Below are 41,865 nucleotides of genomic sequence, written 5' to 3'. Positions count from 1 at the left end.
TAACGTGAGTTCGATATAACTACAATGGTAAATACAGTTGTTTTGTGTCAACGAAGTTCATCTTTAGGGAAGGTTTTTTGTCGTTGAAATTATAGGCAATCAATGCAGCGAATAAGTTGTTGAAAAAGTTTTTAGGACTTCTATGGCGTGAGTGTTCTATTTGACAAATATTCTTGAGTTGGTCGATAATAGTTTCTGCGATTGCTCTCTTTCGAAGCATGATTGCATCCATTATTGGAGTTAGCGAGGTGGACTTCATATTACGTTTGAGTTTTGTAATCAAGTGTATTCCTTTGCCAAATAAATCGCTAAAAAGTGCTCTTGAAATATAGCCTTTATCTCCGAAGAGTTTGCCCCATAGTTTTGAAATAAACGAGCTGCTTTTTAGTGGAGTTCTATCGTCAACATTTGCCGGAGTAAACTGTACATCAATTAGTTGTCCTATATCATTACAAACCATATGAAGTTTAAAGCCATAGAACCAGCCCAGTGAACATTGTCCTCTTTGTGCAATTCCTTTAAAGGTTTTATGCTGATGAATTCGTCGATTATCACAAACTCTCAAAGGTGTAGAATCCACGAAACTTATTCCAGTACAATCCCCCAGTCCAAAGCTTTTTAAATACGCAAAAAGATGAAGCATACTAGCCGAACAAAGCTCAGTCATCCTGTTATAACTCACCGTTTTTGGAAACATGTCATTAAGATGTTTACACACATAACCTAGGTAGAAATCTTTAAAAGTTCTAAAGCCTGAATGATGAAAAGCCACCTGAATTGTCATTACTTCTGACATAGAAAGCGCACTAGGTTTATTCCTAATTTTTGCCTTGCCAATAAGCTTTTCGTTTAAAGCTGGTTCAAATTCTTTACAGAAATCATCAATTGAAACAAAAATTTCGATAATTTTAGACCTTGAAAACATAGCGGATTGTTTAGTTAACTATTTGTAAATAAGCACTATAAATATACTAAATAGTTCGCTATTTCAATCAAAAAAGCTGTCTTTTTTATATCGAACTCACGTTAAATAGTCTTTGCGCTCAGCCTCCGACACGCTCAGGCTCCGACGATACGCGGATAATGTTGGGAAGATGATACGTAAATTGGTGAACGTCGCAATCCCGATAGCTATCGGGACTATTTTCTATCTTCTAAAAATCAGCCTTCGACAAGCTCAGGCACCAACGACACGTGGGTTAGGCGGGAAAACACGGTACGTTAAGTGGTGAACGTCGTAAAGTCTAGCCTCTATCCCGATGGCTATCGGGACTAACTTCTAGTTTCCCCTAAAACGATACGTTAAGTGGTGAATTCATCGAAGTCTTAATACTTAATACCTTAATCTTAATACCTACTCCAAAAAATATGCGGAAAACCCGTAGCGATATGTCGATTTTTTTTCAAAACTTCGCCTCGATGGGGGCGGGTGGGATGGGGAGCGATTCCCACGTACGAAATTCCCAGAGATAAATTTTACGGAAAAACCGTAAATTGAAAAGAACTTCGACCGGCTCTAGCAGCAACGATTCGCATCACTAAAACAATTTGATGACTAGCTTAAAATATCTTGCAATTGATTTTACGTCTTCGGCATCATATTTGTTTTAATAAGTTTTACATAATCAACAACATCATGAAAAACAAATTAATGATTGCCGTTTTGGCTCTGGGATTGAGCTTCACGGCTTGTAAGAAAGAAGTTACCACTGAAACTACTGTAACCAGCGAAGGTACAGACACAACGGCAGTAACAAAAACAACGGTTGTAGAAACACCTGCGGTCGACACCAAAGCGGCTGAAGATGCCGTAGCAAAAGCAAAAGCCGAACTTGAAGCTGCCATCGCTAAAGGCGACAAAAAAGCGGAAGAAGCTGCAAAGAAAACTCTTGCTGAAGCCGAAGAAGCTTGGGCAAAACTTAAAGAAGGTGCCGCTGAAGGTGCTGCAAAAGCGGGCGAAGCCGTAGATGAAGCAAAAGCGAAAGCGAAAGAAGGCTACAACGAAGCTTTAGAAAAAGCTAAAATCAAATAATTGCATTTGACTTGTAAACAACAAAACCCCGGAAATCCGGGGTTTTTTGGGGATAAAATGGCCGTTTTCACGGCCATTAAAACAAAATAACAACTAGAAATTAGCGTTTAACCAACTTTCTAGTTACCACTTCTGAACCGTTATCTGTCGCAAATTTAACGACATAGATACCGCTTGGTAAGTTAGACACATCCGTTCTGATAGCGTTTTCGCCCTCAGAAAGTACAAATGTATTACGTTGCGAAAGTGTACCTGTATAGTTGTAAATAGCAACCTCAACTTTTCCTGCTTTCAATGCTGTTGCGGTGAAATCAACATGTGATGTTGCAGGATTTGGGTACATTTCTGAAAAAGATACTACAACTTCCTGAGCAGCTGGCCTGAATTCACATGTTGGTTTAGTAATCGTGAAACGACGAGCGCTACTTACAATATTCAATCCACAAGAGTTTCCTGATTTGCTAACCGATAACGTTGAAGTAACTGCCATATCGTTTGTAAAAACAATCTGAATTGTGTTAGTTCCTTGACCTGACACGATTGAACTTCCTGCTGGTGCGATCCAATTAAAAGAAGTAGCTAACGGATCTGGTAAAACCGAATAGGTAACCGGCTGACCAAGTGTTTCACAATCTACAACAGCAGGACCAACTGGAACAGATGGAGTTGCTAAAGATCTAGTAATTCTAACATTTCTTGGATTAGAAGTTGCGCAACCATTCGTAGAAACAAATGAAATTGATCCTAATCCGTCATAATTTACTGGATAAAGAATGGTGAACGTTGTATCTGTTGTACTTGCAATTAAATTACTTGTATTGCTTGGGTTTGATGGCGTTGTTAAAACAGATCCAACAGGAGCAGTAATCGACCATGAATTAGCGAAACTTGGAACGGTTGTGGTGTAAGTATATGCTCCACTTGTTGGGCAAATAGCAGCTATTTGTCCTGATGTTATAGTAGGCGTAGATGGAAGTCTGCGTGTAACGGCTAATACACGAGGTGTTAGCGATGTTCCTACTCCATTTGTTGTAGTAAGTGTTACCGAACCAGTAGCAACAAATTCGTTCGTGTAAAGTACGGAAATCGAATTTGTTCCCTGACCTGAAACTATGGTTGCGCCAACTGGAACTGTCCAATTATAGGTTAAACCCAAAACTAATGCTGTAGTGTATGTTACTGGAGTTGAAGTACCAACCACCGAACATGGATTTGCCGTAGAAGCAGTTACCGTACCTGGAGTACCTGGAATTGCAGCAGTTGCTGTATAGGTTCGTGCGCCCGACTCGCAACCTGCACTAGATACTGCTTTCACGGTAAACACAACAGGACCAGCAACTACTTGAGCAGCTGATAAATTAACAACTATACTATTTGTTCCAGCTCCAGAAGTAATTGTTGCTCCGGTTGGTATTGTCCAATTGTATGAAGCTGCATTTGCAACAGGAGCTACAGTAAGCGTTAAAGGAATGTTAGTTCCAATAAGATTTCCGATTGTTGAAGAACTAAATGTATTTCCGTTTACTGTACCAGATACTGTACCTGGAGTAGAAGGTGCCCCAACAATATTAACCACAATTTGTACGCGGCTTCCTTCTTGACCTGAAGGGGTAACTTCAGAAACCCAGTAGTTTCTTACACCTAGAGAGCTTGTTGGAACTGCAGGTGGTGTAGTAGTGAAAGTACCTCCGGTTGCAACAGTATACCAACGTAAAGTATTCGCACCATTAGGAGTAGCGGTAAGTGGAGCAGCTGTTGAATATCTGCAAAGGAAAATTGGAGTCGTAACAGTTGGTAATCCAGGACCAGTAACGGCAGCGATAGCCGTATCTGTAAAACTTGCTCCCGACAATAGTGGAGAACCCGTTGCTGGACGATAATCTAAACCTGTATAGATAGTCGCATCTGATGCATTATAAGGAGCTGCTAAAAGACCTGCACTAGACGTTTGACTTGAATTGTTGTTAGCCGCAAACCAAGCAGTGATATTAAATGAAGGGTTCAAACCTGCCGTTAAAGTACCCGGAGAGTTTACTTGAAGAACTCTGTTTGGTGTAGTGATACCTGCGATAAGATTATTTTTAAAAATCAAGGTGTTGTTTAACGCATTTGTTTCAGTAGTTAAACCATCAATGTGTAACCCTTCTGGGTAATCCATAAACACGGAGTTGTATATTTTAATCTGGCAATTTCTTCTCAAACGAGCAGCTCTTTTGTAACCATTTGCAATAGTTCCACCGTTCGGCAAAGTCAATCGGAAAGAAGGTCCGATTAAAGTCATGTTAGAGAAAATTGCACTGGTAAAAGGAGATGCCGCGGCGCCGGTAGCATTGTTATCTACTTCAAAACCTTCAGAAGTTGAAACCGCTGGAGCATCAGAAATTTGTGGGTCACGAACAGATAATCCAAATTGTACAACACCGTTATAACCATTGTCTGCATCCCAATCGTCGTCTAGATTTCTATACGCAACCAAATACTTACAATTTACAGAACCTCCGAACCATTCAAACGCATCGTCGTTTGTATACGAAACTTGCACGTGCTCTATAGTAGTAGCACGACCTACAGCACCCATTGTTAAACCATTGATTTCAGCATTAGTTGCATATACGTATCCACCAAATTCAATTCGAACGTACTTAAGAGTTCCCGAATTATCATTGTCGTTTGGCGTAGTTCCGCCACCGAATGTGGTATTTGGAGTTGGTGCAATTCCTTCTATATTACCTAAACCTCCATTTACGTTATACGAGCCGTTACCTAATAAAACTACTCCACCCCAGTCGCCACGCGCTCTTTGTCCTGGCGACTTGTCTGAGGTAAAAACAATAGGCTGTGTTGCGGTGCCGATAGCGTTTAGCTTTGCTCCTCTTGTTACGATAAGAGCCGCCCCGTTAGCAATTTGATCTCCTAATACAACTACTCCGGGCTGTATAGTTAGAGTGGCGTTGTTAGTTACATATACCTGCGTTTTTAAAACGTAAGTGTTTCCTGTTGTCCAAGTTGTATTCGTTGTAACATTACTGGTAACGTTTACCAAATTGGTGGTTGGATAAACCGTATTCTGCGGATCGAAATTTGTCCATCCGTCTGTCCACATTGCTGTGGGTGCAGGTGCAAATGCGCCTCGGTATGAGGTTGGCATAATCTGTGACCAAGCTAGATTACCTAAGAAAATCAGGCAGGCTAGAACATAGATTTTTTTCATTTTGTGTTTATTTTAATTGTTAAAAGTTTAATCAAAACTACAGCGGCAATGTTAGGTTAAGATTAGGTGATTTTTGTTAAAACGTCATTAAATAGTTAAGTATATTAAATTGATTGTCAATAATTTGACCTAAAAACTGTAGGTAACCGCCAACGAGAAAGTTCTACCAAAACGAGTGAGCCAAATTTGGTCGTCGGCGTTCTTATCGTAACCATTTAAATTCTGATCATCGCCGGTAAAAAACTGATTTATGCTGCGCGATACTCCCGTTACTTCTTTCTGATTTAAATTTCTGTTGTGGTAAAAAATTAAATCTTGTGCAAGCAAATTCTGTCCGTTAAATCGAACCTCAACTTTGTTTTTCAGAAAAGATTTTGTGAGTTGCAAATCGATAAATGTTCTGGCTTTTTCCCACAAAGTAGGCTCGGCTTCCACATTTCCAACTATGGCAATTCTGTTTCCAACTCTATTAGCATTTAACGAAGCCGACCAGCCGTAATCTTTGTCTACGTAAAGTAAACCACCATTAAATACGTATGGAGATTGCCCTTGCATAGGTCTCGACTTTTCAAAATCTGTACTTGCGGCTATGTTTGATACATCAACTTCCGAGCGAATTATTGCCAGATTGCTAAAAAGGGTTAGGTTATTCAAAAACTTGGATCCGGGCTGGTTGAAAACGGAGCCCAGCAAAGCACGAAACTCAATCTCCCCTCCATAATTGTAGGCCGCTTTAGCATTTTGATATGAAATTTCTTTGTTGTTAACTCCTGCTTTAATTTCTATCGGACTTTTGAAGTCTTTGTAGAATAAGGAAAAGGAAAGTAACTGACCTCGTCCTGGGTAAAACTCGTATCGGAAATCAGTATTTTCTATTAAAGATCTCGATAATGTTGGATTCCCAGAAGTGATAAATTGTGTTGTGAAATCGTAAAATGCAAATGGAGCAAGCTCTCTGAACTCGGGTCTATTAACTGTTTTGGAATAAGAGAATCGCAAATTCTGCTTCTTGTTAAGCGCTATGATAAGATTAACACTTGGTAAAAAGTCAAACTTAGTTTCGTTGATTTTTAAAACTTCCGTTTCGGTTAATTGAGTGTCCAACTGCTGATTAAAGTTCTCAACTCGTGCTCCATATATGATATGCAAAAATTTATACGAATTATCCATCATCATGTAAGCCGCATACAATTTGGAATTTGCGTCGTACGCATCGAAGTATTTGGTTCCATCGTATAAAGTAAATCCTCCTACTCCTGGAGCTATAATTCCCATATTTGCTTGATTGAATATCTCCTCGTCTGGCAAATACAATAAGTTTTGGTCGAAAACTAAATCTCCAACACCTCCCAATTGATTGTAACTAAGTTGTCTAGCATAAAAATCTTTACTTCTATACAGTCCAGAGAGACCAAATTTTAGTTCTTGATCGCCGGTTTCTGAAGTCGAAAACTTTTGCGAAATGTCAAATCTCCCGCTGTAAATACGCTCGTTGTTTTCAGAAAAGAAAAGTCCGCCACCATAATCGGGTCCTGCATTTCCGTTAGCTATATTAGCGGTAGGTGTTATGTCGAGTTCATTCGGATTTTCAGGATCAATATAATCCCGGAAACGGGTGTAGATATTTCGTCTCAAGTTTGGAATATCTCTTTGCACCGAACTGTACGACGTATTCCAGCCAATTTTAATTTTGTCTTTCGGAAAAAAATGCTCGCCGTAAATCTGAGAGGTGAAAATTTTATTGCTGGTGAACCAACGAACCGTAGATGAAAGTAAAAGTGGATTTGTTGAAGCCGAGGCTTCAAAAGGGATTCCGTTTCGAGAAACAACACGGTCGTCGGAATTAATACTCAGCAAATTCTTGAAACTAATCGTATTATTTGAATTAAATTTCAAGGATGCATTTAATAAAGCTCCGCCTAAAACTTGCTCAACATAGTTTTCATCAAAGTAATCGCTGTACAGTGCCGTCGGCTCGCCAACGGCCTGCTCTTCAAAATTTCTACGAACTGTCTCATTAAAGTTATTACTTCTATTGTAGGTCACCGCTCCTATCAAACCTAAAGTCTTTTCACCTATTTCAAAAGTGCGCCCAATGGAATACTGAAAACTAAAATTTGGGGCAAAGTTCTTTTCCTTCAATCGCCAATCGGATCTAAAATTCTTTGCCAATTCAGCTCTTTGTAAGTAATCTAAATTTAAAAACGTGCGGTAATCCGGGAAATTACTTGGTAACGCTCGGGTACCATCGTCTATTCCTAGCCAATCGGTTTTACCGCCTTCGTAGTACAACTGCTTGTTTCCTGTGGTAACAGTATTGTATCCGCCACCTAAACTTAATGAAGAAAAATTCTTATCCGGAATACTTTTCGTGTTTACTTGGATAATTCCTCCGGCGAACTCTCCTGGCATGTCTGGAGTTGCAGTCTTAGTAATAATCAAGTTATCCAACATATTTGAAGGAAATATATCGAAGGAAAACGCTTTTCGGTCTGGTTCAGATGATGGTAGCGGCGAGCCATTCAAGTAGGCAGCATTATACCTGTCGTTCAATCCACGAACAATTACAAAGCGATTATCTTGAACTGATGCTCCGCTAATTCGTCTTAATACATCCGATGTATTCTTATCCGGAGTCCTACGTATCGTCTCTGCTGAAATTCCGTCGGAAACGCTAATACTGTTTTTTTGTAAGGTTAGGAGCGACTTTACTGATTCTGTGGCTGCTCGCGTTCTTGTGATGACAACCTCTTCTAATTTCGTTTCGTTTTTTAATAGAGAAACAACCAATTCAGAAATTTCATTGGAGATAATTTGCTGATCTGTAATTTGCTTAGTCGCATAACCATCTGCAGAAAATTCAATCTCATATATTCCAGCTGGTATATCACGAAAAATAAAATCTCCATTTTGATCTGAAAATTCTACTTTCCCAAGCTGTGAAATCATGATAGAGGCGCCAGAAATCGAAGCTCCATTGCTATCGGAGAGGACCTTCCCTTTAAGAACACCATTTTGAGAAAATGACTTTAGCGCACAAAAAGTCAGTGCAACTAGAAATACGATACGCATGTTGGTTTTTGGGTTTTGTTTTGTTGTGTGCGAAGCTAGGAAGGCTAGGTAGTTTACTAGTTAACAGCATTTTACTAATCTATTAACAAATACCAAGCTTTTTATTAAGTTTAGGTAAATTTTGTTAAGCTATTGTATCTAAGACCTTTATGCTTTAACACCTAACTTTCTCTTTGGAAAAAAGCTGTTCGATAGGGAATAAAAGCGAAAAGCTACTCAACAATTTAACTAAAAAACATATTTTCCAGAACGATACACGACTATTACAATTTCTTAACAAAAGCTGTTCTTGATTTACAGAATAATAACTTTGGGTTAAAATATTTGAGCAGAACGCCTCGTTACTTTTGCGCAAACAAAACGACGCAAAACCATGAAACAACTAGTTCTGAGCATCCTTGCTTTTCCCGTATTTGCGTTTTCGCAGAGCGACTGTAATACGGCGGTTACCATTCAAGGCAACAACACTTATAATATTACCGCTTTTTCAGGAACTTCAACAACGCCCTGTTTCGGTCTTCTTACAGAAAGTGGCGAAGCACTTCAAACGCACTGGTACAAATATACTGCTACTCAAAGTGGCTTGGTATCAATAAGTTCGAACTTACCAGCTAATGAATCCCCGAACAGTGAAAATACGCGATTAAGTATCTTGACGGGAAATTGTGATGCCTTAACATGCTACGACTCGGCAGATGATGTTGACGCCGCAGCGCAAAATTTCTTAACCAATCTCACTTTTCCTGTACAAGCTGGAAATACCTATTTCATTGTATGGGATTCGTTTTATGAAAACAACCCTTTCGAATTCGAATTTACTTTTACACCGCAATCTTGTACACGTGTATATTATATCGATGAGACGAGTAACAACTCAAACACTGAAATAACACTTAATTGGGAGCCGTCTGTAAATCAGCCACCTTCTTATACTGTTCAATATGGCTTGCAAGGATTTACACTAGGAACAGGCACCTCTATTTCCACAAACGAAGCTCAAATAACTCTTGCTTCATTACAAGCGGGAGCCACTTTCGACTATTACATCCGCGCAAATTGTAGTGGAAATCAAGACAGCGAATGGTCTGGGCCGCACCGTTTCACGCTTACCAAAACAGTGCCTTATAATTCAGGCTTCGACTCAACCCAAGAACTAGGAGGCTGGACTCGAGTAAACGGTTCTCCTAACTTTAATTTGGTAACAAATGCCGCGAATGCGCTTTCAGCACCGAGCTACTTTTTAATGAATGCATTGGTTGGCCAAACTAACAACTATTGGCTAATAAGCCCAGAAATATCTCTCGAAAACAGTGCTGACTATATCATCACCTTCAATTTTAGAACGAGTAGTGCAAGTGCTAATCGAACACTTACGTTAACACTTGGAACTTCTGAAGATCCTTCGACACATACACAGATAATCGCCGCCGAACCAGCATTAAACAGCAACCCAGGCTACAGTGCATTTACCTACAGCTTTACTGTTCCGACCACTGGTCAATATTACATTGGCCTACACGACACATCGTTTGGTGTTATTAACAGCTCATTGCGAATAGATAATTTCCTAATTAGTTCAAATCTAAACATTGACTCACTAAAGTCCGACGACATTTCAATATATCCAAATCCAGCAAACGAAACACTTTACATAAAAAATGCAGGACGTTCTAAAATCGACCAATTAGAACTGTTAGACTTTGAAGGCCGATTGATCCGCAGCCTTTCGGGAGATTTTGACAACCAACGCGGACATTCGATTTCCGACCTTTCTACAGGCGTTTATCTTGTAAAAATTAGTTCCGGTAACATGAAGTTAATCAAGAAGTTGATTAAAAGGTAATCGTTTTGATGCAAATAAAAAGCTGTTCGAATAGTAAGCACGAACAGCTTTTTTTGCAAAAAGTGATTCTGTCTCTCCCTACATTGTTGTGATTCAGCAGCTTAAAAATCGATGTGCAAAGTTCAACCTGAATTGAAGTGAATACCAAAGTGTGAAAACACAACGGCAACTAAAAACGAAACATATTTCTTTTAGAAACTATTTGTTTCGAGAAAGAAATAAACTAAAAGTCTACTGTTACTCTACGGTCGGAACTCTAAGCAAAGAACGTGAAACAACGAAGTCTCGAGAGTATTTAAAAAAGAGCTAACAAATATTCTATCTCGCAATCAGCGAATCAAAATTGAGCAAAAAATAAGTCTGTCTGAGATTTTCTAAAACCGATATCCAAGCTGTAAATCGCCCCGGAAAAGAAAATCGGGAGCATTTTCTGGCTGACCTAAAGTTCGACCACCACCGAGCAAAATTTGAAACACGAAGCCCGTCCGGTTAATCCACTTGTAACCTACGCCCATTCCTAAGGAGGCGGCACTGTACTTTTGCTCGTTTTCGCGCGTGTAATCATTGTTTCGACCACTGCTGTACTTCGCAAAACCTTCTACAAACAATCCTTTGGCAGCAAACGCTTTTTGTTCTTGGAAATAAAAACGCGCAAAAGGTGTAACCGAAAAATCTTCCTCCCAATCGTTGTCATTCCGTCCGTTCACTAAAATCGAAGTTCCAAATGTGAAATCCTCACTTTGAATATGCTCATAATTTAGCTCTACTATAGGTCCGGCTAATAGTTTAACCATCCCAAATGTAAACTCGTGCTTCCGCTCAAATATACTGCTTGAACTCGGCTGGGCAAATGCCAAAAAAGAGAAGAAAAAGAAAAAAATTGTCGTTTTCATATTGCTTGCTTTAGCTCATATAAACGCGAAACGTATTTTCCAATAACATCGAACTCGAGGTTAACGGAATCGCCTACTTTCAAATACTGAAAATTCGTATGCTCATAGGTAAACGGAATAATCGCTACAGAAAAGGCACTCAAGGTGGAATCGACCACCGTTAAGCTTACGCCATTCACCGTGATCGAACCTTTCGGAATGGTTACATTTCCTAGATTTGTGTTGTATTGGAAGTGATATTTCCAGCTTCCGTTTTCATTTTCCACAGCAGTGCAAACCGCGGTCTGATCTACGTGTCCTTGTACGATATGTCCGTCTAAACGATCGCCTAAACGCATGCCGCGCTCTAGATTCACGCGGTCGCCCACACTCCACGAACCCAAAGTTGTTTTAAGAATCGTTTCCTGAATTGCCGTTACTTTATACGATGCACCTTCAATAGCAACAACGGTTAAGCAAACACCGTTGTGTGCGACACTTTGGTCGATTTTTAATTGATGGGTAAATTCAGATTCGACCCAAAGATGTACGTTGGCGTCGGTGTGTTCAATAGATTTTATTTCTCCGAGAGTCTCAATGATACCTGTAAACATAAATAGTTGAAATGTCTTAGCTTTGCGCTATCAAAAATAGTCGATAAACGCCGAGATCTATGAAAAGAACTGAAAATATTATTATTGGAATTTCCATTGGCGATTTAAACGGCATAGGTCCTGAAGTTGTGCTCAAAACCTTCGAAGATTCGCGCATGCTCGAATTGTGCACTCCGGTGATTTTCGCTAATGTTAAAAGCTTGTCTTTCTTGCGTAAGAGCTTTGAAAGTACGGTAAATATTCACGGAATCGACAATCTAGAACAACTCGTTCCTGGCAAGTTAAACGTGCTTAATGTTTGGCGCGAAGGTTTCGATTTGGCCCCTGGAAAACTCGACGAAACGGTTGGCAAGTATGCTGTAAAGTCGTTCAAAGCAGCCGTGGCAGCAGCGCAAGAGGGAAAAATTCACGCTTTAGTGACGGCCCCGATCAATAAAATTAACATCCAAGACGAAGATTTTAAATTTCCCGGACACACCGATTATTTAAATGAGCAATTTGAGGGAAATGCACTCATGTTAATGGTTTCCGACACGTTACGCGTTGGTTTGTTAACCGATCACGTTCCGCTGGCAGAAGTAGCAAGTAAACTCAACGAGGGACTGATTCGCAAAAAAGTCGAAACTTTACAAAAGTCGCTTATTCAAGATTTTTCAATTCGCAGACCACGTATCGCAGTTCTTGGTTTGAATCCTCATGCAGGGGATGGTGGCGTTATTGGTGTGGAAGATAAAGACATAATAGCTCCGGCCATTAAAAAGCTATTTGATGCCGGAACTTTGGTTTTTGGGCCGTATCCTGCCGACGGATTTTTCGGTAGCGGGCAATACAAGCAATTCGATGCGGTTTTAGCTACGTATCACGATCAAGGATTGGCGCCGTTTAAAACCTTATCGTTTGGCGGGGGCGTAAATTTCACTGCTGGACTAAATGTGGTTCGAACCTCGCCGGATCACGGAACAGCTTACGACATCGCTGGTAAAGGAAAAGCCGATGAAACTTCATTCAAAGAAGCTGTTTATTTGGCAATTGATGTATTTCACTCGCGCGAACACTACCAAGAAATGACCGAAAATCCGCTGAAAACAAAAGAAAAGCAGTTGTAAACAATTTTTTGTTTATAACCTTTTGCCAAACAAGTATTTTATCTATCTTTGCACTCCAATTCCCAATACGGGTTTTGGTATTGGTTTTAAGTATGTAATCGTATTTAAAGTCAATCAATTACAACTCAGATGAAAAAGTTAAGCGAATTTTTAATTCCTTTTGCGGGATTAAAGCTGGGGAAGCATCCGTTTGAGTTTCAGATTGATAAAACGTTCTTTGAATCATTTAGTTTTGATGAGTTTGAATCGGCTTCAATACATGTAAAGTTAGTTTTAGAAAAGAAAAGTAACTTTTTGGAATTGAGCTTCAAACATCAAGGTACGGTTTATGTTCCGTGCGACTTAACTGCCGAGTATTTTGATTTGCCGATAAAAGGTAAGATGAAAATGGTGGTTCAATTCGGCGAAACTTATAACGACGACAACGAAGAGTTGCTTATTTTGCCGCACGGCGAACACCAACTCGACGTTTCGCAACTGATTTATGAAATGATTGTTCTTTCAGTCCCTGCGCGAAAAGAACATCCCGGCATCAAAGACGGAAGTTTAAAATCGGCTGCTTTAGATAAACTCAACGAGCTAAAAGTTAAAGAAATAAAGCCACCTAGTGGTGAAAATGAAACGGAAACAGACCCTAGATGGGACAAATTAAAACAACTATTAAAAGATAAATAAAATCAGGTAATGGCACATCCTAAGAGAAAAGTCAGTAAGACAAGAAGAGATAAGAGAAGAACGCACTACAAAGCAGTAGCCGCGCAAATTGCAACATGTCCAGTTACTGGAGAAGCACACTTGTATCACAGAGCCTACTGGCACGAAGGTAAAATGTATTACCGTGGTCAAGTTGTAATCGATAAATCTGTTGCAACTGTTTAAGCAGCTGTAAAATCATATTCCTAAACTCTCACCCGTACGTGAGGGTTTTTTTTGTTTATAGCTGTTTATTCATATCTAAAGCCTCTATCGAAAAGCGCATGGAAAATTTTTGTAATTTCAACCACTTTTCTGAGGCGATTGCAAAATCAGAAGTTATTACCGTATGAGCTCAATTACTGCCGCAATTACTGCCGTTGGCGGATATGTCCCCGACTTTATCCTAACCAACCAATTGCTTGAAACAATGGTCGATACCAACGATGAATGGATCACCACACGAACCGGAATCAAGGAACGCCGCATTTTAAAAGGCGAAGGTTTAGGAACTTCCTTCATGGCGATTAAAGCCGCCGAAAACCTGATCGAAAAATCAGGACTCAATCCCGAAGACATAGATTGTGTTCTAGTAGCTACTACTACTCCCGACTTACCTGTGGCAGCAACGGCTGTTTACGTGGCGAGCCAAATCGGAGCAGTAAATGCTTTCGCATACGACATACAAGCTGCCTGCTCCGGCTTTTTGTACGGCATGTCAACCGCCTCGTCATATGTTCAGTCCGGACGTTACAAAAAGGTTTTACTTATCGGCGCAGATAAAATGTCGTCGATAATCGATTATACAGACCGTGCTACCTGCATCATTTTTGGCGATGGAGCTGGAGCGGTTTTGTTTGAACCCAACCACGAAGGTCTAGGCTTTCAAGACGAATTTTTACGAAGCGACGGAATTGGCCGCGAATTCTTAAAAATTGATGCCGGAGGTTCGATTCTTCCCGCTTCCGCAGAAACGGTTGCCAACAAACAACATTTTGTTTTTCAAGACGGTAAAACCGTATACAAATACGCGGTTTCAGGAATGGCCGATGTGAGTGAAAAAATTATGCAACGCAACAATCTTACTAAAGATGATGTTGCGTTTTTAGTTGCTCATCAAGCAAACCGACGTATCATCGATGCAACAGCTTCTCGAATGGGTATTGAGGAAGAAAAAGTACTGGTAAACATTCACCGATACGGAAACACGACCTCTGGAACTCTTCCACTTTTGTTAAGCGACTTCGAATCGAAATTTAAAAAAGGAGATAATCTTATCTTTGCTGCTTTCGGCGGCGGATTTACATGGGGTTCTATTTACCTCAAATGGGCATATTAACGAACAACGAAAACTAAACATTCAGTCTTATGGATTTAAAAGAAATTCAAAACCTCATCAAATTTGTATCCAACTCAGGTGTTGCCGAGGTAAAACTTGAAATGGATAATGTAAAAATTACAATCCGCACTACCGTCGAAGGAAGCACTCCTGAAATTACCTACGTGCAAACTCCGGCTGTGGCTCCAGCATTACCTCAACCTGCGGCGCAAATTCCGGTTTCAACACCAGCAGCCCCTGCGGCAACAGCAGCTCCTGCCGCCGATGACTCATCGAAATACATCACTGTAAAATCGCCAATTATTGGAACTTTCTACCGCAAACCCGCTCCAGATAAGCCTATGTTTGTTGAAGTAGGTTCTACTATTGCAAAAGGCGATGTGCTTTGCGTAATCGAAGCCATGAAATTGTTCAACGAAATCGAATCTGAAGTAGCTGGAAAAATCGTTAAAATTCTAGTTGACGATTCGTCTCCTGTTGAATTTGACCAACCTTTATTCTTAGTTGATCCATCATAAGCGTTCTAGTTCGGAAAAACCGTTCTCGTTAACATTAACTTCAAACTACACGATTATGTTTAAAAAAATATTAATTGCCAATCGAGGCGAAATCGCACTACGTGTTATTCGTACTTGTCGCGAAATGGGCATCAAAACGGTGGCTGTATACTCGACCGCCGATGCGGAAAGTTTGCACGTAAAATTCGCCGATGAAGCCGTTTGTATCGGGCCTCCTCCGAGCAACCTCTCTTACCTAAAAATGTCGAATATCATCGCTGCCGCGGAAATAACTAACGCCGATGCTATTCACCCAGGATACGGTTTCTTGTCTGAAAATGCTAAATTCTCGAAAATCTGTGCGGAACACGGTATCAAATTTATCGGAGCTTCGCCAGAAATGATTGAAAAGATGGGCGACAAAGCTACGGCTAAAGCAACCATGAAAGCCGCTGGTGTACCTTGCGTTCCTGGATCTGATGGTATTTTGGAAAGCTTTGAACAAGCAGCAAAAATCGCCGAAGAAATGGGCTATCCTGTAATGTTGAAAGCAACAGCGGGCGGGGGTGGAAAAGGTATGCGTGCCGTGTGGAAAGCAGAAGACCTTCTCAAAGCTTGGGAAAGCGCAAAAATGGAAGCCGGTGCAGCCTTCGGAAACGACGGCATGTACATGGAAAAGTTAATCGAAGAGCCGCGACACATTGAAATTCAAGTGGTAGGAGATTCTTATGGAAAAGCTTGTCACCTTTCAGAACGCGACTGCTCGGTACAAAGACGCCACCAAAAACTTACGGAAGAAACGCCTTCGCCATTTATGACCGACGATCTTCGTGAACGTATGGGCTTAGCAGCTGTTAAAGCAGCTGAATACATTAAGTACGAAGGTGCTGGAACAGTCGAGTTCCTTGTGGATAAGCACCGCAATTTCTATTTTATGGAAATGAACACGCGTATCCAAGTTGAACACCCGATTACAGAACAAGTAATCGATTACGATTTGATTCGCGAACAAATTCTTGTTGCCGCTGGTGTTCCAATCTCAGGTAAAAACTACTTGCCTCAGTTGCATTCTATTGAATGTCGCATCAACGCAGAAGATCCGTATAACGATTTCCGACCTTCGCCAGGAAAAATTACAAACTTGCATACTCCTGGAGGTCACGGAGTGCGTTTAGATACACACGTTTACTCAGGTTATACAATTCCGCCGAATTACGATTCAATGATCGCTAAGCTCATTACAACGGCACAAACCCGTCAGGAAGCAATCAACAAAATGAAACGAGCACTCGATGAGTTTGTGATTGAAGGAATTAAAACCACCATTCCTTTTCACCGACAATTAATGGATGATCCGAGATATGTGGAAGGAAACTACACCACAAAATTTATGGAAGATTTCCACATGAAGTAAAAAAAACAGCGCCTTGAGCGCTGTTTTTTATTGAGCTGTATAAAACTCCTCAATCAACTCAGCTTGACCATCGCCGTTGTAATCGCCGATTGTTCGTAAAACCAAGCGCGAGGCACTTAAACTAGCAATATCTGCACTGCCCTGTAAATTACCTAGGTAACGAATGGAAATCGTTTTATTAGACAGGGTATACGTATAGTTATCAGTTACCGGTTCGCAATTTAAAACATCAACATCTAACATCGACCCATCTGCGCGAAATTCGATGTAGTCTTTTCCGCAAGTTTCGTGTCCATCGTAGGGATATACGAAACTTAAGGTCTTTGTTTTATCGTGGTACCACTTTCGATTCAACAAACTTGGATCGAAGCTCTCTTCATCATTACTACAACTAAGCATTACCGAACCTAAAGCCAGTACGCCAAAAATAAGAGTCTTTTTCATAAAATAATTTTTTGTAAAGATACACCGGCAAGATTTATGCCAGCTGAAGTTGAATTTGATTTGCTAAATCTTGGAACTCTTCTGCTGAAAGTTTAACCTTATTCTGAAACCGCATCTCGTCCATTTCGTTTAAAGGGATTAGGTGGACGTGTGCATGCGGAACCTCAAGCCCAATAACCGCCATTCCAACACGTTTACAAGGAACAGCTTTTTTTAAACCTGTAGCTACCCGATGTGCAAATTGCAACAGGGCTGTGTATGCTTCATTGTCCATGTCGAAAAGCTGATCGATTTCTTGTTTGGGAATACACAAAGTGTGGCCTTTGGCATTCGGATTTATATCCAAGAAAGCCAAGTGCTTTTCGTCTTCTGCAATCTTATAACACGGAATTTCACCCGCAATTATCTTTGTAAATAAACTAGCCATTAGTCGCGTGTTACATCTAAAATTTCAAACTTAAGCACGCCATTAGGAACGGTAATCTCAGCAATATCGCCTTTTGACTTCCCTAACAGGCCTTTTCCTATTGGCGATGTAACCGAAATCTTACCCGACTTTAAATCGGCCTCACTCTCAGCAACTAAGGTGTAGTTCAACTCCATCCCGTTTGCTTGATTTTTGATTCTCACTTTTGAAAGCACGAGCACTTTCGATGTGTCGAGCTGACTTTCATCTATCAAGCGGGCATTAGCATAAATGTCCTCTAATTTTGAAATGCGCATTTCCAGTAAACCTTGCGCCTCTTTCGCGGCGTCGTATTCTGCGTTTTCACTCAAATCGCCTTTGTCTCTGGCATCCGCAATATCTTGCGATGCTTTTGGACGCATGACGTTTTTAAGATAATCTAGTTCTTCTTTAAGTTTTTTTAATCCTTCTGCGGTATAATATGATACGTTACTCATGTATGTTTTTGTGTTTTTGAATCAACAAATCTGAAACTTGTTATTGGTTTTGTAAGTTTTTGCCTGCGGCTATAAAAACAGAAAAAATCCCGCAGGGCGGGATTTCTCTTCACAAATATAGCAAATTTTCAAGTGCTACTAAAAAATTTTGCAGAACTAAAGGCTAGGCGTACGTATAAAGATGTCAAAAAATAAATTTTTAATTCTTGCGTTTTTACATCACGTATCTTTGCGGACGTATGAAAACTATGAAAAAATTTGTCCTTGGCATTTGTGCCTTAATGCTTTTAGGTTGCGAATCCGACAACGTGCGATTTCGCAATCCATACCTACCCGAATACAATTTTTCTATTGAATTAAATCTAAACTTGCCTTCATTTAGTGGTTTAACTTCAAACATTAATCCGCAGCTCATTCCCGACAACGGATCGGGTGTAACATTAATCGTGATGAAAGTTTCTGATACCGATTACCGTGCTTGGGATGCCTTGTGCCCAAACCAGTTTCCCACAACCTGCTCGCAATTAACCATCAACGGTATTAATGCGGTATGTCCGTGCGACGATTTCGAATACAGCCTTTTCACAGGCGTTGGTACCGAGGGCGAATACACGTTAAAACCGTATCGTGTGCAAGTTATCAATCCGCGATTGATTCGGGTTTACAATTAATTTCTTTTGAAGCTAATCGCGCTATCCGTTGCAAGTGTGCTTGCGGCGCCCGTTTCGCTGAAGGCGCAAAAGTAGCTTCCGTTGGTCGCTCTTTTACACCGCAGCTCAAACGGCCTCCGCTGCGCACGCTTTCCACTGCTATCGCGGCTAGGGCAATCGTTGCCAAAAAAACAAAACTAGACCTCATGCGCATAAAAAACTTTTCATCTTCTTGATTTAAAAGCTAATACTAACAATTTATAGCGCAATTTATTTGCAAAACGAAGAATTCATCTCGTGACTTGCAAAATCTAATTCTTTAATACAATTTTAAACAGGCATCTTTTACAGTAACATTAAATGCGTACTGTCCCATTTCTTCCAAAGTTCGTTTTGGCTGGCTTAAGAAATACTCAATGTCGTAATAATGGTTTACTTTAATTTTACATCTGTACAGATACGTGGGAAGATTCTTTTCAATTCGTTCTTTGTCTGCCTTGAAAACAGCTGCGTACAGTACTTCTCCTTCAGAAATATGAGAATCTGCAAGCTGTTCGTAGTTTAAATGTATAATCCAAGCACCTGAATAATCACTGTGTTGTAATTTTTGGCACGCAGCTATTTTATCGGCTACTTGGGGCGCAATTTCAGCATTCGCTGTAAAAAACTTTTCCCCAACTAGACTCCTTTCCTTTGAAAAAATTATTCGTGTATAATGGAAAGTGTATGTTTTTACAACGATTGTATCATGCTGGAATTCATATTTTTGCGCACTAACTAGACTTGCTAAAGTCAGCATTATTAGTAAAGTAAACTGTTTCATAAGTCCTAATTTAAAATCCAGATGTCGATTCGTGATAAAGGAATATCCAAACGGCAACCTGTTATACAATATCCCGGGACGATAGTTCCATTTGAAATTAATAAATCAGCATGCTCTGAGGCGTTGTAAAGATCGCGCTCTGGGGTTGATACGGAGGAAAAAATACCCCGTTTGTTCGTTATAAAATCAAGTCGTAAGCTATTGTCATTTGCGGCATTTGTGGGAAAATAGCTTGAATGATTTCCGTTTATCGGCGTGCCGTTAGCCCCATCATCTGTGCCAAATACTTTTTTCATTCATTCAAAGCTTTAGCATTTAAACAGAAGTACTTGTCGCATAACTCTGTACCGTCACCTCTAACTGTTTGTCCCGCAATATAAGGAATCTCAATACCACTTCTTATTAAAGCTGAAACCTGCGTCCTTTCGTTTGTATTTTGAGAGATGAAATTTAGAGTTTTTAATCTATGATTCGATCTCTCGAATATTTTCAATCGCCGGCGTGAACGTTTGAGATTTCGAACCGAAGTATGATTTTGTAAAGATTACAACATCAACGTCATTCTCTTTAGATGTTATTAGGTGTTGCGCAAGTACGTTGTTGCTGTTAATAACGACGAATAGTAACAGAAGTACTTTTCTCAGGCTTTTCATGTACTTGCAATGAGCGTTTGTTAATTGAATGCCGCTTGTAGTACGGTAGAACGTTTTTGTTGCCTTAACTGAAAATTCCCTACAGCTTTGGCTTTACTTTATTCAGCATTTCCAAATGTAAGAATTTCATTTACAATAAATTGATCGTATTTGTTTCTTTTCTTTACGAGAATCACTATTCTTTTCGTGGAGATTGTACAAAAAAGTGCTCCAAAATCTGTTAGCAGCTTTGTAGAAAGAAAGTCGGTATTTTTTGGCTTAACTTTCTTAGTGCCGCGCTGCTTTTCTTTGGCAACAAAAACGATACTGTCGATGATGGTGTTGCTTTTTATCGTAAATCGATTTTCACTGCCTTTTTTCGAGTGAATTACACTTCGAGTCAATTCTTCGGCAGCGTTGTATTCAAAATAAATGGTGTCGGTTGAATGCTGTGCTTTTGCTATGTTACAGCTAAACAAGAGAAGCATTAAAAATGTCTTCATGTAAATTTATGTTTTTATTAGTTGGGCGCCACAAGTCATTCTGATAAACCAAAGTACTCCATAGTATCTACAATAGTGTACTTAAACTTCTCGTGGTATGGGCTTACAAGTACCATGGGTTTTGTGGAAAGAAAACAGAAAAGAAAACTGAGATTATAGCTAAAATTACTGCGTATGGGTATCCAAAATCGAGGTTTATTCGACTTAACAAAAACTGCTTTGTTCTTTTTGATAAGAAGGTCTAGACTATCACCTCTCGTACCATAGATACGTAGCTTGTTGTAGTTTTTTTCAGCGTGAAACACTTTTGAAGAATCAAGCTGAACTTTAGGATTGTAATAAAAGTAGGCAGTATCTCTGCTAACTTGGGCAATAGTGAGCTGGCATATCCCTAGAATTATTAAAAAATATCGATTCATTAGTTACAAGTTTTAGAGCACATTAATGCACGGCTCGAATAAAAAGTATATTTATTGTACTCAATCGGATTACCAACAATATTAAACTGAAAAGTGTCGGTTTGTGTAAGACCTGGCATACTAGCATATTTAAAAATATCATTCCAAACAAAAAGCTTAATGGTGTTGGTTTCTAGATCGAAATAAGTTTCATTTAAAAGTAAAAGTTCATCTGATTGACTTAAGACTGAAGAGCTAATTTCGCTCAAAATTGACGAGAACGTAAGAATCAAATAATCAAACATAAATGCGTGCTGACTTTGCTCAGTACCATTTACTGTAATGTGACAATTGAAGTCACTATAGAACAAAGTTATCAATTCTTCCAGTGTTTTATTGTTTAAATTCTCGATAGTTGCACCGTTCCCACAATTAATTTTTTTACTGTTCAAAAATGCATGTATGCATTCGTGCAGAATTGTTTTGGTAACATTTATATTGGAAGTGATATTTTCTCCTAAAAACGATTTGCTGATTTTGATTTCGTTAATAAATGTTTGTTCGTTATTAATGAGCGGACCATTGCCTAATTTACATTGTCCATTACCAAATAAGTTATCTTCTACTTTAAAAACTGCGTTACGTCTATTCTGAAAAGATCCGAACGTATTTACAAATAGGTTTTTAAATGCGGGACTTTCAAGTAGTTTGTTGTAAATACAAACAAATCGCGCCCCTTCAAGAGTATCAAGGCTGATGTTTGAAAGATCTACATTCATTGGTGATTTTGCTGATATTTCAGCGTTTATGTATAATCCAGTTTCTAAACTCGATTTAATTATATTATTAGCAAACTCAGTTGCTTCTTCACAATCTGTAGCTCGGAACAACATGCCGTCCAGAGCAACTTCCATCTCGGGATGATGGTTTAAAAAGTCGCGTTCGGGTGTGCCTTGTGGATACGTTGCAGCAAAGTTTGTCTGGCAATCGTTTACAGGAGTTACAACACCTGTAGGTGGCTCTTCTTCATCACAGGGGGCCACAATTTCGGGCTTGGCAATGCTGTCGTTTACCGCCATTCGATAAACTTAAACTGCATGATGGAATCTCTTGTTTCGGCGTAAAAACCGCTTAGACAATAAATAATAGAACGGTTCGTGCCCAAGCATGACGTGGCGCAAGGTTGAATTCAGCTTGGTTATGTATGGAACTTTTGGGAATAGGAGAATCTCAGGCTGCAATAAATTTATCTAAGGAAACCCGCCAGATTGTCTAAACAACTGCATTTCTTTAGTAGTCAAATAGTAACGAACTGTATAAATTCGATTATCATCTTGCGTTAAAACATAGTTTAACCGCCAATCTTTATGGTGTTTTATAACTTCATTTGGCAATAGTGTTACTTCGACATATTTTTGATTATTGAATGTAAATCCAGCATATTGCCGTTTATACTTTGAAAAGTCAATTTTCGAATTTCTTAAAAAAAGTTCTATTTTCTGAATTGTCGTTTTTGTCGGAGTAAATGCTTTGGACTTTGCGCCAAAATATGATTGCGTAAAAATAACGCCGTCAACTGGCGGCTCATTAAACATGATGCGGCGCTGAGCGGTCAAGTGATTAATGATAAATAAAAACAAAATCAAATAGGCTTTAATCTTCATGGTTTCGGCATTAATTACAGTTGCTATTTGTTAGTTGACTGGCAATTAAACTTCTATAATGAACTTTTGTAGCCTCTGGTAATTCATTCCAGACTGTAGTGTTGTGTAATCCTGCCCAACAAACTGCTGTGATGAGTTCGTTTGAAGCAACTATATTAGCATTATTGCAATATTGCGTAAGCGCGCCGGTCATCTTGGTAACATAGAATTGAGCCATATATTCGTGTTCTCCATTCCTTTGATTGTCAACAAAAGCATTCTACCAAGACGGAAAATTACTTTCACCGTCTGGAATAAAATTATCGTCTCCTTCACTTACTAATAAACGGATAACTTCAGCATGAATTAGCTCGTGTAACATTGTATTCGCAATAAAAAGTTTTGACGCACTTGAAATCATTTGTGAGTTAATTTGTATATTAACAAAGCTATCGTAAATAGTGTAAGTTGTTTTGCCGCCCAAACAACTGTTGGCACTACAAGCGACCAAATCATCTATATCCCAGTCCAAATTCAGAATAGGTTTTAAGCCAGAGAATCTGCGCACAAACGCATTATCATAATCGTGATTATTCGTTAAACATTTCCATCCATTCGACCTGATAAACTATATATCGTTTGTTTTCTACCAATGTAAGGATATAAATGCCGTCAAAAATAAGATTTGGATTTGTTAGATAGTTTCTGTTTCCAGGTGCTGCTCTAAATTCTTGCCAAAATTCGTCAATTGTAGCTATCTGCATTTTTTCAACTTCCTGTTTTGATTTATACTGTAAAATCGAGCCACTTTTGATTTTAAAATATGTATTAGCATAAACAAAAAATGATTCGGTTACTCTTTGTTGGTATAGAACTTTCTTCGAATTACGACCATCTCTAAAGGGTGAAATATGACAAACATCATGTTTTCCATTCTCAAATAGAAGATAAATAGCCCTTTTAGATTGTCCATAATGCGTCGAGCTAAATAAGATAAGCATAATTATATGTAGTGCTCTCATTTTTATTCAGAATAAATTTTCAAGTTTAGCTGATAGTCTACTTTAATTTTCAAATAGTAACCTGAAATTTCAGATCCTAGTAGTAAATATAAACAATCTCGTTCGTTGGATAATTTCCCATCCGAAATCAATTTTTGGAGCTTGGAAAATTCATCTGAAGAAAAATGGAGTTTTACGATCAATCCGCGATTGACTTGGGTTTACAACTAAAAAAAACGTCCGATTAGTTAATCGGACGTTCTATTTATAACTGAATGTTTAATCCGGCCAGAACATTAATTCCGGCCTGCGGATAATACACGACATAACCACCGCCAAAATCGGCACCGTTTGAAACAATTTTACGGTCGAGAATATTGTTTACCAAAAGCGAAAAACGCAACTGTTTGGCATAGGCTTTCGGAATCAGCGTATAACTTAAGTTTAAGTCGTGCTGGTGATAGGCATTTAATCGGGCATTGGCGTCGTTGAGGTTTGATAAATTCTGGCGTCCGACGTACTTAGACAACAGCGCAGCCGAGAAATTCTTAAATGCATTCCAAGTAATTACATTTCCTGCAATCCACTCCGGAGAGAATGCAATTTCGGTTTCGCCTAGTGCCGTTGGAACGCCGTTAACATCGGTAACAAAATCTTGATTGCGGTTTCGGCTAAACGTGGCATTGGGTGCCCAACTGAGTTTTTTAGTCAGCTGTACGTTAGCATCAAGCTCGATTCCCAGACGGTGACTTTTTCCAACGTTGGTTCGAATGGCATTGCCCACATCGTCGAGAGCGCCGGTAAGCACCAACTGATCGCGGTATAGCATGGCGTAACCGTTTACTTGAAACGACACTTTCGAACCTTGAAAACGATACCCAAATTCAAAGTCGTTTAGCTTCTCTGGTCGTACGCTTCCCGTTTCGTAGTCGGTACGGTTGGGTTCGCGTTGTGCCTTTGCATACGATGCGTACAACGAATGGTTAGGTTTTAAAAAGTACGTAACACCCATTTTTGGATTAAAAAACGAAAAACTGTCGTTTACGTCGGCTGGTGTGAGTGCTTCGGCGAAATAATTGATGTAGCGCCATTGCATATCGGCATAGAAAAGCCATTTATCGCTGGCGCGGAAATTGAGTTTGGCAAACTGATTTACTTCGTCTTTTCGTGCGTCTTGTTGGTAATAGCGACTATCCGGCTCTAAACTAGTGGCCTCACGTGTGTACAACACTTCGCCAAAATGAAGTCCGTTATAGCGATTTACCGCACCGCCGTACACAAAATCTATTTTATCTTTCAGATATTTCAAGCTGTACGTGGCACCGAAAAAATCGTTGTCGAGCCATTTCTGACGAATTAAATCGGTGGTTTCGGCTGCCGAAGTAAGACCGTAATCTGCAGGCGTAGCTCCTGAAATATAGTTTTCAAAATAGCCTTTTCCTTGCGTTAGGTGTAAAGCAGCAGTAGCACTCCAATGCGCTATAAAGCGGTGCGTAAGATGCAACTGATAGTGATCTTGTCCGTAATTATCGGTTTCGTTGCTGTAAAATTGCGGATTTCCGTTTGCATCGGTGTAAAGTCCGGCGAAATTGAACGTTCGGTTGGTACGCAAGGTTTCGGCATCGATACCGTACCACGCTTGGTAGGTTTGCTCGCGACCCCCGAAAACGAGTGCTTTTACCGTTGTTTTCTCAGAGCGATACGCCGCCTGAAAGAAATACGATCGCAGGTCGGAAAACGCCCGATCGATGTAGCCGTCGGAACTCAAATCGGAAATACGACCCGAGATTTCGAATTTGTTATTGAGTAATCCGGAACCGAATTTTAGTGTGTGCTTTCGCGAATTGAAGCTTCCTACTGCATTATCGATTTCGGCAAAAGCGGTTTCGCGAATTTTATCGGTTTGCAGGTTTAGGCTTGCGCCGAAGGCACCGGCACCGTTGGTAGAGCTTCCGACACCGCGTTGCAGCTGCAAACTTTCGGTAGAGGAAACGAAATCGGGTAAGTTTACCCAAAACGTACCGTGGCTTTCGGAATCGTTGTACGGAATACCGTTAATGGTAACGTTAACGCGTGTTGCATCGGAGCCCCGAACGCGAATTCCGGTGTATCCGAAACCGTTTCCGGCGTCGGAAGTAGTAACAACCGAAGGCAAGAAATTGAGCAAGATCGGAATGTCTTGTCCGAGATTTCGAGTTGCTAATTCGGTTGTTTTGAGGTTGGAGAACGCCAGCGGAGCATCTTTTCCGGCACGTACGCCCGAGACGAGAACTTCGCTGAGTGTTTCGACCTTCGTGCTGTCTTGTTGCGTTTGCGCGAAAGCGCTTGGCAGACATAAAACGGTAACGATTGCTGCGCGAGGGATTGCAGCGGAAATCTTATTTGGCGACGTCAGTAAGCCAAATAAATTGGAGCGTAAAGCCCGACCCTTGTGGGCGCGCCCAAAAAAAGAAAATGATGATTTTTTCATCCGTAAAAAAAATTACGAATAAAAAGGGGTAATTATTCTGATTAATAATTACTTGTTGGTTTTTGCGACCGAGCGGCACGAGGCCGGTTATCGCTCATTCCCTTAGCAGCATTACCTGCTCAGGTTCATTGGGTATGATCTCAGCTCGTTTGTACAGTGAGTTCGACAAAAAATTGTTGTTAGACCGCTCTTTTTTGCAAGAGCTAAGTTGCTCAAATTTTGGTAGCTAAACATTTAAACAGCCGCTTGCTTCGTTGTGTTTTTTTGCGATACAACAGTATCCCAAAGAAAACACGCCTCGCAATCAACTATTTAAATGTTTTCTAACTTTAATTTTTTGTCGAACTCACTTATTTAGAGCACCCCTTTTGAGACGGCGCAAATGTATTAAAAATCGGGGCGTTTGCGCAAGAATTTTCGTTCCGACAGCATTTTTTTGGCTTGAATGCGTGCTCGAATGGCCTTGTTGGGCACCTTAGTAGCTTTGCGCTCTTTGGGCACATGCAGGGCTTTTTGAATTAGTTTAAAGAGCTTAGCTACAGCGAGTTTTTTGTTGGCGGGTTGCGTCCGTGCCGAAGATTCGGTAACGAGTAAATCGCCGGTTTGCGTTAAGCTTGTCTGAAGATTTTTTAGGAGTAATTCTTTTTCGAAGGGTTCAAATGCTTGGGTGTTAACTACCGACCAACGGATCAAAATTTTGGTTTCGACTTTATTGACGTTTTGCCCACCAGCGCCGGAACTGCGGGCGGTTTGCATTTGTATTTCGGTAAGAATTTGCTCGGTGTTCATGGCTGATGTGCCGGTTTTAGCAAATCGTTTACCGTTTTTACCGGATTAAACGTTTGAAGCGGTACTTCTACGAAAACCGTAATCCAATCGGCCATGGAACCGTTCCATAATCCTGGAAGTTCATAGGCTTTAAACGATTGTCCGTCCTTCGATTTTTCGACGATAAAACCGCTATCTGGATCGACAAATTTGTGTAAATCGAACGCGTTGCCTTTAAAGTCTTTCACGGCACAAACTAAATCGACCGGATTGAAATGTGTACTTCCGTCGAATATGGCTTTTTGTTGTGGATCGTTCAGATTAATTTGTGCCGATTCGACAATTTGCAAGCTCTTTTGCTGATGTTTGTCGAGCACCCAAAACGGACCGCCGCCGGGTTCGCCTTCGTTTTTAACCATGCCACACACCCGAATGGGGCGGTTTAATTTTTCGAAGAGCCAGGCTTTTTTGAAATTGGCATCGGCCGAAAGAACGGTTGCGGATGCCGAAATATTTAGGTCGTTTTGAGCGAATTCTATCCAATTGCTGAGTTGTAAATCGACACCTGCTTCCAACTGTTGGAGAATTTCGAATACACGTTTTTGAATTTGAATGAGTTTTCCGGCGAGCATCTTCTTGTAGAAGCTTATCGATGTTAAGGTTCTATCGGAAACATTGTCGATATTCTTTATAAAAATGATATCGGCTTTTATGCGATTAAGGTTTTGCAACAAAGCTCCGTGTCCGCATGGGCGGCAAACCAGATGATTTTTCTTATCGTAATAGGGCAATCCTGTGTTGGCCACTGCAATGGTGTCGGTTGCCGATTCTTGCACGGAGTAACTCACCTCGATTTTTGACGCAGTTGTGTTGGGAAAAGCTTCGACTATGCTTTGGAAGTCGGCTTGAAATTCGGGGCTTATCGTAAAATGTACGTGCGCATTGTGCTTGGTTTCGATATAAGCTAAGGCTTCCTCTAAGTGAGCGTCGATAGGAGTTTTAACGCCAGCTTCTGTTCGATGAAACGGCAGTACGGCTTTTGGTTTGGAAGCGTAGTTGAAATGTCGGGATGAAAGCAAGAATTTGATAAAATAATAATCTTTCAAATCTTTGTTCCAACGGTCGTAATTGGAATAATTTCTTTTCAGCTCGGCAATTACTTCCTGATAAAACGGGAACTTTTCGATGCCTACTAAAAAAACCGCTAGATCTTTTGCTTGGTGTTTGTTGATGTATGCATTTATTGTGTCTTGGTCGGGCGCATAATTTTCGAGGAAATCGAGCAAGAATTTAAACATTCGACTAGCGGCTCCGGAGGCGGGAACAAATTTAGCGAGCGTATAATTTTCCTTTTCTTCATCAAAAATCTGCACCAGTTCGTCGTGTTGTTCTTGTTCCAAAACCAGAATTCCGTTTGTTGGTGTGGCTGTAGCGGCTAATTGAAGTGGCGCGATTCCGTTGTTTACAATGCTGATGTGTTTAAGGAGGTTGGGAATGGATAGTTGATGCTTGAGTACCCACAAATAGTCGGTGGCTTTAAACTGTTGCTGCAGAAGCGTAAGCAGATTATCTACGTGCGTACACGCGGCATCAAATCGTTCTTTCGCAGAACCTTTAATTCGCGCGTAAGGTAAATTTCGTTTTTTGAGAAACTTTTTGAATACTCGAAACTCGTCTTGGCGTTGGTTTTGGTGTTGCCGAATTGAGTCGGCCTCCCAAGGAATATCAGGCTCAGTGAGCAAATACAAATCGTACGAAAGCGCTGGTATTTCGTTTTCTAATTCTTCAGGGATTTTATTGTAATGACATTCGGAATAGGCAGCAGTTAACAGCGGATTTGTATCGTAAAAAATGATGTTGGCAGCCGATTGTTCGGCTTCGTTCTCGCTTTGCATCTGCCCTTTTGCGATGGGCAAGATGTCGTCGAAAGTACAATTTTGCTGGGTGGATTTTAATTTGTTGGTAAGATACTCTCGGGCGAATTCAGGAACAACCGCAGCATTGTATCTGGCTGCAAGTTGTTGTGCCAAAGTTGTTTTACCGGAAGATTCTGGTCCGAAAACGACAATTTTCAGACCGGTGAATCGGTTGTTTTTGTTAGTTTTTGCTTCCATTCATAAAATGCGCGAACGGCAAGGTAATTAAAGATTACATATTGTACGCCTAAAAAATAAAGCTCTCTGTAAAAATACAGCGGAATTACGATGAAATTGCCGACAATCCAAAGTTGCCAGTTTTCAATTTTTTTGTGCGCCATGAAGTACATCGCCGAAAAAAAGATGGCTGATGCCAAAATATCAAAATAATTTTCAGTGGCCAGCGCGGTGTTAAACAAATAGTACGCTAATCGCACAAAAAATAGGGTTAAAACAAACAAAACTATAGCAATGATTTTATCTCGCAAGTTTGCTTTTCCTATGATGTTAACGAGCTGCTGTTGCTTTCTGTTCCAAACCAACCAACCATAAATACTCATAATGGTAAAATAGGCATTTACAAGCATATCTCCGTAGTAGGCTGCTTTATAGAGCAGATATGTAGTTATAGCAGTAGCTATGATTCCGGTTGGATATACCTTTATGTCTTCTTTTCGCGCGTACCAGACACTTAAAATTCCGAAAATAAAAGCCAGCGCTTCAAGCGTTAAATCAAAAATGGGCTTGGTCATAAAATTTAACATAATTGGCTCTGCAACATGCTTCTGTTTTCTGCGTTAGTATTCCTAAACTTTTTATTTTCGTCCCAAATTTAAAACTCGCTATGAAAAATCTTCTTTACGTTATTTTTTTATTCGTGTGTACTATGATTCACGCGCAACAAAAAATAGAAATAAAAGGTAAAGTTATCGATAAAAAAACAAAATTGCCTGTTTCATCGGCAACCATCTTCGTGAGCGTCGTAAAAGATTCGACGATGCTCGATTACACGATTACCAATAATTCAGGCGGATTTTTGATGAACATAAAGAAGCCAAACAGCGCTTTCTCTGTGAACGCTTCATTTGTGGGTTATGAAACGCAAAGCAAGCTTTTTGAAGGAACGGAAACCGATTACGACTTAGGTGTAGTGGAATTGGAAGAAGCTGCAAACGAACTACAAGAAGTGGTTTTAAAGGGTTCGGCACCGCCAATTTTAATCAAAAAAGACACTTTGGAATTTAACGCCGCATCGTTTAAAACCGGTCCGGATGCCAATGTTGCAGCGCTTTTAAAGCAATTGCCGGGAGTTGAAATTGATGAAGAAGGAAAAATTACAGTAAACGGAAAAGAAGTAAACAACATTTTAGTAAATGGGAAGCCGTTTTTTGGGAAAGACGGTACTATTGCCACACAGAATTTACCGGCCGAAATCATAGAAAAAGTTCAGGTTACGGATACTAAAACGAAATCCGAAGAACTTTCGGGCGAAGCAGCGAGTAGCGAAAACAAAACCATTAATTTAACCATAGCTGAAGAAAATAATAAAGGACAATTTGGCAAAGTAACCGCAGGCTACGGCAGCAGCGAACGCTACGAGTCGAGCTTGTTGTACAACCGATTTAAAGGCGATAGGAAGGTGAGCGTTTTAGCCTCGTCGAATAATATTAATTCGATCGGGTTTTCGATGAACGAGATTTTCGACAACATGGGTGGCGGCCGCAGCAGATCTGTGTATTACAACGATAACGGAAGTTTTGGAATCAACAACTTGCGCTTTGGTGGTGCCGACACAGGTATTACGCAGTCGAGTATGGTTGGAGTGAACTACCAAGATAAGTGGTTGGGTAAAATTGATAATCAAGCTTCTTATTTCTTGTCGAATACTGAAACGAGAAACGATAATCGAAATAGTACGATAAACTTTTTACCTACAGGAACCACTCTGACCGAATCGATAGGAAAGACACGTGCATTCTCAAACGGCCATAATTTTAATTCAGAATTCGAGTATAAAATTGATAGCACCGCTACTATTTTCTTTTCACCTTCGTTAACAAAGTCGCTAGCAAAAAACTACAGTAATCGAAATCAAACTACGAGAAACGAAGCAGGCGATGTCTTAAACAGCAGCGAATTTGATAACGATTCGCGAACGGAAAACGACCAATTTACTGGAAATTTCACGTATTACAAAAGTTTCAAACGCAAACAAGGACTTACCGTTGACGCAAGTTTAAACAACTCGCGCAACAACAATCTTACGCAAACTGCTTCGGCAACTACTTTCGTGGACCGTCCGGATGACGTCCGAAATCAGCGGCAATTCGATAATTCGAAAAACAACAATTTTAATATTCAATCGGAGTTCAACGCGAAACTGACCGATTCGACCCGATATGTCTTAGGTGTACGTTATGAACATTTGAATTCGAAATCTGTTTTAGAAACCTTCGATTTTGATGCCGGTTCGGGCAATTTCGATAATTTAAATGCAGCCCAATCCAACGATATTCGCAGCAATACGCAGAAAATTCGGCCAACAACAGGCATTCAATGGAACAGCAAAAAAGTCAATTTTGCTGCAAACGTTGGTGCCGAATTTGTAAACTTCAATAACGAATCAGATTACTTAGGTATCAATACCGAATTGGACAAAAATTACGTATTCCCAGATGCTAATGCGTATTTAAGTTATCAATTTTCGGAAAAGAAGAGCTTGTATGTAAATTACGATTACGACGTACAATTACCACAGGCACAACAAATTCTGCCCGTCGAAAACTTGTCGGATCCGTTAAATACGTTCATCGGAAACAGCGCCCTCGACCCAACGTACCAGCACTCGTTGTACCTCTCTTTTAACAACTACGACTGGGCACAACGAGCAGGTTTATTCACGTACAGCGGATTTACGTACTCTACCAACTCCATTGTTTCGAGTACGGTTTTCGACGACAGTTTTAAAGCCGTAACAACCTATGAGAATGTCGGAGATACGTACAATTTTTACTTCGGCGGAAATTACAGCAAGAGCTACAAAAAAGGAACAAGAACCTTTAAATGGACAACGGCTCTAAGTATGAGCGGTAATTTCTCGCGCGGACTCACCAATGCGGTGGATTTTACCAATGAAAGTTACCGGATTTCACCGCGTGTAAATCTTTCGTATACGATAGATAAAGTAATCGACATCATGCCTTCGTACAACTACACGATGTTCTTAAACAATTACACCAACTATATTATCGACGAAGCAAATAATTTCACACACCGTGCACAGCTGCAATTTACCAGCTACGTGCCCAAAAATGTCATTGGTGGAATCGATTTATCGTACAATTACAATTCGAATATTGCCGATGGTTTCCGAAAAGACTTTTATTTGATGAATGTAAGTTTAGGTTACGAATTTTGGAAGAAACAGCTTATCGCGAAGGTAAAAGTGTACGACTTACTCGACCAAAACTTAAATGCTCGACGCACGATTACGCCAACGGCAATTATCGACTCGGAAAACACCGTACTTCGGCGTTATGTGATGTTTTCGCTCACGTATAACCTAAAATCGTTTGGCGATAAAAAAGACGACGGCGGTATGATTTTTATTCATTAATCGGCAAACGCTTTAGTTTTTGCGTTTGATGTTGCGAAAATAACGTAATCGTCGTTTTTGAAATGCGCTGATTTTTTTGGGCAGCATTTCCCGCTTTTCGTTACAAGTCCGCAGTACAAATGCCGTTTTGGCAATGCCCTATTTGTGGCTTCTTTTAGTCGCCAACATAGCGCAGCCAAAACAGGCATCTGTTCTTTACGGGCTTTCCACTGCTATCGGGGCTGCGGGGGGTCGTTTTCAAAAAATCGCTACTGTAGTTTTTAACACAGATTTTACCTCTGCACGATAGGTGAGAGGATTCGTGGATTCATTTAAAGTAAAAAGTTCTTCCTACTTGTAAAAGGTCGACATTTTATTTGTGCGTTTTGTAAGAGTCTCGACAGTACAATCTGGCAATTTGTTAGTTATCCACGAATAATTAATTATTTTCATCTGCCTTTCCATATCTATTTCAATGAAAAATCCAGATTCAACAAAGCGCCCCTCTTTTATAGTAAATAACCTTAGTTTATTGGAATCAAAAAACACAAAATCGAGCAGGTTGTTGTTGTCGAAATCGCCGAAATAAGTAGAAGAAAATGCAAAGACGGTAGAGCCCGTGGGTGGATTTTTAATTAATCGCGGTTCCCTTCTGTTGGAAATATCAAAAACCAAAACCCATCTCTTACTAAAGTTTAGTTTTTTTTCTCGGTCGTACGAACCTTCTAAAATTAAAAAAGTTGATTTTGAGAATTTCACTTTTACCGCTTTTTTGATCTCGGTATCTGTCAAAAGAGAATCTGAAACAATACTTTGAAGGCAGAACTTATGCTGTAATACCTCGATAGAATCGCACCAAATATCATCAGTAATCAGTTTTGCCGTCAATGAAGGATATTTGTGCTTGATTTTGTATTTCCGGTTTAAATGCACTACGTTCGAATCTGAGTATATATCCGTCGAATCGTACTCGTTAGTAATCTTTTTATTCAGTTTGATGTTTGAAAAGCCGACATGGGTTTTCGAGGAATGTAATTGATCGTATCCACAAAAAATATCCTGTGCTAAAACACGCTGCGAATACATTACGATCAAAAAGATAATTAATTTCATGCCGATACCTGCTTTAAGTAGCTTATTCTTACCCAAAAATATTGTTTAACTGGCGGCAACCCGTATCGAATTTATAGCAACTTGGGCCTTAAACTTGTCCGTAAATTTACTACGTGTCATACGCATAATTTAGATGTTTAAAGTTAAAAAATCTAACTTAGCTACTAGGTGGATTTTTGGGGAATAGGACAGTTTGCTATAAAGTTTATCGGATGAGCCTCTACAATCTCTGAAATTAACTCTTCAATACCATCTTCTATTCATTTAACCCAGTAGGTTTGTAACATTAAAATTGCGACGACACAACCGTAAATATATTTTGACATACAATTTTCCTTTTTTAGCGCATACTATCGTTCATCGAGCCGACGAATAAATTTAAAGAACGCAATTCATATCTTTTCTTTATCTACAATGGGCTTCTTTAAACCTAATTCTTAAAATTCTGTTCTGTTGCTTCCTTGAAGATTAGGAAAGATTTTAATTTACAGTTTTCTAGTTCCTTGGGAAAGATGCTCCTATTTTGAGTCTCTTTTACTGCTATTAGCTTTTCAAACAGCTCATCACTAACTGCTTCCTCACAATCAAATTTTAAAGTTAAATTACTAACTTCAAGAACAAAAACTCCATAATCATCGAAGTTCAATGCTACATTTTTGTTCAATATGATATCCATAAGACGATCGCCTAATGTGAAACCAAAATTATCTAGTAATGATTGACAATTACTTTCTAACTAATTTATGTTCTTTCCTTCGGAATCACCAAAGCTAATTTTGACCCATTCCTGTTTTGAATAGAAAAATGTTGATTCTAACCACTCTGAGTATTCGTCGTTAATAATCGAATTTTCAACTTTAATCCAATTTTTACTTTCTAACTTAACTTTTGAGCTATTTAAAAGAGAATCAATATTGTGTATGCCAATAGACTCCACATTTTTTACTGTTTCTACTTTATTTTCGTTCTTATCGCGAGCATTTGAATTCAACTCATTTTTGCAGGAACTATTTAAAAAGGAAAACAAAATCAAGGCAGCTATTGAAAAAGTCTTTTGCTTCATCTAATTGTTGTTGTTTTGATACTGGTATTCTTGTCTTGTTTATCTGTTGCACTAAGTTAACTACCTTTTTTCAACTGGCTTTTTTTTGAAGTTAAAACATCTACGAAAGGAGACTCATTTATTTTCTTAGTTGAATGAAATACGGATCTTGATAGAGAATTAGGTCGTTTTTTGAAAGCAGGATCAAGTATAAAGGTCTTTTTGGATCTGCATCCAAGACCGCAGAGTAGATTTTCATCTTTTTAGCAAGCTTATTCTTTTGTAACGACTTTACACAACCATCAAAACGCTCGCTGTTGTTAATCGCAATCTGCTCAATAAAATTCTTGTCCGTTTCAACAAAATTGAATGATGTAGTATCTAAGCAGCTTGCGTCTTCAAACGATCCTTTTCCATCAGTTATTGTTAAGATTTTTCCTGAACAACTTTGGTAAAAACTCTCTTTCTCCTCAACAAAAGACGTTAATAAAATACATGCACTAACCACTTTCCAACGCCCATTAATAGCTGAATTTCTCACATACTTAATAACTACACAACAAATTATTAAAGCGGTAAAACAGCCTAATATTACTTGCGTCTTGGTGCTCTTTCTCATTTGTGTCTTTGGATTTCGGATTCGTTAGTTGTTTAAGCTTTACACAAAATCCAAACTATATACCTTTACAATTTGCTGAAACCAACACCGGCAAATTCTGTCAAAAAAGTAGTTGTTGTTTGAATCTTGAATCCAATTTTTTCCCATTTGTTAAAACTAACTAAAAATCAATCGTATGAAACTGTTAATTTCTGATTTTATTATCAAAAAATTAGGAGTTAGTTGGCTATTATTTAAATGTTTAAGAGCAATCTTTGGGAAAAACAACATCGCCATGATACGAACCATTACAATTTCATTTTTGAGCGCAGTACTATTTACTAATTGTGCTGTCGTTAGACCCGGAGAAGTGGGTGTTCGGCAAAAACTGGGAAAGCTATCTGATGAAGTGACATCTCAAGGACCGGTTTTCTTCAACCCCTTCACCAGTAAAGTTATCAAAGCATCCGTGCAAACAAACGATTTAGAACTGAATCTGAGTTTACCAAGTAAAGAAGGATTAAGCATTCTAACACAGGTTTCCATCTTGTATCGTCTCGAACAAGAAAAGGTGCCAACAATTATCCGTACCTATGGTTTAGGGTACGAAAACATCATTTCAAATGTATTTCGCTCCGCAGCGGCCGACGTGAGCTCAAACTTCTTTGCAAAGGATATGCATTCGGGTATGCGCGCTAATATTGAAGAGCAGATTAAAACAAAAATGGCCGAAATACTAAACAAACAAGGTATCGTAATCGAATCCGTATTGATGAAGAGCATTCAGCTGCCCGACGGTTTAGCAAAATCCGTTGAGCGTAAACTGCAAGCGGAACAAGATGCGATGCGCATGGAATTCGTTCTGCAACAAGAGAAACTAGAAGCCGAAAGAAAAATCATCGAAGCAAAAGGCACGCGCGATTCGCAAAAAATTCTTTCAGAAGGTTTGAACAACGACATTATTCGCCTGCGTTCAATTGAAGCATTTCAAGAACTTTCGAAGTCACAAAACAGCAAAATCATTATCACCGACGGAAAAACGCCGATGCTCATCGATTAATGAACGTCGGATCCTTTACTAAGAAAGAACAATAGCGATCAAATGCTTTTTAATTGAAGCCAGTACGCAGTTTTGCATTACAACTGCCGTTACTGGCTTCTTAAGATATTTTTAAAAGTTTCTCGCCTATTAATCCTTAATTTTGTTTTTTCTAATTCTAAATAACATTGCCAACTCTGCAAAACCTACCTCTGTCGCATGCCGCTATCGTTGTTGATTTCAACCCAGATGCCATTCCATTAAAGTTGATCGAAATGGGATTGATTGCTGGAGCAGAGGTTAAACTGATTCAAATTGCGCCGCTGGGCGATCCGTATTTATTCGAAATTTCAGGCAGTTACGTGGCAATTCGAAAAGAGTTGGCTGCACAAATTGAAGTAGCCGAAGTAACTCCCTTAAGCCATGAGTAAAAATCATTTGAAAGTAGCTCTAATTGGCAACCCAAATACGGGTAAAACCTCGCTTTTCAATAAACTCACTGGCTTAAATCAACAAACCGGAAATTATCCCGGCGTGACCGTTGATCGCAAGTTGGGCTATACGCAGTTAGCCGATGGACAAAAAGTGGCTGTGCTCGATTTACCCGGAACTTATTCGCTGAACGCCAGTAGTATAGATGAAAGTGTGGTAACCGATTTACTACTGAACCCCGCCGATAAAGATTATCCCGACCTTATCGTTGTCGTTACCGAAGTTGAAAATCTGAAACGCAACTTACTGCTATTCACACAAATAAAAGATCTGAAACTCCCGGTAATTCTTGCAATTAATATGGCCGACCGGATGCAAAAACGCGGGATTTCACTAGATATTCCAGCACTTGAAACCGCACTCGACACCAAAATTGCGTTGATCTCAAGTCGCAAGAACACAGGTATCAAAGAATTAAAAACGCTAATTGCGCAGCGTAATACACTTTCTCGAAACCCGATCATTGATATTCGAACTGTAGATGAGAACTTTTTTAAAAGTGTCGAACAATCCGCTCCTAACCGAAATGTGTACGAAAGTTGGTTGTTTTTGGCCTCGGAACATTACAAATTAAACGACCAAGCACCCGACCCGCAGCAGCTTTCGGTAACAGCTTCAGATCTAAAACGTTTGCAACAAAAGGAGGTGATTAAACGCTATCAGTTTATCAATAACGTATTAAAATCCGCTCAGAAAACAGACCTTTCTCAGGCAACCGATTGGCGCTATAAACTCGATCGTATTTTTACGCACCGTATTTTCGGATACTTGATCTTCGCGGCCATCTTACTGCTTATCTTCAATGCCATTTTCAGTTGGTCGAGTATTCCTATGGATGCGATCGACGCGGCATTCGCCATGCTTTCAGAATACACAAAAAATCACATGGCGCCCGGCATGCTTCAAGAATTACTCACCGATGGTATTATCCCTGGTATAGGCGGTATCGTAATTTTTATACCGCAAATTGCCTTTTTGTTTTTGTTTATCTCCATTTTGGAAGAGTCGGGTTATATGAGCCGCGTGGTCTTTTTGATGGACCGAATCATGCGTCGTTTCGGCCTGTCCGGAAAAAGCGTGGTTCCCTTAATTTCGGGAACAGCCTGTGCCATTCCTGCAATCATGGCCGCTCGAAACATCGAAAATTGGAAAGAGCGTTTAATCACAATTTTAGTGACGCCGTTTACTACCTGCTCGGCACGCTTACCTGTGTATTCAATCATTATTTCGTTAGTTATCCCGAACCAAAACGTCTTTGGTTTTATCTCCATGCAAGCTTTGGTACTTATGAGCATGTATCTGATCGGTTTTGCAATGGCAATCGTGGCAGCAACGATTTTAAATAAGATCATCAAACTAAAAACCAAACAGTATTTTGTTATCGAAATGCCCGATTATAAGTGGCCGCTTCCGCAGAATATTGGGATTACGGTAGTTGAAAAAACCAAAGCCTTTGTAATGGGTGCGGGTAAAATCATTTTAGCTATATCGGTAATTCTCTGGTTTTTGGCAAGTTACGGACCTGGTGAAAATATGGATCAAGCCGGAGCACGCGTAACAATGGAACAAGAATACGCCAACGGAGGTACTTACGAACAAGCCGTTGCCGCTGCACGCTTGGAAGAATCGTACATTGGGCGCTTAGGTCGCGGAATTGAGCCCGTCATTAAACCTTTGGGCTACGATTGGAAAATTGGTATCGCCATACTTACCTCATTTGCAGCGCGCGAGGTGTTTGTAGGAACCTTAGCAACCATTTACAGCGTGGGCGGAACCGAAGATGAGGAAACCATCAAACAAAAAATGCGCGCCCAAACTGATGTAAAAACCGGAAAACCTATTTTTGATCTAGGAACCGGATTATCGATTCTGATTTTTTATGCCTTTGCCATGCAATGTGTATCAACCTTAGCAATTACAAAACGCGAAACCAATAGTTGGAAATGGCCTCTGATGCAATTGGCTATAATGACGGTCTTGGCTTATTGTATTGCCTTTGTAGTTCACGAAATAGCCAGCTGATGCAAGAAGTAATTGCCATAGCCGCCCTCCTACTAGCACTCATTTTCTTGGTGCGGAAATTTTTCTTTCCCAAAAAGAAAGGGAAAGATTGCTGCGGTTAGCGATTTACTTATTTCAATTTTTGATTCATTTCTCGAAAAGGAAAATACAGCTATAAGAAAAACTTGTCGTTGTTAAAAACAATAAAACCGCCTGTCCAAAAAGCTGAACAGACGGTCGGTAAATAACGCTACTACCCGTTATTATTCTTGTACGATCGGATCTCTCAGCGATTCTAAAACCGCAACCACGTCGTTAAACAAATCAGAGTTTGCAGGTACGCCGTTTTCAATAGCGGCAGCTCCTACATAACCTACGAATTTGTCGTAATCGGCATTCGAAGATGTAGTTCCCATACGCGGGTTTTGTGCCGGATTGTGTGCAGCGACCATATCCAATCCCGAATACGTGTTTACCGGATTTGTTCCTCCGGTATTGAAGGAAAAGAAATCCACTAGATTATCTTGTAAAACGGCCAAATTGGTGGTGTTTCCAGCACCAACTTCAGCTAATAAGGGAGCGAAGTGTTCTGCCAAGTTTCCTTGAGCCCCCGCCTGAATGTCGGCTACAATAAGTTGCACAGTTCTACCCACTACTTTTCGGTAGGCAAGACGGCCCGACTCAATCATAACGCCGTTCGCTGCGTCTGGGTCTTGTACCATAGCTTCGCCACCTAAACGGTCGTAAATGCTGGCTTCTGCTGGTGGATCATTGTTGTCGTCGTCGTTACAAGACACAAACAAAGGAGCGCCGCTCAATAGCAGCAAGGCTAAGAATTTCAGATTTCTTTTCATAGTTCAAGTTATTTAAGTTAATTAAAAATTCGTTGGATACCTTTTGAGAAATGGTAGGCAAAACCATCTTGTTTCATCGCCGGACAAACTTTTTTACTGGCTAATTCGGCCGGAACTTTAAAGATGCTAACGTCTTTGTAACCTTTTGCAGTAAAGGCTTCGTACACCTTTTGATTACTGGTTTGCGTGTTGTCGTGAAAGAAAACTACAACATTATTTTTCACAAGCACATCGCCTTTAACGCCTGAAATGGCCGACAAATCGTATTCGATTTTCTTTGCTGTGCTCGAGTCGATAGGTTGTTTGAAGTCGAAACGACTTACCTGCCAAGTGGCGAGTTCAATGGTAACGGGTTTAGCAGTAGCAATGTGTACTACCAAAATCACAAATAGCAGCATAAAAATGGAGCCTGCTGCTACTAAAATTCTTTTGACATTTGTTCTCATAATCGTATGCTTTATGGTGCGATACGATTATTTACGAGTGTAGTTCTATTTTGGATTTACCGGCGCCTTATTTAGTTTGGTTTTAAATAAAGAGTCGTCGTCTTGTTTGAGTTTAACGACAGTATCGGCATGATCGTTTGGTACGGTCATCGACAGTACATACTGGGAGAACAGCCATTTTCCTTTGGTTAGAATAAGGATTCCGGATCCGCGGCAAACGCCCAGGTTAGAGTCGAGCAGTTCGTCGAACCACGCCATGTTTTTTTGTTTGTTGAAATAAATGTTTCGTTCGAGTGGTGTGTATTTCCAGCCTTTTCCGCGATCAAAATACGGTTTTGCGAAGTCGGCAAACGCTTGTCGATCCCAATTTTCGGTAGCATCGGTTCCAATGAAATGGAAGTCGGCACCCATAAGCGCTTCGTATTGTTTCCAATTGGCGGTTGCGGCTGCTTCGTGCCATTGGTTTAGCACGGCATCGACTTTTTGTTTCGGGCTATCGTTCGTTTGTCCGATTGCACACGACACACACAGCAAGAGAATTTTCCAGAGTTTCATATGCAATGTTAACCATTTTTTGCTGTGTTTTTATTTTTTGGGCAGCAATTGCGGCTATTCGCTGCAAATCCGCAGCATCGCAGGCATTTGGCAGCATTTTGGCTTGGCTTCTTTGGTCGCCAGTCAAAACACGCCAAATAAGCCCACGCTGCTTTACGGGTTTTCCGCTTCTATCCGCGCTGCGAGGAGACGTTGCCGGGATAATCAGTGCCAACAATTTTTAGGAAACGCTTATTTTCAATGCTAGCTTGCGGAAGTTTAAAAGCAAATTGGGGCCAACTTCGAAGCATAATAATTAATTCTGCGATGAAAACTCATAAAAATTCCAACTTATATAATCGCGTTGATCCTGAAAAATAATCTCCTCATAGAAATTATTTCGAGTAAATATGATTTTTAAAGAATATTCGCTTTTACTTATTCCTTTAAAATTAATGTTGTTAAGAGATTGTAATTCTATAAATTTTACAATCGAATTACGAGAAACGATTAAAATTCCTGAATTTTGAGATTTTGTATTTCGGCTAACAATTATAAAATCAGATTGGCTGTAATAGTATTTAATTGGTTCATAAGATGAGATGCAATCAAATTTGTACAGCTTCTCTTGAATTTTCTTTTCTAAAAAAGAATCAACGGGTTTAAAACTAGCAATAGGTTTTGATACGTAATTCCTTAAATAAATCTTTGAAAATTTTCTCTCAACTAAGCAGTCATTAGAACGCTGCTTTTCAAAGCACCCATTTACAAATATTAAAAGGACGATTGCAATCGTTTTCATTAGCTTTTTACTTTGCCAGTCTTAATTTGGTTAAAGTCAAAATTTCCTTAGCGCAGCGGAAATCTATCTTCAAGGATAAGTTTTACATTTTCGTAATCAAAAAACGTCAAATACAAATCTACTACAGCTAAGCGTTATTGCGTTCTTATCTTCGGAAAAATAAACGTTTCATTTTCAATTTCTTTTTGAGCACGTGGCGAAACAAGAATCCTATAAGCCATACTTTTTCACCAGCTCATTTACCGACTCTTCGGCCGATAGATAGGTGCTTTCATCTTCTTCTAAACGTGTGTCTAAAACCGCTTTCATGTCGGCGGTAAGTTCAACAGCACTTGTGTTTTCCTCAACTATGATAGTAATTGCCTTTGATTTGTAGGCAACTTTTATTGCGTCTAGAATGTCAGTAGTTAAATCTTCTGCCGATGCCAAGTGAAAAGTAGTGTACATGACTGTTAACTAGGTTATAATTACCCAAAGATAAAAGAATAAAAGCAGCTTTGATAAC

42 protein-coding genes are annotated in these 41,865 nt (G+C 39.8%); 13 read left to right on the top strand and 29 right to left on the bottom strand.

Annotation, left to right across the window (positions count from 1 at the left end; genetic code table 11):
• Positions 1-19: 19 nt before the first annotated feature.
• Entirely contained in the window at positions 20-925 is a 906-nt protein-coding gene (locus Q0064_RS05265) for an IS982 family transposase (protein ID WP_298145360.1), read from the bottom strand.
• A gap of 711 nt (positions 926-1,636) precedes the next feature.
• Between Q0064_RS05265 and Q0064_RS05260 the strand changes: the two genes are divergently transcribed.
• Positions 1,637-2,032, top strand: coding sequence for a hypothetical protein (locus tag Q0064_RS05260; protein WP_298145357.1), 396 nt, complete (start codon positions 1,637-1,639; stop codon positions 2,030-2,032).
• A 100-nt stretch (positions 2,033-2,132) separates the two neighbouring features.
• On the opposite strand, the gene Q0064_RS05255 is transcribed toward Q0064_RS05260, so the two are convergent.
• Complete coding sequence (locus Q0064_RS05255) at positions 2,133-5,243, bottom strand: T9SS type A sorting domain-containing protein (protein WP_298145354.1); 3,111 nt, start codon at positions 5,241-5,243, stop codon at positions 2,133-2,135.
• 129 nt (positions 5,244-5,372) lie between these two features.
• The gene (locus Q0064_RS05250) at positions 5,373-8,315 is read right to left on the bottom strand and encodes a TonB-dependent receptor (protein ID WP_298145352.1); all 2,943 of its coding nucleotides are present in this window, start codon (positions 8,313-8,315) and stop codon (positions 5,373-5,375) included.
• Between the two features lie 373 nt (positions 8,316-8,688).
• Between Q0064_RS05250 and Q0064_RS05245 the strand changes: the two genes are divergently transcribed.
• Positions 8,689-10,158 carry a T9SS type A sorting domain-containing protein gene (locus tag Q0064_RS05245; protein ID WP_298145347.1) on the top strand — a complete coding sequence of 490 codons (1,470 nt, stop codon included), beginning with the start codon at positions 8,689-8,691 and terminating at the stop codon, positions 10,156-10,158.
• 374 nt (positions 10,159-10,532) lie between these two features.
• Here the strand turns inward: Q0064_RS05245 and Q0064_RS05240 are convergent, their stop codons facing one another.
• A complete protein-coding gene (locus tag Q0064_RS05240; RefSeq protein WP_298145344.1) occupies positions 10,533-11,051 on the bottom strand; it encodes a hypothetical protein in 519 nt (172 codons plus the stop codon).
• Complete coding sequence (locus tag Q0064_RS05235; RefSeq protein ID WP_298145341.1) at positions 11,048-11,644, bottom strand: riboflavin synthase; 597 nt, start codon at positions 11,642-11,644, stop codon at positions 11,048-11,050. Before Q0064_RS05235 ends, Q0064_RS05240 begins: the two co-directional genes overlap by 4 nt.
• A gap of 59 nt (positions 11,645-11,703) precedes the next feature.
• On the opposite strand from Q0064_RS05235, the gene pdxA reads away from it, so the two are divergent.
• The 6 genes from pdxA (at position 11,704) to accC (ending at position 16,693) form a co-directional block, all read left to right on the top strand.
• On the top strand, positions 11,704-12,750 hold the full coding sequence (pdxA, locus tag Q0064_RS05230; protein ID WP_298145337.1) for a 4-hydroxythreonine-4-phosphate dehydrogenase PdxA: 1,047 nt from the start codon (positions 11,704-11,706) through the stop codon (positions 12,748-12,750).
• A 129-nt stretch (positions 12,751-12,879) separates the two neighbouring features.
• Positions 12,880-13,425 carry a DUF177 domain-containing protein gene (locus Q0064_RS05225; protein WP_298145334.1) on the top strand — a complete coding sequence of 182 codons (546 nt, stop codon included), beginning with the start codon at positions 12,880-12,882 and terminating at the stop codon, positions 13,423-13,425.
• A gap of 9 nt (positions 13,426-13,434) precedes the next feature.
• Complete coding sequence (rpmF, locus tag Q0064_RS05220) at positions 13,435-13,629, top strand: 50S ribosomal protein L32 (RefSeq protein ID WP_094484962.1); 195 nt, start codon at positions 13,435-13,437, stop codon at positions 13,627-13,629.
• A gap of 163 nt (positions 13,630-13,792) precedes the next feature.
• Positions 13,793-14,782 carry a beta-ketoacyl-ACP synthase III gene (locus tag Q0064_RS05215; RefSeq protein WP_298145331.1) on the top strand — a complete coding sequence of 330 codons (990 nt, stop codon included), beginning with the start codon at positions 13,793-13,795 and terminating at the stop codon, positions 14,780-14,782.
• A 29-nt stretch (positions 14,783-14,811) separates the two neighbouring features.
• Positions 14,812-15,300, top strand: a complete 489-nt coding sequence (gene accB / locus Q0064_RS05210) for an acetyl-CoA carboxylase biotin carboxyl carrier protein (protein WP_298145328.1) — start codon at positions 14,812-14,814, stop codon at positions 15,298-15,300.
• A gap of 55 nt (positions 15,301-15,355) precedes the next feature.
• Positions 15,356-16,693, top strand: coding sequence for an acetyl-CoA carboxylase biotin carboxylase subunit (gene accC, locus Q0064_RS05205; RefSeq protein WP_298145325.1), 1,338 nt, complete (start codon positions 15,356-15,358; stop codon positions 16,691-16,693).
• Positions 16,694-16,720: 27 nt separating this feature from the next.
• Here the strand turns inward: accC and Q0064_RS05200 are convergent, their stop codons facing one another.
• From Q0064_RS05200 to greA, 3 genes are read right to left on the bottom strand one after another with little or no spacing between them, the layout of a single operon-like run.
• The gene (locus Q0064_RS05200) at positions 16,721-17,137 is read right to left on the bottom strand and encodes a lipocalin family protein (protein ID WP_298145322.1); all 417 of its coding nucleotides are present in this window, start codon (positions 17,135-17,137) and stop codon (positions 16,721-16,723) included.
• Between the two features lie 34 nt (positions 17,138-17,171).
• A complete protein-coding gene (locus Q0064_RS05195; RefSeq protein ID WP_298145319.1) occupies positions 17,172-17,564 on the bottom strand; it encodes an HIT family protein in 393 nt (130 codons plus the stop codon).
• Positions 17,564-18,040: a transcription elongation factor GreA gene (greA, locus tag Q0064_RS05190; protein WP_094484967.1), complete on the bottom strand. Its 477-nt coding sequence runs from the start codon at positions 18,038-18,040 to the stop codon at positions 17,564-17,566. Before greA ends, Q0064_RS05195 begins: the two co-directional genes overlap by 1 nt.
• 248 nt (positions 18,041-18,288) lie before the next feature.
• On the opposite strand from greA, the gene Q0064_RS05185 reads away from it, so the two are divergent.
• The gene (locus Q0064_RS05185) at positions 18,289-18,711 is read left to right on the top strand and encodes a hypothetical protein (RefSeq protein ID WP_298145314.1); all 423 of its coding nucleotides are present in this window, start codon (positions 18,289-18,291) and stop codon (positions 18,709-18,711) included.
• 298 nt (positions 18,712-19,009) lie between these two features.
• Here Q0064_RS05185 and Q0064_RS05180 read toward each other — a convergent pair whose 3' ends face one another.
• The 12 genes from Q0064_RS05180 to pnuC form a co-directional block, all read right to left on the bottom strand.
• Positions 19,010-19,513: a hypothetical protein gene (locus Q0064_RS05180; protein WP_298145311.1), complete on the bottom strand. Its 504-nt coding sequence runs from the start codon at positions 19,511-19,513 to the stop codon at positions 19,010-19,012.
• Between the two features lie 5 nt (positions 19,514-19,518).
• Complete coding sequence (locus tag Q0064_RS05175; protein ID WP_298145308.1) at positions 19,519-19,809, bottom strand: hypothetical protein; 291 nt, start codon at positions 19,807-19,809, stop codon at positions 19,519-19,521.
• 455 nt (positions 19,810-20,264) lie between these two features.
• Positions 20,265-20,648 (bottom strand): hypothetical protein, encoded by a 384-nt coding sequence (locus Q0064_RS05170; protein WP_298145305.1) that lies wholly within the window; start codon positions 20,646-20,648, stop codon positions 20,265-20,267.
• Positions 20,649-21,066: 418 nt separating this feature from the next.
• Positions 21,067-22,125, bottom strand: a complete 1,059-nt coding sequence (locus Q0064_RS05165) for a hypothetical protein (RefSeq protein ID WP_298145302.1) — start codon at positions 22,123-22,125, stop codon at positions 21,067-21,069.
• Between the two features lie 171 nt (positions 22,126-22,296).
• Positions 22,297-22,710, bottom strand: coding sequence for a hypothetical protein (locus Q0064_RS05160; RefSeq protein WP_298145300.1), 414 nt, complete (start codon positions 22,708-22,710; stop codon positions 22,297-22,299).
• Between the two features lie 10 nt (positions 22,711-22,720).
• Positions 22,721-22,927 (bottom strand): hypothetical protein, encoded by a 207-nt coding sequence (locus Q0064_RS05155; RefSeq protein ID WP_298145297.1) that lies wholly within the window; start codon positions 22,925-22,927, stop codon positions 22,721-22,723.
• A 42-nt stretch (positions 22,928-22,969) separates the two neighbouring features.
• A complete protein-coding gene (locus Q0064_RS05150; protein WP_298145294.1) occupies positions 22,970-23,221 on the bottom strand; it encodes a hypothetical protein in 252 nt (83 codons plus the stop codon).
• A 58-nt stretch (positions 23,222-23,279) separates the two neighbouring features.
• Positions 23,280-23,453, bottom strand: coding sequence for a hypothetical protein (locus Q0064_RS05145; protein ID WP_298145291.1), 174 nt, complete (start codon positions 23,451-23,453; stop codon positions 23,280-23,282).
• A gap of 502 nt (positions 23,454-23,955) precedes the next feature.
• Positions 23,956-26,160 carry a TonB-dependent receptor gene (locus Q0064_RS05140; RefSeq protein ID WP_298145289.1) on the bottom strand — a complete coding sequence of 735 codons (2,205 nt, stop codon included), beginning with the start codon at positions 26,158-26,160 and terminating at the stop codon, positions 23,956-23,958.
• Positions 26,161-26,547: 387 nt separating this feature from the next.
• Positions 26,548-26,949, bottom strand: a complete 402-nt coding sequence (gene arfB, locus Q0064_RS05135; RefSeq protein ID WP_298145284.1) for an alternative ribosome rescue aminoacyl-tRNA hydrolase ArfB — start codon at positions 26,947-26,949, stop codon at positions 26,548-26,550.
• Positions 26,946-29,042 (bottom strand): DUF4301 family protein, encoded by a 2,097-nt coding sequence (locus Q0064_RS05130; RefSeq protein ID WP_298145281.1) that lies wholly within the window; start codon positions 29,040-29,042, stop codon positions 26,946-26,948. The genes arfB and Q0064_RS05130 overlap by 4 nt, the downstream gene beginning before the upstream one ends.
• Positions 29,000-29,596 (bottom strand): nicotinamide riboside transporter PnuC, encoded by a 597-nt coding sequence (pnuC, locus tag Q0064_RS05125; RefSeq protein WP_298145277.1) that lies wholly within the window; start codon positions 29,594-29,596, stop codon positions 29,000-29,002. The genes Q0064_RS05130 and pnuC overlap by 43 nt, the downstream gene beginning before the upstream one ends.
• Positions 29,597-29,688: 92 nt before the next feature.
• Between pnuC and Q0064_RS05120 the strand changes: the two genes are divergently transcribed.
• Positions 29,689-32,460, top strand: coding sequence for an outer membrane beta-barrel protein (locus Q0064_RS05120; protein ID WP_298145274.1), 2,772 nt, complete (start codon positions 29,689-29,691; stop codon positions 32,458-32,460).
• A 330-nt stretch (positions 32,461-32,790) separates the two neighbouring features.
• Here the strand turns inward: Q0064_RS05120 and Q0064_RS05115 are convergent, their stop codons facing one another.
• The 4 genes from Q0064_RS05115 to Q0064_RS05100 form a co-directional block, all read right to left on the bottom strand.
• On the bottom strand, positions 32,791-33,552 hold the full coding sequence (locus Q0064_RS05115; protein WP_298145271.1) for a hypothetical protein: 762 nt from the start codon (positions 33,550-33,552) through the stop codon (positions 32,791-32,793).
• A 430-nt stretch (positions 33,553-33,982) separates the two neighbouring features.
• Positions 33,983-34,228: a hypothetical protein gene (locus tag Q0064_RS05110; protein WP_298145268.1), complete on the bottom strand. Its 246-nt coding sequence runs from the start codon at positions 34,226-34,228 to the stop codon at positions 33,983-33,985.
• Positions 34,229-34,288: 60 nt separating this feature from the next.
• The gene (locus tag Q0064_RS05105) at positions 34,289-34,615 is read right to left on the bottom strand and encodes a hypothetical protein (RefSeq protein WP_298145265.1); all 327 of its coding nucleotides are present in this window, start codon (positions 34,613-34,615) and stop codon (positions 34,289-34,291) included.
• 118 nt (positions 34,616-34,733) lie between these two features.
• Positions 34,734-35,213 carry a hypothetical protein gene (locus tag Q0064_RS05100; protein ID WP_298145262.1) on the bottom strand — a complete coding sequence of 160 codons (480 nt, stop codon included), beginning with the start codon at positions 35,211-35,213 and terminating at the stop codon, positions 34,734-34,736.
• A 274-nt stretch (positions 35,214-35,487) separates the two neighbouring features.
• Between Q0064_RS05100 and Q0064_RS05095 the strand changes: the two genes are divergently transcribed.
• From Q0064_RS05095 to feoB, 3 genes are all read left to right on the top strand, one after another.
• On the top strand, positions 35,488-36,252 hold the full coding sequence (locus Q0064_RS05095; protein WP_298145362.1) for a prohibitin family protein: 765 nt from the start codon (positions 35,488-35,490) through the stop codon (positions 36,250-36,252).
• 167 nt (positions 36,253-36,419) lie between these two features.
• Complete coding sequence (locus Q0064_RS05090) at positions 36,420-36,662, top strand: FeoA family protein (protein WP_298145259.1); 243 nt, start codon at positions 36,420-36,422, stop codon at positions 36,660-36,662.
• Positions 36,655-38,745, top strand: a complete 2,091-nt coding sequence (gene feoB, locus Q0064_RS05085) for a ferrous iron transport protein B (protein ID WP_298145257.1) — start codon at positions 36,655-36,657, stop codon at positions 38,743-38,745. Before Q0064_RS05090 ends, feoB begins: the two co-directional genes overlap by 8 nt.
• A 242-nt stretch (positions 38,746-38,987) precedes the next feature.
• On the opposite strand, the gene Q0064_RS05080 is transcribed toward feoB, so the two are convergent.
• The 5 genes from Q0064_RS05080 to Q0064_RS05060 all read right to left on the bottom strand — a co-directional run bounded on the left by Q0064_RS05080 (position 38,988) and on the right by Q0064_RS05060 (position 41,807).
• Entirely contained in the window at positions 38,988-39,578 is a 591-nt protein-coding gene (locus Q0064_RS05080) for a hypothetical protein (RefSeq protein ID WP_094485541.1), read from the bottom strand.
• Between the two features lie 17 nt (positions 39,579-39,595).
• Complete coding sequence (locus tag Q0064_RS05075; RefSeq protein WP_298145251.1) at positions 39,596-40,024, bottom strand: hypothetical protein; 429 nt, start codon at positions 40,022-40,024, stop codon at positions 39,596-39,598.
• 45 nt (positions 40,025-40,069) lie between these two features.
• Positions 40,070-40,579, bottom strand: coding sequence for a nuclear transport factor 2 family protein (locus Q0064_RS05070; protein ID WP_298145248.1), 510 nt, complete (start codon positions 40,577-40,579; stop codon positions 40,070-40,072).
• 295 nt (positions 40,580-40,874) lie between these two features.
• Positions 40,875-41,360, bottom strand: a complete 486-nt coding sequence (locus Q0064_RS05065; RefSeq protein WP_298145246.1) for a hypothetical protein — start codon at positions 41,358-41,360, stop codon at positions 40,875-40,877.
• Between the two features lie 210 nt (positions 41,361-41,570).
• Positions 41,571-41,807 carry a hypothetical protein gene (locus tag Q0064_RS05060; protein ID WP_298145244.1) on the bottom strand — a complete coding sequence of 79 codons (237 nt, stop codon included), beginning with the start codon at positions 41,805-41,807 and terminating at the stop codon, positions 41,571-41,573.
• Positions 41,808-41,865: the final 58 nt, after the last annotated feature.

Origin of the sequence: Flavobacterium sp., assembly GCF_027490375.1 — a bacterium.
Lineage (GTDB): Bacteria > Bacteroidota > Bacteroidia > Flavobacteriales > Flavobacteriaceae > Flavobacterium.
The sequence above is the reverse complement of the archived record's forward strand: the minus strand, read 5'-3'. Positions and strand labels throughout refer to the sequence as shown.

Bases quoted from the DNA above. Each gene is read 5' to 3' on its own strand.
- Q0064_RS05265 (WP_298145360.1), bottom strand. From the start codon at position 925: ATGTTTTCAAGGTCTAAAATTATCGAAATTTTTGTTTCAATTGATGAT.
- Q0064_RS05260 (WP_298145357.1), top strand. From the start codon at position 1,637: ATGAAAAACAAATTAATGATTGCCGTTTTGGCTCTGGGATTGAGCTTC.
- Q0064_RS05255 (WP_298145354.1), bottom strand. From the start codon at position 5,243: ATGAAAAAAATCTATGTTCTAGCCTGCCTGATTTTCTTAGGTAATCTA.
- Q0064_RS05250 (WP_298145352.1), bottom strand. From the start codon at position 8,315: ATGCGTATCGTATTTCTAGTTGCACTGACTTTTTGTGCGCTAAAGTCA.
- Q0064_RS05245 (WP_298145347.1), top strand. From the start codon at position 8,689: ATGAAACAACTAGTTCTGAGCATCCTTGCTTTTCCCGTATTTGCGTTT.
- Q0064_RS05240 (WP_298145344.1), bottom strand. From the start codon at position 11,051: ATGAAAACGACAATTTTTTTCTTTTTCTTCTCTTTTTTGGCATTTGCC.
- Q0064_RS05235 (WP_298145341.1), bottom strand. From the start codon at position 11,644: ATGTTTACAGGTATCATTGAGACTCTCGGAGAAATAAAATCTATTGAA.
- pdxA (WP_298145337.1), top strand. From the start codon at position 11,704: ATGAAAAGAACTGAAAATATTATTATTGGAATTTCCATTGGCGATTTA.
- Q0064_RS05225 (WP_298145334.1), top strand. From the start codon at position 12,880: ATGAAAAAGTTAAGCGAATTTTTAATTCCTTTTGCGGGATTAAAGCTG.
- rpmF (WP_094484962.1), top strand. From the start codon at position 13,435: ATGGCACATCCTAAGAGAAAAGTCAGTAAGACAAGAAGAGATAAGAGA.
- Q0064_RS05215 (WP_298145331.1), top strand. From the start codon at position 13,793: ATGAGCTCAATTACTGCCGCAATTACTGCCGTTGGCGGATATGTCCCC.
- accB (WP_298145328.1), top strand. From the start codon at position 14,812: ATGGATTTAAAAGAAATTCAAAACCTCATCAAATTTGTATCCAACTCA.
- accC (WP_298145325.1), top strand. From the start codon at position 15,356: ATGTTTAAAAAAATATTAATTGCCAATCGAGGCGAAATCGCACTACGT.
- Q0064_RS05200 (WP_298145322.1), bottom strand. From the start codon at position 17,137: ATGAAAAAGACTCTTATTTTTGGCGTACTGGCTTTAGGTTCGGTAATG.
- Q0064_RS05195 (WP_298145319.1), bottom strand. From the start codon at position 17,564: ATGGCTAGTTTATTTACAAAGATAATTGCGGGTGAAATTCCGTGTTAT.
- greA (WP_094484967.1), bottom strand. From the start codon at position 18,040: ATGAGTAACGTATCATATTATACCGCAGAAGGATTAAAAAAACTTAAA.
- Q0064_RS05185 (WP_298145314.1), top strand. From the start codon at position 18,289: ATGAAAAAATTTGTCCTTGGCATTTGTGCCTTAATGCTTTTAGGTTGC.
- Q0064_RS05180 (WP_298145311.1), bottom strand. From the start codon at position 19,513: ATGAAACAGTTTACTTTACTAATAATGCTGACTTTAGCAAGTCTAGTT.
- Q0064_RS05175 (WP_298145308.1), bottom strand. From the start codon at position 19,809: ATGAAAAAAGTATTTGGCACAGATGATGGGGCTAACGGCACGCCGATA.
- Q0064_RS05170 (WP_298145305.1), bottom strand. From the start codon at position 20,648: ATGAAGACATTTTTAATGCTTCTCTTGTTTAGCTGTAACATAGCAAAA.
- Q0064_RS05165 (WP_298145302.1), bottom strand. From the start codon at position 22,125: ATGGCGGTAAACGACAGCATTGCCAAGCCCGAAATTGTGGCCCCCTGT.
- Q0064_RS05160 (WP_298145300.1), bottom strand. From the start codon at position 22,710: ATGAAGATTAAAGCCTATTTGATTTTGTTTTTATTTATCATTAATCAC.
- Q0064_RS05155 (WP_298145297.1), bottom strand. From the start codon at position 22,927: ATGGCTCAATTCTATGTTACCAAGATGACCGGCGCGCTTACGCAATAT.
- Q0064_RS05145 (WP_298145291.1), bottom strand. From the start codon at position 23,453: ATGCAGATAGCTACAATTGACGAATTTTGGCAAGAATTTAGAGCAGCA.
- Q0064_RS05140 (WP_298145289.1), bottom strand. From the start codon at position 26,160: ATGAAAAAATCATCATTTTCTTTTTTTGGGCGCGCCCACAAGGGTCGG.
- arfB (WP_298145284.1), bottom strand. From the start codon at position 26,949: ATGAACACCGAGCAAATTCTTACCGAAATACAAATGCAAACCGCCCGC.
- Q0064_RS05130 (WP_298145281.1), bottom strand. From the start codon at position 29,042: ATGGAAGCAAAAACTAACAAAAACAACCGATTCACCGGTCTGAAAATT.
- pnuC (WP_298145277.1), bottom strand. From the start codon at position 29,596: ATGACCAAGCCCATTTTTGATTTAACGCTTGAAGCGCTGGCTTTTATT.
- Q0064_RS05120 (WP_298145274.1), top strand. From the start codon at position 29,689: ATGAAAAATCTTCTTTACGTTATTTTTTTATTCGTGTGTACTATGATT.
- Q0064_RS05115 (WP_298145271.1), bottom strand. From the start codon at position 33,552: ATGAAATTAATTATCTTTTTGATCGTAATGTATTCGCAGCGTGTTTTA.
- Q0064_RS05110 (WP_298145268.1), bottom strand. From the start codon at position 34,228: ATGGATATCATATTGAACAAAAATGTAGCATTGAACTTCGATGATTAT.
- Q0064_RS05105 (WP_298145265.1), bottom strand. From the start codon at position 34,615: ATGAAGCAAAAGACTTTTTCAATAGCTGCCTTGATTTTGTTTTCCTTT.
- Q0064_RS05100 (WP_298145262.1), bottom strand. From the start codon at position 35,213: ATGAGAAAGAGCACCAAGACGCAAGTAATATTAGGCTGTTTTACCGCT.
- Q0064_RS05095 (WP_298145362.1), top strand. From the start codon at position 35,488: ATGATACGAACCATTACAATTTCATTTTTGAGCGCAGTACTATTTACT.
- feoB (WP_298145257.1), top strand. From the start codon at position 36,655: ATGAGTAAAAATCATTTGAAAGTAGCTCTAATTGGCAACCCAAATACG.
- Q0064_RS05080 (WP_094485541.1), bottom strand. From the start codon at position 39,578: ATGAAAAGAAATCTGAAATTCTTAGCCTTGCTGCTATTGAGCGGCGCT.
- Q0064_RS05075 (WP_298145251.1), bottom strand. From the start codon at position 40,024: ATGAGAACAAATGTCAAAAGAATTTTAGTAGCAGCAGGCTCCATTTTT.
- Q0064_RS05070 (WP_298145248.1), bottom strand. From the start codon at position 40,579: ATGAAACTCTGGAAAATTCTCTTGCTGTGTGTGTCGTGTGCAATCGGA.
- Q0064_RS05065 (WP_298145246.1), bottom strand. From the start codon at position 41,360: ATGAAAACGATTGCAATCGTCCTTTTAATATTTGTAAATGGGTGCTTT.
- Q0064_RS05060 (WP_298145244.1), bottom strand. From the start codon at position 41,807: ATGTACACTACTTTTCACTTGGCATCGGCAGAAGATTTAACTACTGAC.